Genomic DNA, 54,593 nt, shown 5'->3' with positions numbered 1-54,593 from the left:
CTACTTCCGCACCACCGACGTGACCGGCGCCATCGAGCTGCCGGCCGACAAGGAAATGGTGATGCCAGGCGACAACGTGACCATCACCGTCAAGCTGATCAACCCCATTGCCATGGAAGAAGGCCTGCGCTTCGCCATCCGCGAGGGCGGCAAGACCGTGGGCGCGGGCGTGGTCGCAAAAATCATCGCGTAAGCAACGATTCGAAGGGGTATAGCTCAATTGGCAGAGCGTCGGTCTCCAAAACCGAAGGTTGTAGGTTCGATTCCTACTGCCCCTGCCACTTGATGTGGCTTCATCAAAAGCCCGCCATGCTCTGGCGGGCTTCGGCGTCTCCAGGCGCTGCATGTAGAGAACCAGGACAAAGCCGAGAATGGCGACTTCACAAGTAGAGACTGTCAGTACAGGAGCCGACAAGGCCAAGCTCGCCGTGTCGGTGGCTTTGGTGCTGGCGGCGCTCGTGGCGTTTTATGTGCTCGGCAAGCAGGGCGTGTTCGCGCAGTGGGCGGCCTTGATCGTGGGCCTCGGCGCCGCGGTCGCGGTCTTCGCCGTTTCCGAGCCGGGGCGCCAGCTCGCGGCATTCGGACGTGATGCGTGGCGCGAAGTCAAGAAAGTCGTATGGCCCACCCGCAAGGAGGCTGTCCAGATGACCGCTTATGTGTTTGCCTTCGTGGCGGTCATGGCGCTGTTCCTCTGGTTCACGGACAAGACCCTGGAATGGGTGCTCTATGACCTCATCTTGGGGTGGAGAAAGTAATGACCGACCCTGTTGAATCGATCGAAGGCGCTTCGCAGGCGTTCGCGGCTCCATCCAATCCGGATCTGCGCTGGTACATCGTCCATGCCTATTCCGGCATGGAAAAAGCGGTGGAGCGCAACATTGTCGAACGCATCACCCGTGCCGGCATGCAGGACAAGTTCGGCCGCATCCTCGTTCCGACCGAGGAGGTGGTGGAGATGAAGAACGGCCAGCGCCGCACCACGGAGCGCCGCTTGTTTCCTGGGTACGTGTTCGTCGAAATGATCATGGACGACGACACGTGGCACTTGGTCAAGCATACGAGCAAGGTGACTGGTTTCGTTGGCGGGGCGAAGAATCGTCCGGCTCCGATTTCGGAGGAAGACGTCGCCAAGATCGTGAGCCAGATGCAAGAAGGCACCGACAAGCCGCGCCATAAGGTCGAGTTCATGGCTGGCGAGTTGGTGCGCGTGAAGGATGGGCCATTCACCGACTTCAACGGCACCGTCGAAGAAGTCAACTACGAGAAGAGCAAGGTGCGCGTGGCGGTCATGATTTTTGGCCGCTCCACGCCAGTGGAGCTTGAGTTCGGCCAGGTCGAAAAGGCCTGACACCGCTGGAATCGAGATTTCGCGCTTTTCAGCTCGGCGCGAAAAATGCAAGGTGAGCTGTTAATTCGGGGAGCTTGGGCCTTGGCGCTCGGCGTTTGTACCCGGCAGGAGTCTATCCATGGCGAAGAAAATCGTCGGTTTTGTCAAGCTGCAAGTGCCGGCTGGCAAGGCCAATCCCTCCCCTCCGATTGGCCCGGCGCTGGGTCAGCGCGGCCTCAACATCATGGAGTTCTGCAAGGCGTTCAACGCGCAGACCCAGGGTGTCGAGCCGGGGCTGCCGCTACCGGTGGTCATCACCGCCTTCGCGGACAAGAGTTTTACCTTCATCATCAAGACGCCTCCGGCGACCACCTTGATCAAGAAGTCCATCAAGCTCGACAAGGGTTCGTCCAAGCCCAATACCGACAAGGTCGGCAAGATCACGCGCGCGCAGCTCGAGGAAATCGCCAAGACCAAGATGAAGGACATGAACGCCGCCAGCCTGGACGCTGCCGTGCGCACGATTGCAGGTTCCGCCCGCTCCATGGGCGTCACGGTGGAGGGCGTGTAAATGGCCAAGCTGACCAAGAAGCAAAAAGCCCTTCAGGGCAAGGTTGACAGCACGAAGCTGTATGCGCTGACCGATGCCCTGAGCATTGTGAAGGAAGCCGCCACGGCCAAGTTCGACGAGTCCATCGACGTGGCGGTGCAATTGGGCATTGACGCCAAGAAGTCCGATCAGGTCGTGCGCGGCGCGGTCGTGCTGCCCAACGGCACTGGCAAGACCAAGCGCGTGGCGGTGTTCGCCCAGGGCGCCAAGGCCGAGGAGGCCAAGGCTGCTGGCGCCGATGTCGTGGGCATGGATGATCTGGCAGCCCAGGTCAAGGCCGGCGACATGCCGTTCGATATCGTGATCGCGGCGCCCGATGCCATGCGCGTCGTTGGTACGCTGGGCCAGATCCTGGGCCCGCGCGGCCTGATGCCGAACCCGAAGGTCGGTACGGTGACGCCGGATGTGGCGACGGCCGTGAAGAACGCGAAGGCGGGCCAGGTGCAGTTCCGCGTCGACAAGGCCGGGATCGTGCATTCGACCATCGGCCGCCGCTCGTTCGATGCGGAGAAGCTGCAAGGCAATCTGGCTGCGCTGATCGAAGCCTTGAACAAGGCCAAGCCGGCATCGAGCAAGGGCGTTTACCTGCGCAAGGTGGCGGTGTCTTCCACGATGGGCGTCGGCGTCCGCGTGGATACGCAGACCCTCGCGGCGTAATTGCCAAGAATCGTTGGGCTGCCCGCTCGGCGGAAAGCCCAATGTGGTGGGCTGCGGCATCCTTGTGGTGCCGCAGGCCATCCAAGACCGCTGGTGTGCAAGTCGGTTGCACTTAAATCTGAATGGACCAGCGCAGATGGCGATCCCGCTGCAGATGGAGCGTGAATTCCTCGACAGTTGGTCGCTGCAAACCAAGAGCGTGCCGAAGGGCGCAAGCCCGACGGCACATATGAAGGAGTAAACCTTGAGTCTGAATCGCAGTGAGAAAGAAGCGGTCATTTCCGAAGTGACCGGCCTCGCCGCTAAAGCTCAAACGCTCGTGATCGCGGAATACCGCGGCATCACGGTCGCCGACATGACCAAACTGCGCATCGATGCACGCAGCAAGGGCGTGGCCCTGAGTGTTCTGAAGAACACCCTGGCCCGCCGTGCCGTGACCGGTAGCGCGTTTGAAGTGGTGGCAGACCAGATGACCGGCCCGCTGATCTATGGCTTCTCCGAAGACGCCGTGGCGGCCGCGAAAGTGGTGGCCGATTTCGCGAAAACCAACGACAAGCTGGTGATTCGTGGCGGCGCATTCGGTGGCAAGGCCCTGGACGTGAACGGCGTGAAGCAGTTGGCCAGCATTCCTCCGAAGGAAGTGCTGCTGGCACAACTGTGTGGCTTGCTGATGTCGCCGATCTCCCGCACCGCCGTGGTGCTGGGAGCCCTGGCGGCGAAAAAAGGCGAAGGTGAAGCTGCTGCCGCTTGAGCGTGCGGCAGACCTGTTAAACCAATTGTTAGGAAATCAAAATGGCATTCGATAAAGACGCATTTCTGACCGCGCTCGACAGCATGACGGTCCTCGAACTCAACGACCTGGTCAAGGCCATCGAAGAGAAGTTTGGCGTGAGCGCTGCCGCCATGGCCGCTCCCGCTGCTGCAGGCGGTGCCGCAGCCCCGGCCGTCGAAGAGAAGACCGAGTTCAACGTCGTGCTGCTCGAAGCTGGCGCCAACAAGGTGTCCGTCATCAAGGCCGTGCGCGAAATCACCGGCCTGGGCCTCAAGGAAGCCAAGGACCTGGTGGACGGCGCTCCGAAGGCTGTCAAGGAAGGCATTGCCAAGGCAGACGCTGAAGCCGCCAAGAAGAAGCTGGAAGAAGCCGGCGCCAAGGTGGAACTCAAGTAATTGCGTTCCCCCTGCAGGGCTGGAGAGGCTGCGAGGCCCTCCAGCCTTTGCCGCTTTCAGAGCGCACCCGAAAACACGGTTAGGTACATTGTTTTCGAGTGTCTTCTGTATTGCCGACAACAGAAGACGCCTTGGTTCGGGCGATGTGCAACGCATCGCCGTCCGCCATGGTTGGTAGTGGCCAACCACCAAGCCCGCATGCCGTGCCGCATGCGGGTTCGTTCGTCGAAGACCCAGGACTCATGTCTTTGCCCGGAGATCTCATGGCCTATTCCTATACCGAACGCAAGCGCATCCGCAAAAGCTTCGGCAGCCGCGACAGCGTGCTCAAAGTCCCCTATTTGCTGCAGATGCAGAAAGACGCCTACACGGCGTTCCTGCAGGCCGACGTGCCGCCGCAGAAGAGGACTGCCGAAGGTTTGCAGGCGGCTTTCAAAGCAGCCTTCCCCATCGTTTCGCACAACGGCTTCGTGGAAATGAAGTTCGTCGAGTACAACCTCGCGAAACCAGCGTTCGACGTACGCGAGTGCCAGACGCGCGGTCTGACGTTCGCCTCGGCCGTGCGCGCCCGGGTGCAGCTCATCATCTATGACCGTGAATCATCGACCTCCCAGTCCAAGGTGGTCAAGGAAGTGAAGGAGCAGGAGGTTTACATGGGCGAAGTGCCGCTCATGACCGACAAGGGCTCGTTCATCATCAACGGCACCGAGCGCGTGATCGTCTCGCAGCTGCACCGTTCGCCCGGCGTGTTCTTCGAGCATGACAAGGGCAAGACGCACAGTTCGGGCAAGCTGCTGTTTTCGGCGCGGATCATTCCCTATCGCGGCTCGTGGCTGGACTTCGAGTTCGACCCCAAGGACATCCTTTATTTCCGCGTGGACCGCCGCCGCAAGATGCCGGTCACGATTTTGCTCAAGGCCATCGGCCTGAACCCCGAGTCCATCCTGGCGAACTTCTTCGTCAACGACAACTTCCGCCTGATGGACAGCGGCGCACAGATGGAATTCGTGCCCGAGCGCCTCAAGGGCGAGGTGGCGCGCTTCGATATTACGGACAAGTCCGGCAAGGTGATCGTGGCCAAGGACAAGCGCATCACCGTCCGCCACACGCGCGAGCTCGAACAGTCTCAAACCACGCACATCAGCGTGCCGGAAGATTTTCTGGTCGGTCGCGTGGTGGCCAAGAACATCATCGACCCGGACACGGGCGAGATCATTGCGCGTGCCAACGACGAACTGACGGAAGCGCTGCTGAAGAAGCTTCGCGCCGTCGGCGTGCAGGAAATCCAGTGCATCTACACGAATGAACTGGATCAGGGCCCCTACATCTCGCAGACGCTGCGCATCGACGAAACCACGGACGAATTCGCCGCCCGCGTGGCCATCTACCGCATGATGCGCCCCGGCGAGCCGCCGACCGAAGACGCGGTGCAGGCCCTGTTCCAGCGGCTGTTCTACAACCCCGACACCTACGATCTGTCGCGCGTGGGCCGCATGAAGTTCAATGCCAAGGTCGGTCGTGACGAAGCCACGGGGCCGATGGTTCTGAGCAACGAGGACATCCTGGCCGTGGTGAAGATCCTGGTCGATCTGCGCAATGGCCGCGGCGAGGTGGACGACATCGACCACCTGGGCAACCGCCGCGTGCGCTGCGTGGGTGAACTGGCCGAGAACCAGTACCGCACGGGCCTCGCCCGCATCGAGAAGGCCGTCAAGGAGCGCCTGGGCCAGGCTGAGCAGGATCCGCTGATGCCGCACGACCTGATCAACTCCAAGCCGATTTCCGCAGCACTGAAGGAGTTCTTCGGTGCATCCCAGTTGTCGCAGTTCATGGACCAGACCAACCCGCTGGCCGAAATCACGCACAAGCGGCGTGTCTCGGCCCTGGGGCCGGGCGGCCTGACGCGCGAGCGCGCCGGCTTCGAGGTGCGTGACGTGCATGTGACCCACTATGGCCGCGTCTGCCCGATCGAAACACCCGAAGGCCCGAACATCGGCCTGATCAACTCGCTGGCGCTCTATGCGCGCCTGAACGAGTACGGCTTCATCGAAACGCCCTACCGCCGCGTGATGGACGGCAAGGTGACGGACCAGATCGACTACCTGTCCGCCATCGAGGAAGGCAAGTACGTCATTGCGCAGGCGAACGCAACGCTCGACGCGCAGGGCCGCCTGACCGGCGATCTCGTTTCAGCGCGCGAAAAGGGCGAATCCACTCTGGTGGGCGCCGAGCGCGTGCAGTACATGGACGTGTCGCCGGCGCAGATCGTGTCGGTGGCCGCGTCACTCGTGCCGTTCCTGGAGCACGACGATGCGAACCGCGCGCTGATGGGCGCCAACATGTCCCGCCAAGCGGTTCCCGTGCTGCGGCCCGAGAAGCCTTTCGTCGGCACGGGCATCGAGCGCGTGGCTGCGGTGGACTCAGGCACGGTGGTGACGGCCAAGCGCGGCGGCGTGGTTGACTACGTCGATGCCACGCGCATCGTGGTGCGCGTCAACGACGCCGAAGCCGTGGCAGGCGAAGTGGGCGTGGACATCTACAACCTCATCAAGTACCAGCGTTCCAACCAGAACACCAACATCCACCAGCGCCCCATCGTCCGGCGCGGCGACAAGCTGGCCGGTGGCGACGTGATCGCCGATGGCGCATCGACCGACCTGGGCGAGATCGCCATCGGTCAGAACATGCTGATCGCGTTCATGCCCTGGAACGGCTACAACTTCGAAGACTCGATTTTGATCTCTGAGCGCGTCGTGGCCGAAGACCGCTACACCTCGATCCATATCGAGGAGCTGGTGGTAATGGCGCGCGACACCAAGCTCGGTGCCGAGGAAATCACGCGCGACATTCCGAACCTGAGCGAACAGCAACTCAATCGCCTCGATGAGTCCGGCATCATCTACGTGGGCGCCGAAGTGCAGCCGGGCGACGTGCTGGTCGGCAAGGTCACGCCCAAGGGCGAGACCACGCTCACGCCCGAAGAAAAGCTGCTGCGTGCCATCTTCGGCGAGAAGGCATCGGACGTGAAGGACACCTCGCTGCGCGTGGACCAGGGGTCGCAAGGCACGGTGATCGACGTGCAGGTGTTCACCCGTGAGGGCATCACGCGCGACAAGCGTGCCCAGCAGATCATCGATGACGAGCTCAAGCGCTTCCGCCTGGACCTGAACGACCAGTTGCGCATCGTGGAAGCCGATGCCTTCGACCGGATCGAGAAGCTGCTGAATGGCAAGATTGCCAACGGCGGCCCGAGCAAGCTGCCCAAGGGCACCAAGATCGACAAGGCCTACCTGTCGTCCGTCGAGCGGTTCCACTGGTTCGACATCCGCCCTGCGGACGAAGAGGTCGCCACGCAACTGGAGTCGATTAAGAACGCGCTGGAGCAGACGCGCCACAGCTTCGACCTGGCCTTCGAGGAAAAGCGCAAGAAGCTCACGCAGGGCGACGAACTGCCGGCGGGGGTTCTCAAGATGGTCAAGGTGTACCTGGCCGTCAAGCGCCGCCTGCAGCCCGGCGACAAGATGGCCGGCCGCCACGGCAACAAGGGCGTGGTCTCCAAGATCGTGCCGGTCGAAGACATGCCGTACATGGCGGACGGCACCCCTGCAGACATCGTGCTCAACCCATTGGGCGTGCCTTCGCGCATGAACGTGGGGCAGGTGCTGGAGGTCCATCTGGGCTGGGCCGCCAAGGGCATGGGGCAGCGCATCGGCGACATGCTGCAGGCCGAAGCCAAGGTGGCCGAGCTGCGCAAGTTCTTCGAGGAGGTCTACAACTCCGCCGGACGCAAGGAAGACCTGTCGCAGTTGTCCGACGAGCAGGTGCGGGTCATGGCCGAAGAACTGGCCAAGGGCGTGCCGTTTGCCACGCCGGTGTTCGATGGCGCGGCCGAGGAAGACATCCGCGCCATGCTGCGCATCGCCTACCCTGAAGCGCTGGCCAAGGCCAAGGGCCTGACGCCCACGCGCACGCAGGCATACCTGATCGACGGGCGCTCCGGCGAGCCGTTCGAGCGGCCCACGACCATCGGCTACATGCACTTCTTGAAGCTGCACCATTTGGTGGACGACAAGATGCATGCGCGCTCCACCGGCCCTTACTCGCTGGTCACCCAGCAGCCGCTGGGCGGCAAGGCGCAGTTCGGCGGCCAGCGCTTCGGCGAAATGGAAATGTGGGCGCTCGAAGCCTACGGTGCCGCCTACATGCTGCAGGAAATGCTGACGGTGAAGTCCGACGACGTGGTGGGCCGCACCAAGGTGTACGAATCCATCGTCAAGGGTGAGCACGCCATCGAAGCCGGCATGCCGGAATCGTTCAATGTGCTGGTCAAGGAAATCCGTTCCCTGGGCCTGGACATCGAACTGGAACGCTCCTGAACAGGACCGGGATTATTAAAAAAGTGAGCTGCCAGCGCTTGATGACAAAGGGTTTGCATATGTTTTCATGTGCAAAGTTCCTAATGGCAAGCGCTGCCAGCTATGATTTTTGAAGAAAAGGAAAGAGTCACCATGAAATCGCTACTCGACCTGTTCAAGCAATTCACGCCGGATGAGCATTTCGATGCCATCCGCATCGGCATGGCTTCGCCCGAGAAGATCCGTTCGTGGTCCTTCGGTGAAGTGAAGAAGCCCGAGACCATCAACTACCGCACGTTCAAGCCCGAGCGCGACGGCCTGTTCTGCGCCAAGATTTTTGGTCCCATCAAGGACTACGAATGCCTGTGCGGCAAGTACAAGCGCCTCAAGCACCGCGGCGTGATCTGCGAGAAATGCGGCGTTGAAGTCACGCAGACCAAGGTGCGCCGCGAGCGCATGGGCCATATCGACCTGGCCGCGCCCTGCGCGCATATCTGGTTCCTCAAAAGCCTGCCATCGCGCCTGGGCCTGGTGCTGGACATGACGCTGCGCGACATCGAGCGCGTGCTGTATTTCGAAGCCTACGTGGTGACCGACCCCGGCATGACCCCGCTGAAGAAGTTCGGCATCATGAGCGAGGACGATTACGACGCCAAGCGCAAGGAATATGGCGACGAGTTCGTGGCCAAGATGGGTGCCGAGGGCATCAAGGACCTGCTCGAATCCATCGACATCGAGACCGAGATCGAGCGCCTGCGCGGCGACCTGACCGGCTCCGAGGTCAAGATCAAGAAGAACGCCAAGCGCCTGAAGGTGCTCGAAGCATTCAAGAAGTCGGGCATCAAGCCGGGCTGGATGGTGCTGGAAGTGCTGCCCGTGCTGCCGCCGGACCTGCGTCCGCTGGTGCCGCTCGATGGCGGGCGCTTTGCCACGTCCGACCTCAACGACCTGTACCGCCGCGTCATCAACCGCAACAGCCGCCTGCGCCGCCTGCTGGAGCTCAAGGCCCCGGAAATCATCGCGCGCAACGAAAAGCGCATGCTGCAGGAAGCCGTCGATTCGCTGCTGGACAACGGCCGCCGCGGCAAGGCCATGACGGGCGCCAACAAGCGCGCGCTCAAGTCGCTGGCCGACATGATCAAGGGCAAGTCGGGCCGTTTCCGCCAGAACTTGCTGGGCAAGCGCGTGGATTACTCGGGCCGTTCCGTGATCACCGTGGGCCCGACGCTCAAGCTGCACCAATGCGGCCTGCCCAAGCTGATGGCGCTGGAGCTGTTCAAGCCTTTCATCTTCTCGCGCCTGGAAGCCATGGGCATTGCCACCACCATCAAGGCCGCCAAGAAGGAAGTCGAATCCGGCACGCCGGTGGTGTGGGACATCCTGGAAGAGGTCATCAAGGAACATCCGGTGATGCTCAACCGTGCGCCCACGCTGCACCGCCTGGGCATCCAGGCGTTCGAGCCCATCCTGATCGAAGGCAAGGCCATCCAGCTGCACCCCCTCGTCTGCGCGGCCTTCAACGCCGACTTCGACGGCGACCAGATGGCCGTGCACATTCCGCTGTCGGTGGAAGCGCAGATGGAGGCCCGCACGCTGATGCTGGCCTCCAACAACGTGCTGTTCCCGGCATCGGGCGAGCCCTCCATCGTGCCGTCCCAAGACGTGGTGCTGGGCCTGTACTACGCCACCCGCGAGCGCATCAACGGCAAGGGCGAAGGCCTGATCTTTGCCGACATCGGCGAGGTGCAGCGCGCGCTGGACGCCCGTGAAGTCGAGCTGACCTCCAAGATCAGCGTGCGCATGACCGAGTGGACCAAGGACAAGGCAACGGGTGAGTTCACCTCCGAAACCAAGCTCGTGGAAACCACGGCGGGCCGTGCGCTGCTGTCCGAAATCCTGCCCCGCGGCCTGCCTTTCGCGAACATCAACAAGGCACTCAAGAAGAAGGAAATCTCCAAGCTCATCAACGTCTCGTTTCGCAAGTGCGGCTTGAAGGAGACGGTGGTGTTCGCCGACAAGCTGCTGCAAAACGGCTTCCGCCTGGCCACGCGCGCCGGCATCTCCATTGCCATCGAGGACATGCTGGTGCCGCCGCAGAAGGCCGGCATCATCGAGCACGCCGAGAAGGAGGTCAAAGAGATCGAGCAGCAATACGTGTCCGGCCTGGTCACCTCTGGCGAGCGCTACAACAAGGTGGTGGACATCTGGGGCAAGGCCGGCGATGAAGTGTCAAAGGTCATGATGCAGCAGCTCGCCAAGCAGAAGACCACCGACCGCCACGGCAAGGAAGTGGACCAGGAGTCGTTCAACTCCATCTACATGATGGCAGACTCGGGTGCCCGCGGTTCCGCCGCGCAGATCCGGCAACTGGCCGGCATGCGCGGCCTGATGGCCAAACCCGATGGTTCGATCATCGAGACTCCCATCACGGCCAATTTCCGTGAAGGTCTGAATGTGCTGCAGTACTTCATCTCGACCCACGGCGCTCGCAAAGGCTTGGCGGATACCGCGCTGAAGACGGCTAACTCCGGCTACCTGACACGCCGTCTGGTGGACGTTACGCAAGACCTCGTGGTGACCGAGGACGACTGCAGCACCGCCAACGGTTCGGTGATGCGCGCCATCGTCGAGGGCGGCGAAGTGATCGAGTCGCTGCGCGACCGTATTCTTGGCCGCACTGCAGCCGAAGACGTGCTGCATCCCGAGACGCGCAGTGTGCTGTTGAAGGCGGGCGATATGCTCGACGAAGACGCCATCGAGGAGCTGGAGGCAGCGGGCGTGGACGAGGTCAAGGTCCGTACCGCGCTCACCTGCGAAACGCGCTACGGCCTGTGCGCCAAGTGCTATGGCCGCGACCTGGGTCGCGGCGGCCTCATCAACCTGGGCGAGGCGGTCGGCGTGATCGCGGCCCAGTCGATCGGCGAGCCCGGCACGCAACTGACGATGCGGACCTTCCACATCGGCGGCGCGGCATCGCGTGCGGCCATTGCTTCGAGCGTGGAAGCCAAGTCCAACGGCATCATCGGCTTCAACGCCACGATGCGCTATGTGAGCAACACCAAGGGCGAACTCGTGGTGATCGCCCGTTCGGGCGAGATCGTCATCGAGGACGAGCATGGCCGCGAGCGCGAACGCCACAAGGTGCCCTATGGCGCCACGCTGGCAGTAAAAGCCGACCAGCAGCTCAAGGCCGGCACCATTCTCGCCAACTGGGATCCGCTGACGCGCCCCATCATCACGGAATTCGCCGGGACGGTGAAGTTCGAGAACGTCGAGGAAGGCCTGACGGTTGCGAAGCAGGTCGACGAAGTGACCGGCTTGTCCACCCTCGTGGTGATCGACCCCAAGCGCCGTGGTTCAGCCAAGGTGGTGCGCCCGCAGGTGAAGCTGATCGACGCCGCAGGCAACGAGGTCAAGATCCCTGGCACCGACCACTCGGTGACCATCGGCTTCCAGGTCGGCGCGCTGATCCAGGTGCGCGACGGCCAGGACGTGGGCCCCGGCGAAGTGCTGGCGCGTATCCCGGTCGAAGGCCAGAAGACCCGCGACATCACCGGCGGTCTGCCGCGCGTTGCCGAATTGTTCGAGGCCCGTACACCCAAGGACAAGGGCACGCTGGCCGAGCTGACCGGCACCGTGTCGTTCGGCAAGGAGACCAAGGGCAAGGTACGCCTGCAGATCACCGATCCGGATGGCAAGGTGTGGGAAGAACTCGTGCCCAAGGAAAAGAACATCCTGGTGCACGAAGGCCAGGTGGTCAACAAGGGCGAATCGATCGTGGACGGCCCGGCCGACCCGCAGGACATCCTGCGCCTGCTGGGTATGGAAGAGCTGGCGCGTTACATCGTCGATGAAGTGCAAGATGTCTATCGTCTGCAGGGCGTGAAGATCAACGACAAGCACATCGAGGTGATCGTGCGCCAGATGCTGCGCCGCGTCGTGGTGGACAACCCTGGCGAATCCAGCTATATCGCCGGCGAGCAGGTCGAGCGCTCGGAAATCCTGGGCACCAACGACAAGCTGCGTGGCGAAGGCAAGATTCCTGCGACGTTCACCAACCTGCTGCTAGGCATCACCAAGGCGTCGCTGTCCACCGACAGCTTCCTGAGTGCCGCCTCGTTCCAGGAAACCACACGGGTGCTGACCGAGGCCGCCATCATGGGCAAGCGCGACGAACTGCGCGGCCTGAAGGAAAACGTCATCGTGGGTCGCCTGATCCCCGCCGGCACGGGCTTGGCCTACCACCAGGCACGCAAGGCCAAGGAGCAGATGGACGATGCCGAGCGCCGTGCCATCGCTGAAGCCGAAGCCGCGGAACTTGCGGATGCCAGCGAGGCGGCTGGTACCGAAGGCGCAGAGGGCTCTGCCACTGCCGAGTAAGGGCGTGGCCTAGCCGCCGCTCTGCGCTCCCGGTTTGTCATGTGGCAGCCGGGAGCGTTTTTTCATTGATGTGTTAAGTGCCCTGATGGCATAGCCATTCGGTGGTTTCCATGATGTCGTCATCGCTTGTTTCGTGGCTGGTTATCGCCATGCTGGTTTTTTGGGCTATAGGGGCCTACAACCGCTTGATGCGTCTGCGCTCGGCTGCCCTGCAGGCATTCGGCACGCTGGATGCCCAACTTGTACGGCTTATGGCTTTACTGGGTGAGTGCGACACGCTCGCACCCGAGGGTGAGGATGTCCCCAGGGCGCTCCAGGCATTGGTCACGTTGCGGGCGGCGGCCACCCAGTTCTCGGCTGGTCTTGCCGTCGTGCGGGCGCAGCCGCTGCAGGCCGACTCCGTCGCGGCGCTCGCTGCCGCGCACAACGCGCTGCGGGAAGCCTGGGGTGCACTGCACCAGGTGGCAACAGGCAGCGCCTGGTTTGCGGCGATGCCGCCACGCTGGGAGCAGCACATGCTGTATGCCGAACAGGCTACGCTGCAATTCAGCGGCGCGGTCAGTGCATACAACGGCGCCATCGCCCAGTTTCCTGCCATGGTGCTGGCGTGGCTGTTTGGCTTCAGGGCCGCACGTTCCCTGTGAGCGATAGCCTGCCGTCCCCCATGTCTTCAAGCAGCTCGCTGTACCAGCGTCGCAGTACGACAACTGCCATTGCGCTGTGGCAGCAACTGCAGCAGGTAGCGCAGACACTTGCGGCCGTACGGTCCGGGCAGTCCGCAACGGCAGCGCTCAAGTTGGTGGCGCCAGAGCTGCGTGCGGGTGTGCAATCGCTGCTCTACCATGTGCTGCGCTGGCTCGGACGCGCAGAGGCATTGCGCCGCAAGCTCGCGCCCCGCACGCCCCCGCCGCGGGCCGATGCGTTGCTATGCACGGCGCTGGCGCTGGCTTGGCAGGAAGAAGGCGCTCCCTACGATGCGTTTACCTTGGTGGATCAGGCAGTCGAGGCTGCCAAGCGGCACGCAGCCACGCGAGCGCAGGCACGCTTCATCAACGCGTGCCTGCGCCGTTTTTTGCGCGAGCGCGACGCGCTGCTGGACGCGACGGCGCAGGAACCCATGGCCATGTGGAACCACCCCCGCTGGTGGATAGACCGCCTGCGCCGCGACTACCCGCGCCGGTGGCAGGACATTCTGCATGCCAACAATGCGCAGGCGCCCATGGTCTTGCGCGTGAATGTGTTGCGCATCGACCCCGACCAGTACCTGGAAATGCTGCACGAGCACGACATGCCCGCCAGGCGCCAGGGGGAGGTGGCCATTGTTCTGACCCAGGCGCGGCCAGTGCATGACATTCCCGGCTTTGCCGAAGGGCTGGTTTCCGTCCAGGATGCGGGTGCGCAGATGGCGGCTCCGCTGCTGCTGAAAGGCTTGCATGCGGCAGGCACAATGCACATCCTCGATGCCTGCGCCGCACCTGGCGGCAAGACCGCTCATCTGCTGGAGTACGCAGGCGCTGCGGGTATCGCCTTGCATGTCGCCGCCCTGGATATCGATGCGGCACGCTGCGTGCGCATCGACGAGAACCTGGTGCGCCTGGGCCTTTGCGGTGCGGCACAAGTACTGGCGGCGGATGCGCGCGATCCTGCACAGTGGTGGCGCCAGCAGTGTGCAGGCCGGTTGTTCGACGCCATCTTGCTTGATGCGCCATGCACGGCGTCCGGTATCGTGCGGCGCCGACCCGACGTGCGGTGGCTGCGGCGAGAAAGCGACGTGGCGCAACTCGCCATTGTCCAGGCTGGCCTGCTGACAACGCTGTGGCCATTGCTCAAGCCGGGCGGGCGCTTGCTTTATTGCACCTGCTCGGTATTCCGTGCGGAAGGTGAGCAGCAGATACAAACGTTTCTTGCACACAACGGCGATGCCATTTTGCGGCCGTCCCCTGGACATTTAATTCCCCAAAATGGGGCAAATGCAATGGGTGTCCCGGACAATCAGTCGGGTGACCATGACGGATTTTTCTACGCGCTGCTTGAGAAGCATATGGCTTGATGTGCCGGCATGGCTGGCCGGGCTGCTGCTGTGCCTGGCGCTCGGTGCGCCAGCGCCGGCCAACGCACAGGCCAGCGGGGCCGAGATCGCGCAGATGCGGGTAGAGCGCACGGAGGAGGGCGTTTTCCTCACCGCCAACATGCATTTCGACCTTCCTGCGCTCGTGGAGGATGCGCTGTTGAAGGGGATTCCCATGTTCTTCGTGGCAGAGGCCGACATCGTGCGTGAGCGCTGGTATTGGTATGACCAGACCCTGTCCAGCAGCGCACGCTACATGCGCCTCGTGTACCAGCCGCTCACGCGACGCTGGCGCTTGACCATCGCGCCGACGCCCATCACCAGCAACGGTCTGGGGGTGTCGCTGGGACAGAACTTCGACGATCTATCCGAAGCGCTCGCTGCCTTGCAGCGCATCTCTCGCTGGAAGATCGCAGAGACTACAGATATCGATGCCGGTGGCAGGCAGAGCGTGGAGTTCCGCTTCCGCCTGGACGTGACACAACTGCCGCGCCCCCTCCAGATCGGTGCCCTGGCACGTTCGGATTGGAGCTTGGCACTCAGCCGCACGCTGCGCCTGGGTGCAGAGGTAGGCCAGTGACCGGGGCGGGAAACTCCCGTTTTTTCCGCTGGACTATCGGTCTGGGGCTTGCCGCGCTCACGCTGATTGGCATTACGCTCCTGTTCCTGCTGACACAGGCCACGAAGAATCAGGAACTGTATGAACGTAACTACGGGCAGCTTTTCGCGATCAACATCGTCGTCGCCGCCCTGTTGCTCGGCGTCATTGCATGGGTGGGCATTCGCCTGTTGCTGCGCTTGCGCCATGGCCGCTTCGGCAGCCGGTTGCTGGTCAAACTGGCCGCCATCTTCGCGCTGGTGGGCATCGCGCCGGGTGTGCTCATCTATGTCGTCTCGTACCAGTTCGTGTCCCGCTCTATCGAGAGTTGGTTCGACATCAAGGTTGAAGGTGCGCTGGATGCCGGTGTCAGCCTTGGGCGCGCTTCGCTGGATGCGTTGGCGAACGACTTCGCCAACAAGACGCGGGCTTCCAGCGCGCAGTTGACCGACGTTCCGAACGCCGCCACGGGCTTGCTGCTGGAGCGCATCCGCGACCAGCTTGCGGCGACTGACGTGCTGTTGTGGAGCGCCTCGGGCCAATTGCTCGCGAGTGCAGGCCAGTCCCGCTTCGACCTGCGGCCCGAGAGACCCACTGCGCAGCAATTGCGGGTCACCAGAACGCAGCAGGCCATGGCGCAGGTCGAGGGGCTCGAAGACCTTGGGAATGGCATCGCCAACTACGAGGGCGTACGCGTCAAGGCGCTTGCCGTGGTTCCCAACGCAACCGTGGGCTTGCTGGCCGAACCGCGGTTCCTGCAGGCCACGCTCCCATTGCCGCAATCACTGGTTGCCAATGCCGTGGCCGTGCAGAATGCCAACCGCGAATACCAAGAGCGGGCACTGGCGCGCCAAGGACTGCGCCGCATGTACATTGGCACGCTGACGCTCAGTCTGTTCATGGCCGTGTTCGGAGCCATCCTGCTGGCCGTGGTACTGGGTAACCAGCTCGTGCGTCCCTTGCTCGTGCTGGCGGAAGGCGTGCGAGAGGTCGCTGCGGGCAATCTGAGCCCCAAGGCCGCATTGCAAGGGCATGACGAGCTGGGCGGTTTGACGCGGGCGTTTGCCGACATGACCCAGCAATTGGCCGATGCACGTGCCGCCGTCGACAAGAGCATGCGCGAAGTCACGGCAGCGCGCGCGCATCTGCAGACGATCCTCGACAACCTGACGGCGGGGGTCATCTTGCTAGATGACCATGGAGCCATGCTGTCCGTCAACCCTGGCGCCACGCGCATTCTTCGTGTGCCGCTGGAGGATTGCATAGGTCAGCCGCTGGAGACCGTGCCCGGATTGGAGGCCTTCGGGGCGGCGGTGCAGTCACAGTTCGATGCTTTCCTGAGCGATGGGGTATCTACTTTGTCGACCGGCCATTGGCAGCATGCATTCGAGTTGCAGCCCCCGCAGGCGGAGGGGCCTGGGCTTGGCGTGACCAGCCTCGTCGCCCGGGGAGCGGGGTTGCCTGGCAACATGCGGTTGCTGGTGTTCGACGATATCTCCGAGATTGTGTCGGCACAGCGTGCACAGGCATGGGGCGAGGTTGCGCGCCGGCTGGCGCACGAAATCAAGAATCCCCTCACACCCATCCAATTGTCGGCAGAGCGCCTGCAGATGAAACTGACCGGCAAGCTGCCAGCACCCGAGGAGGCGGTACTTGCCAAGTCCGTGAAGACCATCGTCGAGCAGGTCGATGCCATGAAGCGCCTGGTGAATGAGTTCCGAGACTATGCGCGCCTGCCTGCTGCCGAACTCAAACCGCTGGACCTTAATGCTCTGGTCGCGGATGTATTGCATTTGTATGGGGCCGAGAATGCAGCGGTGCCTGTCGTGGCGGAACTGGATCCCCAGTGTCCGCCGATCCAGGGTGACCCGCAGCAGTTGCGCCAGGTCATCCACAATCTTTTGCAGAACGCCCAGGATGCGACAGAAAGCATGCACGGCACTACCTTGGCAGTGCAGCCGCCCGTGCGCATATGCACGCGCTGGAGCCCAACATCCAGGCGCGTGCGGCTGGTCGTGGAGGACAGCGGCGCGGGTTTCGCCGAGCACATCCTCAAGAGGGCGTTCGAGCCCTATGTGACGACCAAGGTGCGCGGCACCGGGCTGGGGCTGGCGGTGGTTAAAAAAATTGCCGACGAGCACCGCGCCCGCGTGGATTTGCGCAACCGCATTGCCGACGGTGTGGTGCAGGGTGCACAAGTGTCGTTATCATTCCCGGGAGAACCTGTGGCGTCTTGACGGCTTGGGCTTGCTACTGATTTGAAACTCCAACATGGCAAACATTCTTGTGGTCGATGATGAACTGGGTATCCGGGATCTGCTCTCGGAAATTCTGAACGATGAAGGCCACACTGTCGAACTTGCCGAGAATGCCGCACAGGCGCGCCTGGCCCGCTCTGCTGCCGCGTTCGATCTGGTTTTGCTGGACATCTGGATGCCGGACACCGATGGCGTCACGCTTCTGAAGGAATGGGCGAGTGCGGGCGCACTGACCATGCCTGTGATCATGATGAGTGGCCATGCCACCATTGACACGGCGGTGGAGGCGACGCGCATCGGTGCGCATTCATTTCTTGAAAAGCCGATCACTCTGCAGAAGTTGCTGAAGGCTGTCGAGTTGGGTTTGGCGCGCCGCAATCCCGCTAAATCCGCTGCAGTTTCTGCCGCAAGCGCCCATGCGCAAGCTGAATCACCGATGGCACAGCAGGCGAGCAGTTTGCATGGCGATGCCAATGCGGGGCCGCATGCGCACCAGGGCTTCGATCTGGACAGGCCGTTGCGGGAGGCTCGCGATGGTTTTGAGAAGGCGTATTTTGAGTTCCATCTTGCCAAAGAAGGCGGCTCCATGACCCGCGTGGCTGAAAAGACTGGATTGGAGCGCACCCATTTGTACCGCAAGCTTCGTCAACTGGGCGTCGATCTGGGCAGGGGCAAGCGTGCCAATGGTTGACGCTAAGGCGACAACGGCACATCGTTCAGCAGCGCCATCGGCGGCATGGTGCTCGTCGAGCAGCAACGCCACGTCGGCGGCCGTGTAGCGCCGCGCGAAGGCGTGCTCGGGCGGCGCTATTGCTCCGGCCCCATGAATTTTGAACTTTCGTGAGTCGTTTGCCTGTGGCAGTCCGTCCACGACGACTCTCGACTTCAAAGGGCCGGATCAATAGCTTCGGTGGATTGCGCGCCACACCGGGAAACGCTACAAATAAAGTAGCTGCTACCGCAGGCGAATCAAGCGCTGGAGCCGGATTTAGGTTCAACCTGGAAACGGCAGTTGGATGCGCCTGCCGGTGCCGTGATCGGGGTGCCGGGCAAGACGCGACGACGCGGCGGGCTACTGCCCGCAAGGAGGAGCAACGCCGCATGGCGCGCCGAGCGCGGTGCTGGCAGGTGCATAGCGCGCTCACCCACGAGGTGAACCCCATCGAAGCCGGCAACGCTCGATTTCCTGCGGCCTGGCAAGGGATACGAAGCGGTCAACTGCTGTTTCCAGGTTCAAAACAAAACCCGGCTGCGGATCGTCCCCGGCACCTGCGCCAGCAGTTCCTGCGCCTGCTCGGACGAGCCCGCGTCCACGTCGGTCACCACGTAGCCCACGTCGCCGCTGGTCTGCAGGTACTGGGCGGCGATGTTGATCTGCAGGTCGGAGAACACCTTGTTGATCTGCGTGAGCACGCCTGGCACGTTGCGATGGATGTGCAGCAGCCGGTGCTTGCCCGGGTGCGCGGGCAGCGAGACCTCGGGGAAGTTGACCGATGAGACGGTGGTGCCGTTGTCGCTGTACTTCACGAGCTTCTCGGCCACCTCCTGCCCGATGTTGGCCTGCGCCTCCATGGTGGAGCCGCCGATGTGGGGCGTGAGGATCACGTTGTCGAGCCCGCGCAGGGGCGACTGGAACTCGTCCTTGTTGCCGCGCGGCTCGGTGGGGAACACGTCGATGGCCGCGCCCAGCAGCTTCTTGCTGCGGATGGCATCGGCCAGCGCGTCGATCTCCACCACCGTGCCGCGCGAGGCGTTGAGGAGGATGGCGCCGGGCTTCATGGCCGCGATTTCGCGCGGGCCGATCATCCACTTGGTGGACGGTAGTTCGGGCACGTGCAGTGTCACGATGTCGCTGGCAGCCAGCAGCTCGGGCAGGCTGCGCGCCTGGCGCGCGTTGCCCAGCGGCAGCTTCGCCACCACGTCGTGAAACACCACGCGCATGCCCAAGCCTTCTGCCAGCACGGACAACTGCGTGCCGATGGAGCCGTAGCCCACGATGCCCAGCGTCTTGCCGCGGATTTCATAGGAATTGGCCGCCGACTTGAGCCAGCCACCGCGGTGCGCCACGGCGTTCTTCTCGGGCACGCCGCGCAGCAGCAGGATGGCCTCGGCCAGCACCAGCTCGGCCACCGAGCGGGTATTGGAATATGGCGCGTTGAACACGGCGATGCCGCGCTCGCGCGCCGCGTCCAGGTCGACCTGGTTGGTGCCGATACAGAAGCACCCCACGGCCACCAGCTTGTGTGCCTGGGCGAACACGTCGGCGCTCAGATGCGTGGTGGAGCGGATGCCGAGGAAATGCACGTCGGCGATCTGCTCCTTCAACTCCTCGGGCCCGAGCGCCTTGGGAATCGTCTCGATCTGGCTGTAGCCCGCCGCGCGCAGCACCTCCAAGGCCGACGGGTGGATGCCTTCGAGAAGAAGGAACTTGATCTTGCTTTTGTCCAGCGAGGTTTTGCCCATTGAAAATCCCGTGCGAAAGAAGCGGCGAGTATGCGGCAGCAACCACCCCCCGGATCGCGTCGCGGTTTTCCCCCAATTGCCGCTCCAGGTCGAATGTGACACAAAACACGGTATTCATTTTTATGTCACAGGCCGGGGTTAGTGTCCCGGCTTCACGCATTCAGGAGTCCGCATGAAATTCCAATCCCTGACCCTGGCCACCGTGCTGGGCATGGCTGCGCTGAGCACGTCCGCCCAAGCCCAGACCGAAATCCAGTGGTGGCATTCGATGGCCGCCGTCAATGGCGAATGGGTCAACGACCTGGCCCGGCAATTCAACGAGAGCCAGAAGGAATACAAGATCGTTCCCACCTTCAAGGGCGCATACGACGAATCGATGACAGCGGCCATTGCCGCCTTCCGCGCAGGCAACGCGCCGCACATCCTGCAGGTGTTCGAAGTCGGCACCGCCACGATGATGGCCAGCAAGAGCGCCATCATCCCCGTCGGCAAGGTCATGCAGGATGCCGGCAAGAAGTTCGACCCCGCGGCCTACGTGCCCGCCGTGGCCGGCTACTACACGGCACCCAACGGCCAGATGCTGAGCTTCCCGTTCAACAGCTCGACCACCATCTTCTATTTCAACAAGGACGCCTTCAAGGCCGCAGGCCTGCCCACCGACAAGGCACCGGCCACCTGGCCCGAGGTCGTCTCCGCAGCGGCCAAGCTCAAGGCATCGGGCCACAAGTGCCCGTTCACCACGGCATGGCAGGGCTGGACCCAGCTTGAAAGCTTCTCGGCCTGGCACAACGTGGAGTTCGCCACCAAGGCCAACGGCCTGCAAGGCATGGACGCACGCCTGAAGGTCGATTCGCCGCTGCACCTGCGCCACATCGAGAACCTGGCCAACATGGCCAAGCAGGGCCTGTTCGTCTACAAGGGCCGCGGCAGCGTGCCCGAGGCGAGCTTCGTTTCCGGCGAGTGCGCGATGATCAACACCTCTTCGGGCTTCTACGGCAACGTGGCCAAGAACGCCAAGTTCGCCTATGGCCTGGCACCTCTGCCCTACTACCCCGACGTGGCCGGCGCGCCGCAGAACACCGTGATCGGCGGCGCCAGCCTGTGGGTCATGTCCGGCAAGAAGCCGGCTGAATACAAGGGTGTGGCGGAATTCTTCAGCTTCATCTCGCGCCCCGAAGTGCAGTCCGCCAGCCACAAGCGCACCGGCTACCTGCCCGTGACCACCGCCGCCTACAAGCTGACAGAGGAATCGGGCTTCTACAAGGAGTACCCCGGCACCGACGTGGCCGTGACGCAGATGATCCGCAAGGTGACCGACAAGAGCCGCGGCATCCGCCTGGGCAACTACCTGCAGATCCGCGCGATCGAGGACGAGGAGCTGGAACAGGTCTGGAACGGCAAGAAGACGGCCAAGGAAGCCCTGGACGCCATCGTGCAGCGCGGCAACGAGCAACTCGAACGCTTCCAGAAGGCCAACAAGGGCTGAACGGGCGCCCCTTTCGCATCCCATAGACTACGCCGCCGCACCGGGATCGCCGGGGCGGCGGCTTTTGTTTCGATGCCATGGAAAAACGCGTTCTCTTTCGCTCCCGCTGGCTGCCCTGGGTGCTGCTGCTGCCGCAGCTTCTGGTCATTGGCATTTTCTTCTTCTGGCCTGCGGGCCAGGCGCTGCTGCAATCGCTGCAGATGCAAGACGCCTTCGGCAGCTCCACCGAATGGGTCGGGCTGGACAATTTCAAGCAGTTGTTCGCCGACCCGTCGTACATCGAGTCGTTCAAGACCACCGCCATCTTCTCGGTGCTGGTGGCAGGCATAGGCCTGTCGCTGTCGCTGCTGCTGGCGGTATTCGCCGACCGTGTCGGGCGCGGCGCCATGGTCTACCGCGCGCTGCTCACCATGCCCTACGCGATCGCGCCGGCCATCACCGCCGTGCTGTGGGTGTTCATGTTCTCTCCCTCTATCGGCGTGGTGGCCTACGCGCTGGAGCAGGTCGGCTTTCAGTGGAACCATCTGCTCAACAGCAACCACGCCATGGCGCTGATCGTGGCCGCTGCGGTATGGAAGCAGATCTCCTATAACTTCCTGTTCTTCCTGGCGGGGCTGCAATCGATCCCGAAATCGCTCATCGAAGCCGCCGCCATCGACGGCGCCCGGCCATGGCGGCGCTTCTGGAGCATCCAGTTCCCGCTGCTGTCGCCCACCACGTTCTTCCTGCTGGTCATCAACGTGGTCTATGCGTTCTTCGACACCTTCGCCATCGTGGACGCCGCCACTCACGGCGGACCGGGCAAGGATACGGCGATCCTGGTCTACAAGGTCTACTACGACGGCTTCAAGGCCATGGACCTGGGCAGTTCGGCTGCGCAGTCGGTGGTGCTCATGGTCATCGTGGTCGCGCTCACGGTGCTCCAGTTCCGCTACGTGGAAAAAAAGGTGAATTACTGAGATGGTCGAACGCCGCCCCACCCTTGGCCTGCTGGCCCACGCCGTCATGTGGCTGGGCGTGCTGATCGTCGCCTTCCCTATCTACCTGGCCCTGGTCGCCTCCACCCACACCGCGCAGGACATCGTGCAGGCCCCGATGCCGCTGCTGCCTGGCCACAACGCCTGGGAAAGCTACAAGGCCGCCTTGCTGGGAGGAGGGGCCGGCAGCGGCTCGCACGCGCCGGTGGCGCGCATGATGTGGGTCAGCCTGGTCTGCGCGCTCACCATCACGTTCGGCAAGATCGCCATCTCGCTGCTCTCGGCCTTCGCGGTGGTGTATTTCCGCTTTCCGTTCAAGCCCCTGTGCTTCTGGGCCATCTTCGTCACGCTCATGCTGCCGGTGGAAGTGCGCATCGGCCCGACCTACCAGGTGGTGTCGGACCTCGGGCTGCTCAACACCTACGCGGGCCTCACGGTTCCGCTGATCGCGTCGGCCACGGCCACCTTCCTGTTTCGCCAGTTCTTCCTGACCGTGCCCGACGAACTGGTGGAGGCCGCGCGCATGGACGGCGCGGGGCCGATGCGCTTCTTCAAGGACGTGCTGGTGCCGCTCTCGTCCACCAGCATCGCGGCGCTGTTCGTGATCCAGTTCATCTACGGCTGGAACCAGTACCTCTGGCCGCTGCTGGCCACCACCAGCGAAGACATGTATCCCGTGGTCATCGGCATCAAGCGCATGATCGCAGGCGGCGACGGCAACAACGAATGGAACGTCATCATGGCCACCGCCATCCTGGCGATGCTGCCGCCCACGCTGGTGGTGGTGCTGATGCAGAAGTGGTTCGTCAAGGGCCTGGTAGACACCGAGAAGTAAAAAGCCATGGCAGCCATCTCCCTCCAGAACGTCGTCAAGCGCTACGGCGTCGGCCCCAAGGCCAACCAGGTCATCCACGGCGTGAACGCCGAGATCGCCGACGGCGAGTTCATCGTCATCGTCGGCCCGTCGGGCTGCGGCAAATCGACGCTGCTGCGCATGGTCGCGGGGCTGGAGGACATCTCCAGCGGCACCATCGCCATCGGCCCCCGCGTGGTCAACGACCTGGAGCCCGCCGAGCGCGACATCGCCATGGTGTTCCAGAACTACGCGCTCTACCCGCACATGAGCGTGTTCGACAACATGGCCTACGGGCTGAAGATCGCCAAAGTGCCTAAGGACGAGATCCAGGCCCGCGTGCACAAGGCCGCCAAGATCCTGGAGCTGGGCCACCTGCTCGCGCGCAAGCCGCGCGAGCTTTCGGGTGGCCAGCGCCAGCGCGTGGCCATGGGCCGCGCCATCGTGCGCCAGCCACAGGTATTTTTGTTCGACGAGCCGCTCTCCAACCTCGACGCCAAGCTGCGCGCGCAGACGCGCATCGAGATACAGAAGCTGCACCGCGAACTCGGCATCACCAGCCTGTTCGTCACGCACGACCAAGTGGAGGCCATGACGCTGGCGCAGCGCATGATCGTGATGAATGCGGGCCGCATGGATCAGTTCGGCACACCCGAGGAGGTCTACCACACGCCCGCCTCGACCTTCGTAGCGAGCTTCATCGGCTCGCCGCCGATGAACCTGCTGAAGCACGCGCCGGGTGGGCGCGAGGGCGCCATCCTCGGCATCCGGCCCGAGCACCTCGACATGGTGGCCGCCAATCCACCCGACGGCATGCCAGGCTGGGATCTGCGCGTGGAAAGCGTCGAACTGCTCGGCGCCGAGCGGCTGGTCTATGCCCACCTGGGCGACGAGCAGGTCATCGTGCGCACCGAGGAAGGCGCGCCCGTGCCGCAGCCCGGCGGCACGCTGCGCGTGACCGCGCGGGCCGGGCGGCTGCACTGGTTCGACGCGGAATCGGGCAGGCGGCTCTGACGCGTCTGTGCAGGCTGCTCTCACGCACGAGGTGCCTCGGCCCGAATGCGATGGGGCGCAAGGTTCGCGGAACCCGGCTTCAACCTGGAAACGGCAGTTGACCGCTTTGCATCCCTTGCCAGGCCGCAGGAAATCGAGCGTTGCCGGCTTCGATGGGGTTCACCTCGTGGGTGAGCGCGCCATGCGGCGCTGCTCCTCCTTGCGGGCAGCAAGCCCGCCGCGCCGTCGCCCTTGCAGGCCTTCTTCGCGCTGTCCAACAGCACGCAGGTGCTGTTGGAGCCGCAGCGCTCAGCCTTGCCTGGCACCCCGATCACGGCACCGGCAGGCGCATCCAACTGCCGTTTCCAAGTTCAAAACACTATCGCTAATTTGCGCAGTTAGCGGCATGCGCCAAGTCAACGCATCGACTGTTACACGGTGGTGTAATGGCCGATTACGTCCGACTTTCCAGAGCCCCGCGCAGTCCACGCGCAGCCTCAAACCGCCATGACCGCTCCCCCCGCCCCCTGGCCCTACCCGCGCTGGATCGCCCACCGCGGCGCTGGCAAGCTCGCGCCCGAGAACACCCTGGCCGCCTTCCGCCTGGGTGCGCAGCACGGTTTCCGCATGTTCGAGTGCGACGCCAAGCTCAGCGCCGACGGCGTGGTGTTCCTGATGCACGACACGGGTCTGGAGCGCACCACCAGCGGCCACGGCACGGGCGGCGACCAGCCCTGGGGGGCGCTCTCGCAGCTCGACGCGGGCACCTGGCACTCGCGCGCCTACGCGGGCGAGCCGCTGGCCACGCTGGAGGCCGTGACGCGCTGGTGCCTGGCCAACGCGCTGCTGCTCAACATCGAGATCAAGCCCACGCCCGACGTGGAGCGCACCACCGGCGAAGCCGTGGCCGCGCTGGCCACACGCCTGTGGGCAGGCGCCCCGGTGCCGCCACTGCTGACCTCGTTCGAGGCCGAATCGCTCGCGGGCGCGCAGGCCGCCGCGCCACAACTGCCACGCGGCCTGCTGCTCGACGCGCTGTGGGACGGCTGGCTCGACGCCGCGCGCGCGCTGGGCTGCTCCGCCATCGTCTGCAACCATACGCTGTGGGACGCGGCCAGCGTGCGGCAGGCCCAGGCCGCCAGCCTGCGCACGCTGAGCTACACCGTCAACGACGAATGGGCCGCGCAGCGGCTCATCGCCCTGGGCACGGACGGCATCATCACCGACCGGGTGGACCTGTTCTCCCCCGGCACCTGAGCCCCGCGCACCACGATGGCCGCCCCGTCCCGCCGCCGTCCTCCCGCGCCGCTGCAGCGCATCGGCATGGCCTTGCTGCTGCTGCTGGCGTTGTCATGGGCCGACCCGCTGCTGGCGGCTCCGGCACAGCCGGCGGCAGCGGCCACCAGCCCCGCCGCCGAGCCGCCGAGCGTGGACACGCTGCGTCGGCGCCTGGAGGCCATTCCCACGCTGCCCGACGACGATGCCGGCAGCCGCGCCCGCCTCGACGAGATCTACGCCATCGGCGCGGCGGCCAGCCAACTGGCGCACAGCCGCGCGGGCGATCTGGCCGACCTCGACAGCCGCCTGGCCGGCCTCGGGCCGGAGCCCGAAAAAGGCGGCGTGCAGGAAGCCCCCGACGTGGCCCGCCAGCGCGCGGCGCTGAACCGTCAGCGCGCCAGTCTGGACGCCGAACTCAAGCTGGCGCGGCTGGTCGCCGTCGATGCCGGCCAGCGCGGCGCCGACCTGGTGCGCCAGCGGCACGCGCAGTTCCAGGCCGCGCTCACGGCCCGCGCCTCGTCCCCGCTGGGGTCGCGCTTCTGGCGTGACCTGGGCGCGGCCTGGCCCACCGACCGAGAGCGGCTGGGCGCGCTGGGCGCCGAGTTGCAGGACGCCATGGCCACCGCCTTTGCCGCCGGCCACCGGCTGGCCACCAGCGCCTGCCTGCTGGGCGCGCTGCTGCTGGCGGCGCTGGGCAACTGGGCGGCGCGGGGCATCGTGCTGCGCGTGGCGCTGGCGCACCTGCCGGGCTGGCGGCTGCGCCGCGCGCTGATGGCCATCGGCATCGCCGTCGTGCATGCAGCCCTGGCCGGCGCCGCGGCGCAACTGCTGCTGGGCGGTCTGGGCGTGGGCGATGGCCTGAGCGACCGCCTGCACAGCCTGGGCCGGGCGCTGGTGCGGCTGGCGGCCTTCGCCGGCTTCGCCATCGGTCTGGGGCGGGCGCTGTTGAGCCATGGGCACGGCGCCTGGCGCCTGGCGCCGGTGTCCGACGCGCTGGCCGCGCGGCTGGCGCCCTACCCGTGGTGGATCGTGCTGGTCTCGGCGCTCGGCGGCCTGCTGACCGAAGTCAACAGCGCCGCCGGCGCCAGCTTGGCGCTGGAAGTGGGCGCGCAGTCGCTCACGGCGCTGCTGGTGGCCGCGCTCGGCGGCGGGGCGCTGCGCCGGATGCGCCCGGCGGGAGCCGAGCCGGCACGCCCGCTATGGCTGGGCCTGCTGCTGGCCTGCGCCGGCGCGGCCTGCGCGGCCACCGTGCTGTGCGTGCTGACCGGCTACGTGGCGCTGGCCGGCACGCTGGCGCGCCAGATGGTGTGGTCGGGCATGGTGTTCGCCACCACCTACCTGCTGCTGCAACTGGTGGACGAACTCTGCGCCGCGCTGCTGTCGTCCTCCGGCAGCTTCGGGCAGCGCCTGTGCGCCGGGCTGGGCGTGCGCGCCGGGCTGCTGGACCAGTTCGCGGTGCTGGTCGCTGGCGTGCTGCGGGTGGCGCTGCTGTTCTACATGGCGATCGCGCTGATGGCGCCCTTCGGCACCGGTCCGGGCGATCTGCTGCGCCGCGGCGGCACGCTCGACCCCCGCCTGAAGGTGGGCGAATTCACGCTGGCGCCGCAGGCCATCCTGGGCGCCTTCACGGTGGCGGCGGTCGGCTTCATGGCGGTGCGGGCGTTCAAGCACTGGCTGGGCACCCGCTACCTCCCGCAAACCGCGCTGGAGCCGGGCGCGCGCAGCTCCATCGTCACGCTGCTGGGCTTCGCCGGCGGCGTGGTGGTGGCGGCGTTCACGCTGTCGGCGCTGGGCATCAGCGTGGACCGCATCGCCTGGGTGGCGAGCGCGCTGTCGGTGGGCATCGGCTTCGGGCTGCAGGCCATCGTGCAGAACTTCATCGCCGGCCTGATCCTGCTGGTCGAGCGCCCGGTGAAGGTGGGCGACTGGGTGGTGCTGGGCGACGTGCAGGGCGATGTGCGGCGCATCAACGTGCGCGCCACCGAGGTGGAGTTGGCCGACCGCTCCTCGGTGATCGTGCCGAACTCCGACTTCATCACCAAGACCGTGCGCAACTTCACCCTGGCCAACGCCCAGGGCCGCGTGCTGCTGCGCCTGCCCGCGCCGCTGGACACCGATGCGCAGCGCATGCGCGCGGTGCTGCTGCAGGTGTTCGGGGCGCACCCGGACGTGCTGCCGCGCCCCGCGCCGGCGGTGCTGCTGGAGGGCATCCAGGGCGGCACGCTGACCTTCCTGGCGATCGGCTACGTGGCCGACCCGCGCCGCGCCGACGGCGTGCGCAGCGACTTGCTGTTCGGCATCCTGGAGGCGCTGCGCGGCGCCGGGCTGGCGCTGTCGCCGCCGGCATCGACCACGGTGGCGCCGCCGGGCGCCGCGGCGCTGCCGGAGGCGGCGGATTCAGCGCCAGCCGCGCAGTAGCAGCCACTGCGTGGTGGCGCTGGCCAGCACCAGCGCGGCGTAGGTCAGCAGCTTGCCGTCCGCGCCGAACAATGCCAGCCCGCCCAGCAATACCGCCATGTTTACTACAACATTGATAGCAACATGCGCAAGCATCGAGCGCGCCACGGCCCGATTTGGCATGCAAACGCGGGTCAGCGGCACGAGCAGCGCGGCGACGCCGAAGGCCGGGGCGGCGAAGCCCAGCAGGTGTGGCAGGAGATCGGGCAGGCCCATGGAACTTGATCCTGATCAATGGCCTTCGGGGTGTACCGGGGGCCGTCAAAAGGCCGGCGATTTTATAATCGATGAATGGCAGTCTGGGCATTGGGCATCAACCACACGACGGCACCGCTCGATCTGCGGGGCCGCTTCGCGTTCGCCGTGGACCAGATCGCCCCCACGCTGCAGCGCCTGCGCCACTCGTTCGGCGGCGCCGGCGGCGGCCACCACCCCGGCGTGGAGGCGGCCATCATCTCCACTTGCAACCGCACCGAGATCTACTGCGCGGGCGACCAGCCGGCGCTGGACCACACGCTGGGCTGGCTGGCGCAGACGGGCGGCGTGGCGCCCGCGCTGCTGCGCTCGCACACCTACGCGCTGGAGCAGGAACAGGCCGCGCGCCATGCGTTCCGCGTGGCCAGCGGGCTCGATTCGATGGTGCTCGGCGAGGCGCAGATCCTCGGCCAGATGAAGGACGCCGTGCGCGCCGCCGAAACCGCGGGTGCCCTGGGGCAGACGCTCAACCAACTGTTCCAGCGCAGCTTCGCCGTGGCCAAGGAAGTGCGTACCGCCACCGAGATCGGCGCGCACAGCATCAGCATGGCCGCCGCCGCAGTGCGGCTGGCCGGCCAGTTGTTCGAGGACCTGGGCCAGATCCGCGTGCTGTTCGTCGGCGCGGGCGAGATGATCGAGCTGGCCGCTACGCACTTCGCGGCCAAGGGCCCCAAGGCCATCGCCATCGCCAACCGCACGCTGGAGCGCGGCGAGCGGCTCGCCACCCGCTTCGGCGCCGAGGCCATGCGCTTGGCCGACCTGCCGGACCGGTTGCACGAGTTCGACGCCATCGTGAGCTGCACCGCCAGCACGCTGCCCATCATCGGCCTGGGCGCGGTGGAGCGCGCGCTGAAAAAGCGCCGCCACCGCCCGATGTTCATGGTGGACCTGGCAGTGCCGCGCGACATCGAGCCCGAGGTCAAGGCGCTGGAGGACGTGTACCTCTACACCGTGGACGACCTGGCCGGCGTGGTACGCACCGCCCAGGCCAGCCGCCAGGCCGCCGTGGCGCAGGCCGAGGCGATCATCGACGCGGGCGTGCAGAGCTTCGTGCACTGGCTCGACCAGCGCGACCCGGCCAAGGGCGGCGTGGTGCCGCTGATCCAGCAGATCAACGCCCAGGCCGACGAATGGCGCGCCGCCGAGGTCGCGCGCGCGCGCCGCATGCTGGCGCGCGGCGACGACGTGGACGCGGTGCTCGAAGCACTGTCGCGCGGCCTCACGCAGAAGATGCTGCATGGCGCCATGGCCGAGTTGCACGCGGGCGACGCCGCCGCGCGCGCGCAGACGGCGCAGGCCGTGTCGCGCCTGTTCCTGCGCAAAGAGCGTTAGCGGCCCTGCCCGCCCAGCGCCCGCGCCGCGCCGCCGTGGCGCGCTCCCTTTTTCTTTCCCCTTCCCCCGCCCGATTGCGCCTACCGTGAAACCCTTTTTGCGCCAACGCCTGGACCGCTACGCCGCCCGCCTCGAAGAGCTGGACTTCCTGCTCTCGCGCGAGGACATCATGGCCGACATGGAGCAGTACCGTGCGCTCTCGCGCGAGCATGCCGAGGTGACGGCCATCGCGGGCCGCTACGCGCGCTGGCGCCAACGCGAGGCCGACCTGGCCGCCGCGCAGGACATGCAGCAGGACCCTGACATGGCCGCGATGGCGCAGGAGGAGATCGCCGCCGCCACCGCAGAGCTGGCCCAGCTCGACGACGAACTGCAGCGCCTGCTGCTGCCCAAGGACCCCGACGACGCGCGCAACGCCTTCGTGGAAATCCGCGCCGGCACGGGCGGCGACGAATCGGCGCTGTTCGCGGGCGACCTGCTGCGCATGTACACGCGCTACGCCGCCAGCGTGGGCTGGCGCGTGGAGATCATCAGCGCCAGCGAGAGCGAGCTGGGCGGCTACAAGGAGGCCGTGCTGCGCATCGAGGGCGACGGCGCCTATGGCGCGCTGCGCTTCGAATCCGGTGGCCACCGCGTGCAGCGCGTGCCCGCCACCGAAACCCAGGGCCGCATCCACACCAGCGCCTGCACCGTGGCCGTGCTGCCCGAGCCCGACGAGGCGCAGGCCGTGCAGATCAACCCGGCGGACCTGCGCATCGACACCTTCCGCGCCAGCGGCGCGGGCGGCCAGCACATCAACAAGACCGACTCGGCGGTGCGCATCACCCACATCCCCACCGGCATCGTCGCCGAATGCCAGGACGACCGCAGCCAGCACCGCAACAAGGCCCGCGCGCTGCAGGTGCTCTCCGCCCGCATCCAGGACAAGGAGCGCAGCGAGCGCGCCGCGCGCGAGGCCGCCGAGCGCAAGGGCCTGATCGGCAGCGGCGACCGCAGCGACCGCATCCGCACCTACAACTTCCCGCAGGGGCGGCTGACCGACCACCGCATCAACCTCACGCTCTACAAGCTCGCGCAGATCATGGAAGGCGACCTGGGCGACGTGCTGGCCGCCCTGAAAGCCGCCCGCGAGGCCGAGCAACTGGCCGAGCTGGAAAACGCCGAAGCCTGATTTACGTATATGGCAAAAACAGCCTCCAGCGCAGGAATTGTCTGCGGTGACAGCTATCAAAAGAATAGCGAAACCGTAGCCCGCGCGCTCCAGCGCGCGGCGGCGCTCGGGCTCCCGCGGCTCGACGCCCAACTGCTGCTGCTGCACGCGCTGGGTCATGCGGGCCAGGACCGCGCCTGGCTCATCGCGCACGACGGCGACTGCCTGCAGCCCGCGCAGCTCGCGGCCTACCTGGGCCTGTGTGCGCGCCGCGCGGCCGGCGAGCCCGTGGCCTACATCGTGGGCGAAAAGGAATTCTTCGGCCTGCCGCTGCAGGTGGACGCCCGCGTGCTGGTGCCGCGCCCCGACACCGAGACGCTGGTGGAGTGGGCGCTCGACGTGCTGCGGGGCCTGGACGCGCCCTCGGTGCTGGACCTGGGCACGGGCAGCGGCGCCATCGCGCTGGCGATCCAGTCGCGCCGGCCCGATGCGCGGGTGCAGGCCGTGGACGCCAGCGCCGACGCGCTGGACGTGGCGCGCGCCAACGCCGCGCGGCTGGGCCTGCCCGTGCGCTTCCTGCGCGGCTCATGGTTCGACGGCCACATGGGCCGGCACGACCTGATCGTCGCCAACCCGCCCTACGTGGCCGAGGGCGACCCGCACCTGGCCGCGCTGACGCACGAGCCGCGCATGGCGCTCACCGCCGGGCCCGACGGGTTGGGCGACATCCGCGCCATCGTGGCCCAGGCCGGGCGCCACTTGGCGCCGCACGGCTGGCTGCTGCTGGAGCATGGCTGGAACCAGGCCATGGAGGCGCAGCAGTTGCTGTTGCGCCAGGGCTTCGCCGCGGTGCAAAGCCGCAGCGATCTGGCGGGCATCGCGCGCTGCACCGGCGGGCGCTGGCCGGCGGTGAAATAATCGCTGCCGTCCCCATCTGCGCGTGGCCCGGCAATGTGCCGGGTGGCGCGATTCCCCTAGCCAGGAGACCCCATGAGCGACCCCACCCAACAACGCATCGACGACCTCGTCAAGTCCAGCGACGTGCTGCTGTTCATGAAAGGCAGCGCGAGCTTTCCGATGTGCGGCTTCTCGGGCCGCGCGGTGCAGATACTGAAAGCCTGCGGCGTGGACCCGAAGGCGCTCAGTACCGTCAACGTGCTCGACGACCCCGAGATCCGCCAGGGCATCAAGACCTACAGCAACTGGCCCACGATCCCGCAGCTCTACGTAAAGGGCGAGTTCATCGGCGGCTCGGACATCATGATGGAGATGTACGAGTCGGGCGAGCTGCAGAAGGTGCTGGGCGGCTCCGCCGCCTGAGTCCACGCCGCCCAGCGGCTGCGGCGGCACGCGCGCCACACTTGGGGCGGTGCACGCAAGACTGGGCATTGCACGCTGGCACGCCTTATGCTGGAATAAAACCCGTGTTCCCTTCGACCGGAGAGTGGTTCATGCAATCGCGCAGTCTCGTGCCGCAGTCTTCCCACTTCCACCTGCCCGTGGCCAGCGTGCGCAGCGTGTTCCAGCCCGACGAGGTGAGCGCCAAGCTCGCCAAGCTGCCCGAGCGCGAGCATGAACACCTGCGCAGCACTTACGAGCGCATGCTGGAGCGCGGCCCCGAGCGCTTCCAGGTCAAGCCCGCGGGCGTGCCCGACATGGCGCAGCTCTACGAATCGCTGCCCAACTTCACCGACGTGCTCGACGACGTAAAGCGCCAGGTGGCGCTGGCGCAGGACTGCCGCGACGGGCTGGAGGTGACGCCCATGCTGCTGCTGGGCGCGCCGGGCATCGGCAAGACGCACTTCGCGCGCATGCTCGCCGACCTGCTGGGCACGGGCATGAACCTGGTGCCCATGAGTTCGATGACCGCCGGCTGGCTGCTGTCGGGCGCGTCGTCGCAGTGGCGCGGCGCCAAGCCCGGCAAGGTGTTCGAGGCGCTGGTGGACGGCCAGTACGCCAACCCGGTGATCGTGGTGGACGAGATCGACAAGGCCGGCGCCGACGCGCAGTACGACCCGCTGGGCGCGCTCTACGGCCTGCTGGAGCACGACACGGCGCAGAGCTTCACCGACGAGTTCGCCGAGGTCGCCATCGACGCCAGCCAGGTGATCTGGATCAGCACCGCCAACGACGCGCGCGGCATTCCCGAGCCCATCCTCAACCGCATGAACGTGTTCGAGATCGAGCCGCCCACGCCCGCGCAGGCGCGCGAGATCGCGCTGCGGCTGTACCAGGGCATCCGCGCCGCCCACGACTGGGGCCACCGCTTCAGCGAGGCGCCCGGCGACGGCATGCTCGACCGCCTGGCCGAGATGCCCCCGCGCGAGATGCGCCGCGCGCTCATGACCGGCTTCGGCAACGCCCGGCTCGCAGGCCGCGGCGACGTGCAGCCCGACGACCTGCCGCGCGCCGGCGGCGGCAAGGCGCGCATGGGCTTCGTGCAGTAGGAGGCGCGGGGGCAGGGGGCAGCCCGCTACACTCGAAGGCACGCCCGCGCGCGGCCGATAGCCGTCTGCGGCGGCCTTCATGAACCTCACCTCCAGCCTGCTCCTCATCGCCCTGCTCATCGCCGCCAGCGCCTTCTTCGCGGTGGCCGAGATCGCACTGGCCGCGTCGCGCCGCCTGCGGCTGCGCCAGATGACCGACGAGGGCGATGCGCGGGCCGAGCGCGTCATGCGGCTGCAGGAGCAGCCGGGGCCCTACTTCACGGTGGTGCAGATCGGGCAGAACGCCATCGCCATCCTGGGCGGCATCGTGGGCGAAGGCGCGCTCAGCCCCTACCTTGCCGCCGCGCTGCGCCGCTGGCTGGGCGCCGAGGCGGCGGACCGCGCAGGCTTCGTGCTGTCGTTCCTGTTCATCACCTCGCTCTTCATCCTGCTGGCCGACCTGTTCCCCAAGCGGCTGGGCATGACCGAGCCCGAGCGCATGGCCGTGCGCGTGGTGCGGCCCATGCGCGCGCTGATGGCCGTCTTCATGCCGCTGGTGTGGCTCTACAGCAAGGGGGCGGACGCGCTGCTGCGCCTGTTCAACCTGCCCACCGAGCGCGACGACCGCATCACCTCCGCGGACATCCTGGCCATGACCGAAGCCGGCGCGCGCGCGGGCATCCTGGCCGCGCGCGAGCAGCAGGTGATCGCCAACGTGTTCGAGCTCGACACCCGCACCGTGGGCAGTGCCATGACGCAGCGCGACCGCATCGCCTTCTTCCTGCGCGACGACCCCGACGCGGTGGTGCGCCTGCGCATCGCCGCCGAGCCGTTTTCCACCTACCCCGTGTGCGACGGCGACATCGACCACGTGGTGGGCTACGTGGACGCCAAGGACCTGTTCCAGCGCGTGCTCAACGGCCAGCCGATCTCGCTGGCCGACGACGCGCTGGTGCACAAGGCGCTGATCGTGCCCGACCGGCTGACGCTGGCCGAGGTGCTGGAGCAGTTCCGCCTGGTGGGCGAGGATTTCGCGGTGATCGTCAACGAATACAGCCTGGTGGTGGGCGTGGTGACGCTCAACGACGTGATGAGCACGGTGATGGGCGACCTGATATCGCCGCTCGACGAGGAGCAGATCGTGCGGCGCGACGATGCGTCGTGGCTGATCGACGGCGTGACGCCGATCCAGGACGTGCTGCGCGCGCTCGACATCGAGAGCCTGCCGCACCCCGAGGAGTACGAGACGCTGGCCGGCTTCCTGATGGTGATGCTGCGCCGCGTGCCGCGCCGCACCGACGCCGTGCACTGCGCGGGCTACAAGTTCGAGGTGCTCGACGTGGACAGCTACCGCATCGACCAGGTGATGGTGACGCGCGAGTCCGCCGCACCGCCGCTGCCGGCGGCCGCCTGAAGCGGCTTTGCGCCATATACTCCCCAACCATATAGCCGCCAGCGCTTTGTTTACCTGCGGTGGCGATGCATACTCCCCCATATTTTCAAGACCGGGCGAAGAACGCCTGCACCAGCCGCACCCAGTAGGTCGAGCCCACGGGCAGCAGTGCGTCGTTGAAGTCGTAGTTGGGGTTGTGCAGCTCGCACGGGCCCATGCCGTGGTAGCTGTACTCACGGTGGTCGCCGCCGCCGTTGCCCAGGAACAGGTAGCTGCCGGGCACCTTCTCCAGGTAGAAGGAAAAGTCTTCCGCGCCGCCCATGGGCGGCGTCTCGCGCACCACGCGGTCGGCGCCGAACGCGTCCTCGGCCACCTGGGCGGCGAAGTCGGTCTGCGCGTCCCGGTTGACCAGCGGCGGGTAGGCGCGCACGAACTTCAGTTCGCCGCTGCCGCCGTGCACCTGGGGCAGCGTCTCGGCCACGCGCTTCAGGTTGGCCTCGATCTCGTCGAGCACCTGGGCGCTGAAGGTGCGCACCGTGCCGCGGATGACGGCCTGGTCGGGGATGACGTTGTAGGCGTCGCCCGCGTGGATCTGGGTGACAGAAAGCACCGCCGTCTCGATCGGGTTCTTGTGGCGCGAGATCAGGGTTTGCAGCACGCCCACCATCTCGCTGGCGATGACGATCGGGTCCACCGTCTTGTGCGGCTGCGCGGCGTGGCCGCCGATGCCGCGCACGATGATGTCGAAGCGGTTGCTCGACGCCATCATCGGCCCCTTGCGGAACGCGAAGGTGCCCGCGGGAATGCCGGGCATGTTGTGGATGCCGTACACCTCGTCGCAGGGAAAGCGCGCGAACAGGCCGTCCTCCATCATGGCGCGCGCGCCGGCGTTGCCGCCCTCCTCGGCGGGCTGGAAGATGAAGTTGACGGTGCCCGCAAAGTCGCGCTGCGCGGCCAGGTACTGCGCCGCGCCCAGCAGCATGGTGGTGTGGCCGTCGTGGCCGCAGCCGTGCATGCGGCCCGCGTTGCGCGATGCGTGGGCGAAGCGGTTGTGCTCGGGCATGGGCAGCGCGTCCATGTCGGCGCGCAGGCCGATGGAGCGGCCGCCCGCGCCGCGCGCGCCGTGCAGCACGCCCACCAGGCCGGTGCGGCCCAGGCCGCGGTGCACCTCGATGCCCCAGGAGGCGAGCTTTTCGGCCACGAGATCCGAGGTGCGCGTCTCTTCGAACGCGAGTTCGGGGTGGGCGTGGATGTCGCGGCGGATGGCGGTCAGCGCGCCGTGCGCGCGTTCGATGTCGGCGATCAGGCTCATGGCAGTTGCTCCTTCACATAGTTGGCAATGTCCTTGGAGACGCGGGCCAGCGCGGACTGCAGGGCGTCGAAGTTGCCGCTGCGCGCGCGCGTGGCCTCGTCCATGTACAGGCCCCGGTGCGCCTCCACCTGCAGGCTGTGGCGCCGCTCGGCGGGGCGGCCCAGGCGGGCGATCAGCGCCACGCCCTTGAACGGATCGTTGATGGCGACCTTGAACCCCTGCCGCCGCAGCGCGCCCGCCACCGCGTCGGTGAAGCCGGGCGCGCAGGTGGTGCCGTCCAGGTCGCCGAGCACGAAGTCGGCCAGCGGGTGGTCGCTGCGGATGCCCAGGCCCTCGTACGAATTCGCAGGCATGGAGTGCAGGTTCAGGTGCCACACGGCGCCAAAGCGCGCGTAGGCGCCCTCGATGCACTCGCGCATCGCGGCGTGGTAGGGGCGGTGCCAGGTGTCGATGCGCGCCTGCACCTCGGCGGGTGAGAGCAGGCGGTCGTAGATGGGCGTGTGGCCGTCGTGGCCCGCGTCGCGCCAGATCAGGCCGATGCCCAGCTCGGTCTTGCGGCTCGGCGCGACGGGGCCGGGCCAGGGGGCCGAGAGCATGGCGGGGTCGATGTCGTCGAGGTCGCGGTTGGGGTCGATGTAGCTGCGCGGGAATTGCGCCGCCAGCAGTGTCGCGCCGACCGTGGGCAGGGCCTGCCAGAGAACATGCACGTCGGTGTCCTCGCCCGCGCGCAGTTCACTGAACGGCAGCGCGTAGCGGAAGTCCGCCGGATAGCGCGTGCCGCTGTGCGGCGAGTCGCACACGAGCGGTATGGCAGCACCTTCGGGCAGGCGCAGGGTGAAGGGGGCGAAGGGCGTGGGAACGCTGGGGGGTACGGTGTTGTCGGTCATGGTCGTGAAGGGCGCGCGGGCGTCAGGCCGGTGCATCGTTGAGGTGGCAGGCGCTCGCATGGCCGGGCCCGAGCGTGCGCAGCAGCGGCGCTTCGCTCTTGCAGCGCGGCATGGCATGCGGGCAGCGCGGGTGGAAGGTGCAGCCCGGCGGCGGGGCGAGCGGCGATGGCAGCTCGCCCTTGATGGGCTGGTAGGCGCGGCGGGCGGTGTCGAGTCTGGGCAGCTCCGACAGCAGCGCCTGCGTGTAGGGGTGGCTGGGGCGGCTGAACACCGTGTCGGTGGGCGCCATCTCGACCACCCGGCCCAGGTACATGACGGCCACGCGGTCCGCGATGTGGCCCACCACGCCGAGGTTGTGGCTGATGAAGAGGTAGGTGAGGTCGAATTCGCGCCGCAGCGCGGTGAACAGGTTGAGCACCTGGGCCTGGATCGACACGTCGAGCGCGGCCACCGCCTCGTCGCAGACGATGAGCCGCGGCTTGAGCGCCAGCGCCCGCGCGATGCCGATGCGCTGGCGCTGCCCGCCCGAGAACTGGTGCGGGTAGCGCTGGGCGTAGTCCGGGTCCAGCCCGACCTGGCGCATGAGGCCGGCCACGTAGGCGGCTTTCTGCGCCGCCGGCACGATGCCGTGCACGACGGGCGCCTCGCCGATGATGTCGAGCACGCGCATGCGCGGGTTCAGCGACGCCATCGGGTTCTGGAAGATCATCTGCACGCCCAGGTTGAAGGCGCGGCGCTCGGCGTGCGTCATCTCGGCGGTGGTCTTGCCCAGGTAGCGCAGCTCGCCCGCGCTGGGCGGGTTGATGCCGGCGATGATGCGCCCGAGCGTGGACTTGCCGCATCCCGATTCGCCCACCACGCCGATCACCTCGCCGGCGGGGATGTCGAGGCTCACGTCATCCACCGCATGCACCACCGACGCCTTGTTGTGCGCGCCCAGCAGGTTGGCGATGCGCGCTGCCACGTCCAGCGGCTGCGTGAAGCGCTTGGAGATGCCGCGCAGTTGCAGCAGCGGCGCGGCGAAGGGTGGGGCTTGCAGGGTCCGGGACATGTCGGAGTTCTTGTCAGGCGGCATTCCAGCAGCGCACCGTGTTGGCGGGCGGCACCACCGAGGGCTGGGGCACCTGCAGGCAGGCGTCGCTGGCGCGGAAACAGCGCGGGCGGAACGCGCAGCCCTGCGGCAGGTGCAGCAGCGAAGGCGTCATGCCCGGGATCTGCTGCAAGAGCGTGCCGTGCGTCTCGCGCGTGGGGATGGAGCGGATCAGGCCCAGCGTGTAGGGGTGCGCGGGCCGCGCCACCACGTCGGCGGTGGCGCCGCTTTCGACGATGCGGCCCGCGTACATCACGGCGATCCGGTCGGCCAGGCCCGAGACCACGGCCAGGTCGTGCGTGATCCAGATGAGTGCGGTGCCGGTCTCGCGGCAGAGCTTCTGCACCTCGTAAAGAATCTGCGCCTGGATGGTCACGTCGAGCGCCGTGGTGGGCTCGTCGGCGATGATGAGCCGGGGCCGGTTCAGCAGCGCGATGGCGATGGCCACGCGCTGGCGCATGCCGCCCGAGAGCTGGTGCGGGTAGGCCAGCAGCCGATCCTCGGGCGCGGGGATGCCAACCATGGCCAGCGCGTCGCGGGCGCGGGCGCGGGCCGCTTTGTGGCCGGCTTTCTCGTGCGCGAGGATGGCCTCGACCATCTGGGTGTCGATGCGCAACACGGGGTTGAGCGTCATCATCGGGTCCTGGAAGATCATCGCAATCTCCTTGCCGCGAAGCTGGCGCAGGCGCTCCTCGCCCGCGCCCACCAGCTCTTCGCCCAGGTAGCGGATGTGCCCGCCCGCGATGCGGCCCGGCGGGTCGATCAGGCCGATGACGGAAAAACCCGTGATGCTCTTGCCCGAGCCCGACTCGCCCACGAGGCCGAGGATTTCGCCCGCGTCCACGCGCAGATCCACCCCGTCCACGGCCTTGACCACGCCGCCGTGGGTGAAGAAGTGGGTCTTCAGGCCCTGCACGTCGAGTACCGGGCTGGAGTTGACTGGGGTGCCCATGGCTAGCGCTCGTTGTGCGGGTTGAGGATGTCGCGCAGGTGGTCGCCCACGAGGTTGATCCCTACGATGGCGATGGCCAGCGCAATGCCGGGGAAGAACGAGATCCAGTAGTGGCCCGAGAGCATGAACTCGAAGCCGTTGGCGATCAGCATGCCCAGCGAGGGCTCGGTGACCGGCACGCCCACGCCGAGGAATGACAGCGTGGATTCGAGCGCGATGGCGTGGGCCAGGTCGATGGTGGCGATCACGATCAACGGCGGCAGGCAGTTGGGCAGCATGTGGCGCAGCAGCACGCGCGGCCAGCCTAGCGACATGCACTGCGCGGCCTCCACGTATTCCTTGGCGCGCTCCACCAGCGCGGCGCCGCGCGCGGCGCGCGCGAAGTAGGCCCACTGCACGATGATGAGCGCCAGAATCACCTTGTCCACGCCCTTGCCGAGCACGGCCAGCAGGATCAGCGCCACCAGGATGGAGGGCAACGAGAGCTGGATGTCGACGATGCGCATGAGCAGCGCGTCGATCCAGCCGCCGAAGTAGGCCGCGGCCAGCCCCACAGCGCTGCCGATGGCCAGCGCCGCCACCACCGAGATGCCGCCCACCATGAGGCTGGTGCGCATGCCGTAGAAGATGGCCGAGAGCACGTCGCGCGACTGGCCGTCGGTGCCGAGCCAGTAGGTCATGGTGCCGGCGGCGTTCGGGCTGCCGGGGTGCAGCTTGGCGTCGAAAATGTCGAGGTTGCCGATGTCGTACGGGTTCTGCGGCGAGATCCATGGCGCGAACACGGCCACGCCCACGGCGAGCAGCAGCAGCACGAGCCCGGCCGCCGCGAGCTTGCTGGCGAAGAATTCCCGCCGCAAGCGCTGCCACGGCGTTTCGGGCGGCGGCAGGGCCGGGCCCGCGGGTTCGGCAATGGCGGATGGAAGTGCGCTCATGCCTTGCCTCCTTGTATCCGCACGCGCGGGTCGAGCACGGAATAGAGGATGTCCACCAGCAGGTTGAGCATCACGAGGAAGAACACGATGAGGATCAGATAGGCCACGACCACGGGGCGGTCGAGCGTGATGATGGAGTCGAGCAGCAGCTTGCCCATGCCGGGCCAGGCGAAGATGGTTTCGGTGACGACGGCGAAGGCGACGACCTGGCCGAACTCCAGCCCGCCCACGGTGACGATGGGAATGAGGATGTTCTTGAGCAGATGCACGCGCAGGATGCGGCTCCAGGCCAGGCCCTTGGCGCGCGCGAACTTGATGTAGTCCATGGGCAGCGCCTCGCGCGTGGCCGCGCGGGTGACGCGGATGATGAGCGCGCCTTTGGCCAGCGCGATGGTGAGCGCGGGCAGGACGAGGCGCTGCCAGCCGTCGAGCGTGAGCACGCTCAGGTCCAGCGGCCCCAGTTGCACCGTGCGCCCGCGCCCGCTGGCCGGGAACCAGCCGAGCTGCACCGCGAACACCATGATGAGCATCAGCCCGACCCAGAAGTTGGGCAGCGAGAAGCCCAGCACCGAGCCGGTCATGATGCCGCGCGTGCTCAGCGCCCGCGGCTTCAGGCCGGCCCAGATGCCCATGGGCACCCCGGCCAGCAACGCCAGCAGCATGGAGACGCAGGCCAGCTCCAGCGTGGCGGGCATGCGCTCCAGGATCAGCCCCATGGCGGGCTGGCCGGTGAGGAAGCTCTTGCCGAAGTCGAGCCGCACCGCATGGGCCATGAAGGTGGTGTACTGCTGCCAGAGCGGCTGGTCGAGTCCGAAGGTCTGGCGGATGGCCTCGCGGTCCAGCTCGGATGCCTCGGGGCTGGCCATCATGGACACCGGGTCGCCAACGACGTAGAGGCCGATGAAGACCAGCCCCGACATGACGGCCATGACGAGCAGCGCCTGCAGCAGACGGCGGATGATGTAGGCGAGCATCGGGGGCGGCTCTGGTTTTTGAGAAGGCGGCGAAAACCGGGGAACCGGAAAACGGGGGGCGGCCTGCGCGCGGGGGCCGCCCCTCTTGGACACTACCGGGGGCTACTTGGCGAGCGTGATGTACTGCGCCATGGTCATCTGATCGGCGCGGCCCACGATGCCGATGCCCTTCTTCATGGCCCAGACCGAGTGCTCGAAGTGGATCGGCAGCGCGGCGTAGTCGGCCATCGCGAGTTCGCTGGCCTGCGCCAGGATTTCCGCGCGGCGGCCGGCGTCGAGCGAGGTGGCCGAATCTTCCACGAGCTGGTCGAGCGCCTTGTTGGAATAGCGGCTGCGGTTGGTGGTGCCCACGCCTTTTTCCTTGTTGGGCGTGACCAGGAGCGAGTTGAGGGTGTTGGACATCTCGCCCGTGGCGGTGCCCCAGCCCGCTAGGTAGGCGCTGTAGGCATAGCTGTCGCGGTTCTTGAAGAAGACGGCTGGCGCGGTGGCGTCCACGGTGGTCTTGACCCCGATGCGCGTCCACATCGCGGCCAGCGTCTGCGCGACCTTGCTGTCGTTGATGTAGCGGCCATTGGGCGCGCCCAGCACCAGCGAGAAGCCATCAGGGTAGCCGGCAGCCTTCAGCAGCGCCTTGGCTTTCTCGACGTCGGGCTTGGCAACCTTGATGAGGTTCTTGCTGGCGCCCGCCATGGGGTACGGCAGCAGTTGCGCGGCGGGCGTAGCCACGCCGCCCATGATGCGGTCCACCAGCGCCTGGCGGTCGATGGCCAGCGACATGGCCTCGCGCACGCGCTTGTCGAGGAACGGGTTCTTGCCGCCCGTGCCCTGGATGGTGGGCGTCTGCTCGCCGTTCTGGTCCAGCGCGACGTAGATGATGCGGTTGGACGCCTTGGTCACGACGTTGAGCTTGGGCTCCTTCTGCAGGCGGGCGAGATCGTCGGTCGGCGGGTCTTCTACCAGGTCCACGTCGCCGGCCAGCAGCGCGGCCACGCGCGCCGCCGGGTTGCCGATCGGGCGGTAGATCACCTTGTCCCAGGCCGGCGCCGGGCCCCAGTAGTGGGGATTGCGCTCGAACACGATCTCGCTGCCGCGCTTCCATGACACGAAGCGGTACGGGCCGGTGCCGACCAAGCCGGTGCCGGCGTTCAGTTCGGTGGTGGTCCGGCCCTCGGGCACGGAGCCGGCCATCGCCTTGGCCGACATGATGGGCAGGCTGGCCATGTTGGTCAGCAGCAGCGGGTACGGCTTGCTGGTGGTGATGCGCACCGTGAGCGGGTCCACGGCCTCGACTTTGGCAATGTTCTGCTCGTAGATCTTGAACGATGACGGGCTGTTGGGCACCTTGGGCACGCGGTCGAGCGTAAACACCACGTCCTGCGCCGTGAGCGGCGAGCCGTCGGAAAACTTGGCGCCCGCGCGCAGCTTGAAGGTCCAGGTGTTGCCGCTGTTGGTCCACGACTCGGCCAGGCAGGGCTTGGACACCAGTTCGGCGTCGGAGCAGACCAGCGGATCGAACAGCGTCTGCGAGAGCTGGATGTTGGGGGTGAGCGCGTGGTACTGCGGGTCCATGGACGTGGGCTCGGTCTTGAGCGCGACGACCAGATCGCGCGCCATGCCATGGCCGGACCATGCCATGGCCACGGCTGCTGCAGCACCCAGAAGGGCCGCACGGCCCAATGATTGAGATCGCATAGTCGCTTCCTTGTTTGCTTGGATGATCGAGTCTAGTCTTAAGCAATTTACAAACCAGCGGAAGGCAACAAGAATGCAGCGGGTTAACCTGAAGTTGACACCATGCATGAAAAGGTTGATGCCCCGCTCTCCGATGAAACTCCACCAGCTCCAGTATTTCGTTGCCACCGCCGAGCATGGCAGCGTGCGGGCCGCGGCGCACCACCTGGGCATTTCGGCCACGGCGGTCAGCCGCGCCTTGACGGAGCTGGAAGAGGGGCTGAAGACCCTGCTGATCGAACGCCAGGCCCAGGGCATCGTCCTGACTTGCGCCGGGCGCAGCCTGCTCACGCACGCCAGGCTGGTGCTGAACCAGTTGAAGCAGGCCTCCAGGGAAATGGAGGACCTGCGCGCACAGGCGCCGGTGCGGCTGTCCATCGGGGTGACACCGTGGTTCGCGCAGTCCATCCTGCCGCTGCTCATCACGCGCTTCCTGCAGCGCAGGCCCGACGTGGAGCTGCACATCGTGGAATTTCTCGGCATGCACTATGCACCGCTGCGCGACGGCAGCATCGACCTGGCCATCGGGCTCTGGGCACCCGATGCGGGACCCGCCGAACTCCAGGCGCAGCCGCTGTTTTCCTATACCTCGGCGGTGGTCTGCCGCATGGGCCATGCGCGCGCCCACGCGCGCTCGATCTACGAATTGCGCGGCGAGGAATGGATGTTGAGCCGCGACTGGCGCGAGTTCGGCCCGCCGTTCAGCGATATCTTCGAGCCTGCGGCCGAGCGCCCGCCGCGCATCCACATCGCGCATTCGGCCCTGATGACCATGACGCAGGTGGAGATGACCGACATCCTGTCGATCGCGCCGTGGCCGCTCATCGAAAGCCAGTGGCTGCGCGGGCGGCTGCAGGCCATGCACCTGCAGGAGCTTTTCCCCGAGCGGCTGACCTGCCTGCTCACGCGCCGCAACCATGTGCCCACCACGGCGTCGCGCGATTTCATCGAGTGCGTCTACGACAGCATCGCGCAGGCGCAGCAGTCGGACGACCCCATGCTGCGGCGCGTGCTGCGAACGATCGAGCCACAGCCAGCACTACAGAGCCGCGCGGCCTGACAGGCCGCGGCTTCAGGCCTCCAGCCCGGGCACAACCCAGCGGCGCTGCGCCCCCAGTACCGCCCTCGGGTACGGCACCTGGCCCCGGCTGCCGTTGTAGCGGCCCAGCGTCATGAACAGGTCGCCGCGCTCCCGGTCCAGGTAGTGGCGCAGGATGACGCAGCCGAAGCGCAGGTTGGTCTGCATGTGGAACAGCTTGTCGCTGTCGCCATCGCCGATCACCCGCGTCCAGAACGGCATCACCTGCATATAGCCGCGCGCGCCCACGCTGGACACCGCGAACTTCCGAAAATTACTCTCGACCTGGATCAGGCCCAGCACCAGGCTGACGTCGAGCCCCGCGCGGCGGCTTTCGTACCAGACGGTCTGCAGGAATTCCTTGCGCACTTCCCACTCGGGCTTCTGGCGGCGCAGGCGGTCGCTCAGCGTACCGAGCCAGCGCAGGTAGACGATGCGCGCCTCCGTGGTGCTGAACTCCGGCACAGGCGGCGCGGCATTGGACACGGCGGAACTCAAGGCCGTGCGGACCGAATCGGCCAGCGGCTCTTCCAGTTGGCCGCCCGCGTGCGCCGCAACCGGCAGCGCGAGCGCCAGCGGCCCTGCGGCGGCGGATGACAGCAGGGTCCTGCGCAGCAGCAGGCCGGTCGCGGGCATGGAAGGCTTCATATGGCGATGCGCCCACGCACGTGGGCCAGGATGTCGCCGACCGGCACCTTGGTGGCGGCTGCGTCGCGGCGGTGCTGGTATTCGAGCTGGCCATCCTTGAGGCCCCGGTCGGAGATCACCACGCGGTGCGGCACGCCGATGAGCTCCCAGTCGGCGAACATCACGCCGGGCCGCTCGCCGCGGTCGTCCAGGATGGCGTCCACGCCCGTCGCCAGCAGTTCGCCGTAGAGCTTTTCGGCAGCGGCGCGGACTTCCGCGCTGCGGTCCAGGCCGATGGCGCAGACCACCACGGTGAAGGGCGCGATTGCATCGGGCCAGACGATGCCGCGCTCGTCGTGGTTCTGCTCGATCGCAGCCGCGGGCAGGCGCGACACGCCGATGCCGTAGCAGCCCATCTCCAGCAGTTGCGGCTTGCCATCCTCGGCCAGAAAGGTGGCATTCATGGCCTTGCTGTACTTGGTGCCGAGATAGAACACATGGCCGACTTCGATCCCGCGCTCGATGGCGAGTACCCCATGGCCATCGGGCGACGCATCGCCGGCTACGACGTTGCGGATGTCGGCCACGCATTCGGGCTCGGGCAGGTCACGGCCCCAGTTGACGCCGGTGAAGTGATGGTCTGCCACATTGGCCCCGCACACCCAGTCGGCCATGACAGCCACCTCGCGGTCGGCCACGAGCCGAACCGGTTGCCGCAAGCCCAGCGGGCCCAGGTAGCCCGGCTTGCAGCCGAAATGGGCGTCGATTTCCGCCACGGTGGCGAAGCGGAAACCCGCGAGGCCGGGTATCTTGCCGACCTTGACTTCGTTCATGTCATGGTCGCCGCGCAGCAGCAGCAGCCAGACCTGGGTCTTCACGACTTCGCCGGCAGCGCTGAATTCATCGGTCGCCAGCACGAGGGATTTGACCGTGCGTTGCAGCGGCAGGCCGAGCAGGGCCGCCACGTCCTCGCAGGTGCTCTTGTCGGGTGTGGGTGTCTTGGCCAGCGCCTGCGTGGCGGCGGGCCGCGGGCCGCTGGGTGCGCGCGCCTCGGCCTTTTCCATGTTGGCGGCGTACTCGCTGCCGGGGCAGTAGACGATGGCGTCCTCGCCCGTGGCGGCGATCACCTGGAACTCTTCGCTCAGGTCGCCGCCGATGGCGCCGCTGTCCGCCGCCACCGCGCGGTAGCGCAGACCGAAGCGGTCGAAGATGCGCCGGTACGCCTGCGCCATGACCTGGTAGCTGGCCTTGGCGCCGACCTGGTCGCGGTCGAAGCTGTAGGCGTCCTTCATGATGAATTCGCGCCCGCGCATGAGGCCAAAGCGCGGACGCCGCTCGTCGCGGAACTTGGTCTGGATCTGGTAGAAGTTGACCGGCAGTTGCTTGTAGCTGCGCAACTCCTGGCGGGCGATGTCGGTCACCACCTCCTCGCTGGTGGGCTGCACGACGAAGTCGCGCTCGTGGCGGTCCTTGATGCGCAGCAGTTCGGGGCCCATCTTGTCGAAGCGCCCGGTTTCCTGCCACAGCTCGGCGGGCTGGATGACCGGCATGGTCAGTTCCAGCGCGCCGGCGCGGTTCATCTCCTCGCGCACAATGGCCTCCACCTTGCGGATGACGCGCAGGCCCAGGGGCATGTAGGTGTAGATTCCCGCGCCCAGCTTCTTGATCATGCCGGCGCGCATCATCAGTTTATGGCTGGCGATCTCGGCATCTGCGGGAGCTTCCTTGAGGGTGGAGATAAAAAATCGAGAGGCTTTCATCGGCGATTTTCGGGCGAGTGTCAGGCTATTCGGGGCAATTCCTTTGCCGCCCGCAAGGTGCCGTGCATAATGGAATCAGTTTCAAAATTTGGGGATAGATTATGCTTGACCGGGATGGCTTTCGGCCAAACGTCGGCATCATCCTGCTCAACCACCGGAACCAGGTGTTCTGGGGCAAGCGCATCCGTACCCACAGCTGGCAGTTCCCGCAGGGTGGCATAGACCGGGGCGAAACCCCTGAGCAAGCCATGTTCCGTGAGCTGCATGAGGAGGTGGGCCTCCTGCCCGACCATGTGCGTGTCGTTGCGCGCACGCGCGAGTGGCTGCGCTACGAGGTACCCGACCGCTACATCCGCCGCGATGCGCGCGGGCACTACAAGGGACAGAAGCAGATCTGGTTCCTGCTGCAATTGCTGGGGCAGGACTGGCATTTGAATCTGCGCGCGACGGACCACCCGGAGTTCGACGCCTGGCGCTGGAACGACTACTGGGTTCCGCTGGACGCGGTGGTCGAATTCAAGCGCCGCGTGTACGAAATGGCACTGACCGAACTGGTGCGCTTCCTGCCCAGGCACGAGCAGCGCAACCGCTATCTGCGCAGCGGCATGCGTGCGCGCGATTCCGAACGGGCGCTGCTGCCCGAGATCGCCATCGCGCATCGCCACATCGAATTGCCGCCCGGGGCCACGTTCGACCCCGATCCACAAAGCGACAACACCGTCGATTCGATAGCCATCCCTCCTCATGCGAATCCTTAGATATGCCGTGCTTGCCGCATTGCTGGTGAACGTGGCGGCCACTCCGGGCCCGGCTGGCGCGCAATCCTTTTTCAACGACGATTCCACATGGAAGGAAGGCGACACGCCGCCGCCGCCGGGCTTCAACCCGGACCGGCTCGTTGCCATCGAAATGCCCCCTTTCATGGCATTGCGGTATGGCGTTGATCCCGAGACGGTCTCCATCGGTGCCGACAGCGTGGTGCGCTACGTCATCGTGGCAACGAGCGCTTCCGGCGCCCGCAATGCTGTCTACGAAGGCATCCACTGCGCGAGTGGCCGGGTGAAGACCTACGCACGCTCGTCGGGCACGGACTGGCGCGTGGCGGAATCCAGCGATTGGCGCCCCATTGGCAACGTGCCTTACGCGCACGCGTTCGCCCGCCAGGGTGCATGCCAGGGTGCCGCGCCCGCCAGTTCGGTGCGTTCGCTCCTGCGCACGCTCAAGGGCACGCAGCACGAACCGACATCCTGACCCCTCCACGCCCGTGGCATCAGGCGCGCGATAGCACCAGGTTGTCGCGGTGCACCATTTCGGGTTCGGCGGCATAGCCCAGCACCGACTCGAATTCGCTGGACGGCCTGCGGCAGATCAGTCGGGCCTCGGTACTGGAATAGTTGGCCAAGCCCCGGGCGATCTCCTGCCCATCGGGGTCGCGCACTGCGATGACGTCGCCTCGCGAAAAAACGCCCTCCACCATCGTCATGCCGATTGGCAGCAGGCTCTTGCCTTCTTCGCGCAGCTTGGCCGCAGCCCCTGCGTCGACGACGACGGCGCCCCGCAACTGCAGGTGGTCGGCAATCCACTGCTTGCGCGCCTGGTTCTTGGCCGTCTGGGCGATCAGCAGCGTGCCGATGGGCTCGCCGCTTCCGAGGCGGAGCAGCACATCGGGCTCGCGCCCCCAGGCAACCACCGTGGAGGCACCCGAACCCGCAGCGCGCTTGGCCGCGAGGATCTTGGTGATCATGCCGCCGCGGCCAATGCTGGAGCCCGCACCACCGGCCATGGCTTCGAGCGCAGGGTCGCCCGCCTGGGCCGCATGGACGAAACGCGCATCCGCGTGCTTGCGTGGGTCCGCAGTGTAGAGGCCCTTCTGGTCGGTCAGGATCACCAGTACATCGGCCTCGATGAGGTTCGCGACCAGCGCACCCAACGTGTCGTTGTCGCCGAACTTGATCTCGTCGTTGACCACGGTGTCGTTCTCGTTGATGACCGGCACGACACCCAAGCGCAGCAGGGTCAGGATGGTGGAGCGGGCATTCAGGTAGCGCTCACGGTCGGCCAGGTCGGCATGCGTGAGCAGCACCTGGGCGCTGCGCAGGCCGGTCTGGCGCAGCTTGGTTTCGTACATCTGCGCCAGCCCCATCTGGCCAACGGCGGCGGCAGCCTGGAGTTCGTGGATTTCGCTGGGCCGCGTGGACCAGCCCAGCCGCTTCATGCCTTCGGCTACGGCGCCGCTGGACACCATGACCACCTCCCGTGCATGCCCCACCGCGCCGCTGACCAACGCAGCCAACTGGCGGCACCATTCCTCGATGGCATGCTCGTCGAGCCCGCGGCCTTCGTCGGTAACCAGGCTGGAGCCGACCTTGATGACGATACGGCGCGCTTCGCGCAGGATGTTCGAGTCGTGTGGTGAGTGGTTCATGGTGCTACAAAAGCGATGACGCCCTTGCTGCCTGGCCTGCGCAGCCCTTTAGAAAATTCAGTCGGCAGCAGACAGCGGCGTGGAGGCGAAACGCGGGTCGACCTCCACAACAGGCCGGTCTGCAACCTGTTGGGCCCGCACGTGCTGGTAGATGGCCTGGACCAGCGGTTCGCAGCCTTCGCGCGTAAGCGCGGAGATCTCGAACACCGCCCCCTTCCATTTGAAGCGCTTGACGAAATCCCGCACCCTTGCGGCCCGCTCGTCGGCGGGCACCATGTCGAGCTTGTTGAGCACCAGCCAGCGCGGCTTGTCATAGAGCGCCGCGTCGTACTTCTTGAGCTCCGCCACGATGGCCTTGGCCTGTGCGACGGGATCCACGCCATCGTCGAACGGCGCTATATCGACCACGTGCAGCAGCAACCGCGTGCGCTGCAGGTGGCGCAGGAATTGGTGCCCCAGGCCCGCACCCTCTGCCGCACCTTCGATCAGGCCTGGGATATCCGCGATCACGAAACTCTGCTCTGGGCCCACGCGGACCACGCCCAGGTTGGGATGCAGCGTGGTGAACGGATAATCGGCAATCTTGGGTCGGGCGTTGGAGACGGCCGCGATCAGCGTGGATTTGCCGGCATTGGGCATGCCGAGCAGGCCCACGTCGGCCAGCACTTTCAACTCCAGCTTGAGGTTCTTCTTCTCGCCGGGCCAGCCCGGGGTTTTCTGGCGCGGGGCGCGGTTGATGGCACTCTTGAACCGCATGTTGCCAAAGCCGCCATCGCCACCCTTGGCGAGCAGGATCGTTTCACCCGGGACGAGCAGCTCGTACAGAACATCGCCGGTATCGGCATCGGTGACGATGGTGCCCACGGGCATCTTCAGCACGATGTCGTCGCCCGCCGCACCGAACATGTCGGAGCCCATGCCATGCTGCCCGCGCTTGGCCTCGTAGCGGCGGGCGTAGCGGAAATCGACGAGCGTGTTGAGGTTCACGTCTGCGACCGCGTAGACATGCCCGCCCCGCCCGCCATCGCCGCCGTTGGGGCCGCCGAACTCCTTGTACTTCTCGTGCCGGAACGAGACGCAGCCGTTGCCGCCGTCGCCGGCGGCGACATCGATGAGAGCTTCGTCGACGAACTTCATGGTCTATGCAGTGTACAAAAGGAAGATCGGAGGGCCCGGAAAGCAAGAAGCCCCGCCGATGCGGGGCTTCCAGGGGATTTCAGCGACGGAGGCCTCAGGCCGGCGTCACGTTCACCAGATGCTTGTTCGCAGCGCCCTTGACGGCAAACGACACATGGCCATCCACCAAGGCAAACAGCGTATGGTCCTTGCCCAAGCCAACGTTGGTGCCGGGATGGAACTTGGTACCGCGCTGGCGCACGATGATGGAGCCGGCGCTGACCGCCTCACCGCCGAAAGCCTTCACACCGAGCATCTTGGGCTTGGAATCGCGCCCGTTTCGCGTAGAGCCGCCGCCTTTTTTCTGTGCCATGACTCAAAGCTCCTCAGCCCACAATCGCACCGATTTGCAGCTCCGTGAACTGCTGACGGTGACCCTGCCGTTTTTGATAGTGCTTGCGACGACGCATCTTGAAGATGCGGACCTTGTCATGCTTGCCGTGCGCCACGACCGTGGCCTTCACGCTTGCACCGGACACCAAGGGCGTGCCAACCTTCAATTCAGCGCCGTTGCCGACTGCCAGAACCTGGTCGATCACGATTTCTTGGCCTACGTCCGCAGCAATCTGTTCTACCTTGATTTTTTCGCCAGCGGCAACGCGATACTGCTTGCCGCCGGTTTTTATGACCGCGTACATATGAACCTCTGTATGTTGAGTCCTGCGGACGGATTTCCGCAGAACCTGAGATTATAGCAGGATGGTTGCCGCCGACTTCCATGCCGCCCTACGAGCCGCAGCCAAGGCCCGTCTATTTCTATAATCCATCGAACTCCTGCCCGCACCGCCTTGACCGCCCCCCCCCCATTCCCCCCTGCGCCGCTGACCATCATCGCCGAAGACATGCGGGCCGTGGACCGCGTCATCTCCCATCGCCTGGACTCCAGCGTCCCGCTGGTAGGGCAGGTATCGCACTACATCATTGCCTCGGGGGGCAAGCGCCTGCGGCCCTCACTGCTGCTCATGGTGTGCGGGGCGCTGGGCTACCGTGGCGACCAGCGGTTCAACCTGGCGGCGGTGGTCGAATTCATCCACACGGCCACCTTGCTGCACGACGACGTGGTGGACGCATCCACCCTGCGCCGCGGCCGCGCGACGGCCAACGAAGCCTTCGGCAACCCCGCGAGCGTGCTGGTCGGCGATTTTCTGTATACGCGGGCCTTTCAGATGATGGTCGACGCGGGCGAGATGCGCATCATGCAGATTCTGGCGGAAGCCACGAATATCATCGCCGAAGGTGAGGTACAGCAGTTGATCAACATGCACGACCCCTCGCTCGACGAGGCAGGCTACCTGCGCGTGATCCGCTCCAAGACAGCCAAGTTGTTCGAAGCCAGCGCCCGCCTGGGCGCCGTCCTGGCGCGCAGCACGCCTGCCGTGGAAGATGCCTGCGCCACCTACGGTCAGGCGCTGGGCACCGCCTTCCAAGTCATTGATGATGTGCTCGACTACGACGGCGATGCCGCCGAAATGGGCAAGAATCTGGGCGACGACCTGCGCGAAGGCAAGACCACGTTGCCGCTCATCATCGCCATGCAGCGCGGCACGCCGCCGCAGCGCGATGCCCTACGCCACGCCATCGAGAACGGCGCCCCATCACCGGACAGGCTGGCGGAAATCGTATCCATCGTGCGCGCCACGGGCGCCATGGACGCCACACGCGAAGCCGCCGCGGCAGAAGCCATGCGGGCAATGCATGCAATCGGCATGCTGCCGTCCAATCCATACACCGAAGGTTTGCTACAATTAGCGGCTCAGCTTCTTCAGCGCCGCGCCTAGTGGTCAGTGCGCTACAAGCAGGCATCGGGGTGTAGCTTAGCCTGGTAGAGCGCTACGTTCGGGACGTAGAGGCCGGAGGTTCGAATCCTCTCACCCCGACCAAAATTACCTTGTAAATCAAGGGATTACAGAGACCCGCGCCGCGGGGCTTTGTCGTCGTGGTGCGCCCGGCACGGGCGCACTCCAGCGGGTGCAAGTCCCGCCGTAAGTTGATCACAGCAAACGAAGTGAAGCGCAACTGCATGAGGGTGACCGAGTGTGGGGAGGAAGCGTGGAGCGAAGCTGCGAGCCGATGAACAAGAACCGGATAGAAGGCGCTGCCAAGCAGGGCGAGCGGGCGATGAACCGCGAAGCTCTCGTGATCAAGGCGAGGTGGCGTAGATCCGGCGGTTGTGCAGCGAAGGAGTGCGTTCTTACCCGGGGAGATCTCGCCTTGCGCCTGACCAGCCCGGAGGGCGCAGGACAGCCGTAGGCTGGTCCTGAGCGTAGCGAAGGATGCGCGCAGCGTGTCCGCGCCGATCCAAATCTGAGCCACCGGGCCGACTGAATATTGAGCCAGGGGTGGAAGCCGACTTTTGTGGGGTCGGCTGTGGATAAGTGTAGGTGCTGTGCTGGTTCGGGGACCTCCTTGCTGTTGTGTTGAAGGCGCTGGGCAAGACGCTCAGGGCGTAGCCCGTAGCGGCTTGTCCAGCGCGGAGCGTGCTCAGAATGGGTCGGGCTCAGCCTGCGTCGAGACGCCTTTGCGCGCGTGCTCGCGGGCCTTGATCCGTTTCTTGGCCGCAGCCGTGCTGCGACTGAACCGGATCGACTCGTTGCCCGTCTCCACGATGTGGCAGTGGTGCGTGAGCCGCTCCAGCAGCGCGGTGGTCATCTTCGCGTCGCCGAAGACGCTGGAGCATTCTGCGAAGTCCAGGTTGGTGGTGATCAGCACGCTGGTGTGTTCGTACAGCTTGCTCAGCAAGTGGAACAGCAGCGCCCCACCAGCCTGGCTGAACGGCAGATAGCCCAGCTCGTCCAGAATGACCAGGTCCATGCGCAGCAGGCTGGCTGCGATGCGCCCGGCCTTGCCTTGGGCCTTCTCCTGCTCCAGTGCGTTGACCAGATCGACCGTGGAGTAGAAGCGCACCCGCTTGCCGTGCCGGGTGATGCCCGAGACACCCATGGCCGTGGCCAGATGGGTCTTGCCTGTGCCCGGGCCGCCCACCAACACCACGTTGTGCGCCGCGTCGGTGAAGGCCGTGGTGGCCAGGGTCTCCACCAGCTTGCGGTCCACCGGCGAGACCTCGAAGTCAAAGCCCGCCATGTCTCGGTGCACCGGGAACTTCGCCGCGTGCATCTGGTGGCTGACCGAGCGCATCGCCCGGTCCGTGCCCTCGGCCTGTAGCAGGTGCTCGATCAGCCAGCGTGAGGACTCGATGCCCACACCGCCTCCCTCAACACCGCCTTGCTCGACCAGATCGGCCCACGCGCCGGCCATGCCGTGCAGGCGCAGAGCCTTGAGTTCGACCAGCACGTCAGTCTTCATGGCCGGCTCCTTCGATGGTGACACCCACTGTGTCCGAGCGCAGGCTGTCGTAGCGCGCCGTGTTCGCCAGCGGCGGCGTGGTCACTCTCAGCAGCGTGTCCGCCGTGGGCGGCACCGGCTGCGCGTTGAGCCGGTTCAGCACATTGACCACGTGCTCCACACTGACCTTGCCCGGTGGCCCACTCTCCAGCGCCAGCTCGATGGCCACCAGCACCGCGTCCAGACCGGCGCTGAGCACAACGGCCAGCACCTGCGCCATCACCCGGTCGCCGCCCGGGTTGCGCAGCAGCCCACGGCGCAGCCGCTGCAGCGGCTCGGGCATGTCGGCAAAGGGCGCGCCGTTCCTCAACGCGCCGGGCTTCCTCTGCAGCAGCGGGATGTAGTGCTGCCAGTCGTACCGGGTCTCGCCCGCGTTGCTCAGCCGTTCGTGGCGCGCCACGATGGTGTCGTCGGCCACGATGGCCACGCTGCCCTGGTACAGCCGTGTGCTGACCATCTGGCCCACCCGTTCGCACGGCACGGAATACCGGCAAGCGTGCCACCGACACCAGGCAGGTGCTGGAGACCCGCGCAGGTTTCTCGACGTAGCCATCGAACGGTACCGGCATGGGCATGAGGTGCGCGCGCTCGTGTTCGAGCATCTCGGCCACGCTGAACTGGGTGTGCTCGGGGTGGCGCACCTCGTCCCACAGCGCGCGGCAGCGCTGACCCAGCCAGGCGTTGAGTTCGCTGAAGCTGCCGAACTTGATCTTGGCCGCGTCGATCCAGATGCGCCGGCGGCTGTCCTGCACGTTCTTCTCCACCACCCCTTTCTCCCAGCCGCTGGCCACGTTGCAGAAGTCCGGGTCGTACAGGTAGTGCGCGCACATGGTGGCAAAGCGCTCGTTGACGACGCGCCCCTTGCCCTTCTTGACCTTGTCCACCGCCGTCTTCATGTTGTCCGTAGATGCCGCGTCGGGCCACGCCGCCCAGCGCTGCGAAGCTGCGGGTATGGGCATCGAACAGCATCTCGTGGCCCTGGCTGGGGTAGGCCACCAGCCAGAAGGCCCGACTGGCGCACAGCTTCATGTGTGAGACCTGCACCCGGTAGTAGATGCCGCCGATCACCATGCCTTCCTCGCTCCAGTCGAACTGGAAGGCCTCGCCCAGCTCGAAGGCCAGTGGCACGAAGGCGTTGCCCGCAGACCCCTGGCCTTCGCCCTGGCGCCATGCCCGGATGAAGTCGGTCACCCGCGTGTAACCACCCTCATAGCCCGCACGCCTGATCTCGGCGTACAGCGCTTTGGCCGTGCGCCGTTCGTGTTTGGGCCGACGTGCATCGGCTTTCAATGCCTGCCTGAGCACGTCGTGGAAGGCCGTGAGTTTGTTGGGCTGCTCGCCGCGCCGGTACTTCGGTGGACCGTCCACCTCCCCGTGCAGCCACTTCGCAACCGTGTTGCGCGAGAGCCCTGTCATGCGCGATATCTCGCGCTCCGATTTGTTCTTCCGGGCATGCAAATGCCGGATCCTGCCAATCATGTCCATGGTGATCACTCCTTGTCCTCTGCTGCACAAAAAAACAGCAGAGTAGGTTGTTCACCTGGCTCAGTTTTGGGTCGGCACTACCCTCAATACCCTCAAAAGTGGCTCAGTTTTCGGTCGGCGCCAACATACAATCGAAGCGCGCAACACCGGCCCCGGTCACGTTCACCGGAATCCCCGGTCACGATGTCGGAATCAGCGGTCACGTTCGCCGGAATACGCAGACATCCGCCTGCCACACGCAGGCGCGCTTGGCCTTCGCGCAGCAGGCACCAGACGGTGGCCTCATCGGCGCATTTGGCCTGCGCCCAAGCCTCCACCGGGGTGCTGCGCGGATTCCAC

General features: G+C 66.1%; 49 protein-coding genes and 2 tRNA genes. 32 read left to right on the top strand and 19 right to left on the bottom strand.

The features are described from left to right. From PY257_RS12075 to PY257_RS12005, 15 genes are all read left to right on the top strand, one after another. A partial coding sequence (locus PY257_RS12075; protein ID WP_472924719.1) for an EF-Tu C-terminal domain-related protein occupies positions 1 to 193 on the top strand: 193 nt, incomplete at its 5' end. Between the two features lie 12 nt (positions 194 to 205). After that, positions 206 to 281 (top strand) — tRNA-Trp (locus PY257_RS12070). Positions 282 to 371: 90 nt separating this feature from the next. Continuing rightward, on the top strand, positions 372 to 755 hold the full coding sequence (gene secE, locus PY257_RS12065; RefSeq protein WP_275742116.1) for a preprotein translocase subunit SecE: 384 nt from the start codon (positions 372 to 374) through the stop codon (positions 753 to 755). Beyond that, complete coding sequence (nusG, locus tag PY257_RS12060) at positions 755 to 1,348, top strand: transcription termination/antitermination protein NusG (protein ID WP_275742114.1); 594 nt, start codon at positions 755 to 757, stop codon at positions 1,346 to 1,348. Before secE ends, nusG begins: the two co-directional genes overlap by 1 nt. Before the next feature lie 118 nt (positions 1,349 to 1,466). Then, positions 1,467 to 1,898, top strand: a complete 432-nt coding sequence (gene rplK / locus PY257_RS12055; protein ID WP_275742112.1) for a 50S ribosomal protein L11 — start codon at positions 1,467 to 1,469, stop codon at positions 1,896 to 1,898. After that, positions 1,899 to 2,594, top strand: a complete 696-nt coding sequence (gene rplA, locus PY257_RS12050) for a 50S ribosomal protein L1 (RefSeq protein ID WP_275742110.1) — start codon at positions 1,899 to 1,901, stop codon at positions 2,592 to 2,594. 244 nt (positions 2,595 to 2,838) lie between these two features. Continuing rightward, the gene (gene rplJ / locus PY257_RS12045) at positions 2,839 to 3,345 is read left to right on the top strand and encodes a 50S ribosomal protein L10 (protein ID WP_275742108.1); all 507 of its coding nucleotides are present in this window, start codon (positions 2,839 to 2,841) and stop codon (positions 3,343 to 3,345) included. A gap of 41 nt (positions 3,346 to 3,386) precedes the next feature. Further along, positions 3,387 to 3,761, top strand: a complete 375-nt coding sequence (gene rplL / locus PY257_RS12040; RefSeq protein ID WP_275742106.1) for a 50S ribosomal protein L7/L12 — start codon at positions 3,387 to 3,389, stop codon at positions 3,759 to 3,761. A 263-nt stretch (positions 3,762 to 4,024) separates the two neighbouring features. Further along, on the top strand, positions 4,025 to 8,137 hold the full coding sequence (gene rpoB / locus PY257_RS12035; RefSeq protein ID WP_275742125.1) for a DNA-directed RNA polymerase subunit beta: 4,113 nt from the start codon (positions 4,025 to 4,027) through the stop codon (positions 8,135 to 8,137). Between the two features lie 132 nt (positions 8,138 to 8,269). After that, positions 8,270 to 12,496 (top strand): DNA-directed RNA polymerase subunit beta', encoded by a 4,227-nt coding sequence (rpoC, locus tag PY257_RS12030; protein WP_275742104.1) that lies wholly within the window; start codon positions 8,270 to 8,272, stop codon positions 12,494 to 12,496. 110 nt (positions 12,497 to 12,606) lie between these two features. Next, the gene (locus tag PY257_RS12025; protein WP_275742122.1) at positions 12,607 to 13,140 is read left to right on the top strand and encodes a LemA family protein; all 534 of its coding nucleotides are present in this window, start codon (positions 12,607 to 12,609) and stop codon (positions 13,138 to 13,140) included. A gap of 20 nt (positions 13,141 to 13,160) precedes the next feature. Next, positions 13,161 to 14,546: a 16S rRNA (cytosine(967)-C(5))-methyltransferase RsmB gene (rsmB, locus tag PY257_RS12020; RefSeq protein ID WP_275742102.1), complete on the top strand. Its 1,386-nt coding sequence runs from the start codon at positions 13,161 to 13,163 to the stop codon at positions 14,544 to 14,546. Further along, positions 14,503 to 15,144 (top strand): DUF4390 domain-containing protein, encoded by a 642-nt coding sequence (locus PY257_RS12015; RefSeq protein ID WP_275742120.1) that lies wholly within the window; start codon positions 14,503 to 14,505, stop codon positions 15,142 to 15,144. The genes rsmB and PY257_RS12015 overlap by 44 nt, the downstream gene beginning before the upstream one ends. After that, on the top strand, positions 15,141 to 17,399 hold the full coding sequence (locus PY257_RS12010) for a sensor histidine kinase (protein WP_275742099.1): 2,259 nt from the start codon (positions 15,141 to 15,143) through the stop codon (positions 17,397 to 17,399). The genes PY257_RS12015 and PY257_RS12010 overlap by 4 nt, the downstream gene beginning before the upstream one ends. 34 nt (positions 17,400 to 17,433) lie before the next feature. Beyond that, positions 17,434 to 18,111, top strand: coding sequence for a response regulator (locus PY257_RS12005; RefSeq protein ID WP_275742097.1), 678 nt, complete (start codon positions 17,434 to 17,436; stop codon positions 18,109 to 18,111). A gap of 542 nt (positions 18,112 to 18,653) precedes the next feature. On the opposite strand, the gene serA is transcribed toward PY257_RS12005, so the two are convergent. Continuing rightward, on the bottom strand, positions 18,654 to 19,883 hold the full coding sequence (serA, locus tag PY257_RS12000; RefSeq protein WP_275742095.1) for a phosphoglycerate dehydrogenase: 1,230 nt from the start codon (positions 19,881 to 19,883) through the stop codon (positions 18,654 to 18,656). Positions 19,884 to 20,055: 172 nt separating this feature from the next. Here serA and ugpB point away from each other — a divergent pair, with 172 nt between their 5' ends. The 6 genes from ugpB (at position 20,056) to PY257_RS11970 (ending at position 27,888) form a co-directional block, all read left to right on the top strand. Then, positions 20,056 to 21,369: a sn-glycerol-3-phosphate ABC transporter substrate-binding protein UgpB gene (gene ugpB, locus PY257_RS11995; protein ID WP_275742093.1), complete on the top strand. Its 1,314-nt coding sequence runs from the start codon at positions 20,056 to 20,058 to the stop codon at positions 21,367 to 21,369. A gap of 77 nt (positions 21,370 to 21,446) precedes the next feature. After that, positions 21,447 to 22,328 (top strand): sn-glycerol-3-phosphate ABC transporter permease UgpA, encoded by an 882-nt coding sequence (gene ugpA, locus PY257_RS11990; RefSeq protein WP_275742091.1) that lies wholly within the window; start codon positions 21,447 to 21,449, stop codon positions 22,326 to 22,328. A 1-nt stretch (position 22,329) separates the two neighbouring features. Beyond that, positions 22,330 to 23,181 carry a sn-glycerol-3-phosphate ABC transporter permease UgpE gene (ugpE, locus tag PY257_RS11985; RefSeq protein ID WP_275742088.1) on the top strand — a complete coding sequence of 284 codons (852 nt, stop codon included), beginning with the start codon at positions 22,330 to 22,332 and terminating at the stop codon, positions 23,179 to 23,181. A gap of 6 nt (positions 23,182 to 23,187) precedes the next feature. Beyond that, on the top strand, positions 23,188 to 24,213 hold the full coding sequence (locus tag PY257_RS11980; RefSeq protein ID WP_275742087.1) for a sn-glycerol-3-phosphate import ATP-binding protein UgpC: 1,026 nt from the start codon (positions 23,188 to 23,190) through the stop codon (positions 24,211 to 24,213). A gap of 486 nt (positions 24,214 to 24,699) precedes the next feature. Next, on the top strand, positions 24,700 to 25,449 hold the full coding sequence (gene ugpQ, locus PY257_RS11975) for a glycerophosphodiester phosphodiesterase (protein ID WP_275742085.1): 750 nt from the start codon (positions 24,700 to 24,702) through the stop codon (positions 25,447 to 25,449). A gap of 15 nt (positions 25,450 to 25,464) precedes the next feature. Continuing rightward, entirely contained in the window at positions 25,465 to 27,888 is a 2,424-nt protein-coding gene (locus tag PY257_RS11970; RefSeq protein ID WP_275742083.1) for a DUF3772 domain-containing protein, read from the top strand. Here PY257_RS11970 and PY257_RS11965 read toward each other — a convergent pair. After that, positions 27,868 to 28,143 (bottom strand): hypothetical protein, encoded by a 276-nt coding sequence (locus PY257_RS11965; RefSeq protein WP_275742081.1) that lies wholly within the window; start codon positions 28,141 to 28,143, stop codon positions 27,868 to 27,870. The genes PY257_RS11970 and PY257_RS11965 overlap by 21 nt on opposite strands. A 75-nt stretch (positions 28,144 to 28,218) precedes the next feature. On the opposite strand from PY257_RS11965, the gene hemA reads away from it, so the two are divergent. The 6 genes from hemA to paeA all read left to right on the top strand — a co-directional run bounded on the left by hemA (position 28,219) and on the right by paeA (position 34,504). Next, positions 28,219 to 29,514, top strand: coding sequence for a glutamyl-tRNA reductase (gene hemA / locus PY257_RS11960; RefSeq protein WP_275742079.1), 1,296 nt, complete (start codon positions 28,219 to 28,221; stop codon positions 29,512 to 29,514). 85 nt (positions 29,515 to 29,599) lie between these two features. Continuing rightward, on the top strand, positions 29,600 to 30,685 hold the full coding sequence (prfA, locus tag PY257_RS11955) for a peptide chain release factor 1 (RefSeq protein WP_275742077.1): 1,086 nt from the start codon (positions 29,600 to 29,602) through the stop codon (positions 30,683 to 30,685). Positions 30,686 to 30,694: 9 nt separating this feature from the next. Then, positions 30,695 to 31,582 (top strand): peptide chain release factor N(5)-glutamine methyltransferase, encoded by an 888-nt coding sequence (gene prmC / locus PY257_RS11950; protein ID WP_275742075.1) that lies wholly within the window; start codon positions 30,695 to 30,697, stop codon positions 31,580 to 31,582. A 72-nt stretch (positions 31,583 to 31,654) separates the two neighbouring features. Beyond that, a complete protein-coding gene (gene grxD, locus PY257_RS11945) occupies positions 31,655 to 31,984 on the top strand; it encodes a Grx4 family monothiol glutaredoxin (protein ID WP_275742073.1) in 330 nt (109 codons plus the stop codon). Positions 31,985 to 32,115: 131 nt separating this feature from the next. Next, positions 32,116 to 33,111 carry an AAA family ATPase gene (locus PY257_RS11940; RefSeq protein ID WP_275742071.1) on the top strand — a complete coding sequence of 332 codons (996 nt, stop codon included), beginning with the start codon at positions 32,116 to 32,118 and terminating at the stop codon, positions 33,109 to 33,111. A gap of 79 nt (positions 33,112 to 33,190) precedes the next feature. Next, complete coding sequence (paeA, locus tag PY257_RS11935) at positions 33,191 to 34,504, top strand: polyamine export protein PaeA (RefSeq protein WP_275742069.1); 1,314 nt, start codon at positions 33,191 to 33,193, stop codon at positions 34,502 to 34,504. A gap of 85 nt (positions 34,505 to 34,589) precedes the next feature. Here the strand turns inward: paeA and PY257_RS11930 are convergent, their stop codons facing one another. The 7 genes from PY257_RS11930 to PY257_RS11900 all read right to left on the bottom strand — a co-directional run bounded on the left by PY257_RS11930 (position 34,590) and on the right by PY257_RS11900 (position 42,322). Beyond that, complete coding sequence (locus PY257_RS11930; RefSeq protein WP_275742067.1) at positions 34,590 to 35,795, bottom strand: M20 aminoacylase family protein; 1,206 nt, start codon at positions 35,793 to 35,795, stop codon at positions 34,590 to 34,592. Beyond that, positions 35,792 to 36,682, bottom strand: coding sequence for an N-formylglutamate amidohydrolase (locus PY257_RS11925; protein WP_275742065.1), 891 nt, complete (start codon positions 36,680 to 36,682; stop codon positions 35,792 to 35,794). The genes PY257_RS11930 and PY257_RS11925 overlap by 4 nt, the downstream gene beginning before the upstream one ends. A gap of 22 nt (positions 36,683 to 36,704) precedes the next feature. Then, on the bottom strand, positions 36,705 to 37,733 hold the full coding sequence (locus PY257_RS11920; protein ID WP_275742063.1) for an ABC transporter ATP-binding protein: 1,029 nt from the start codon (positions 37,731 to 37,733) through the stop codon (positions 36,705 to 36,707). Between the two features lie 13 nt (positions 37,734 to 37,746). Then, positions 37,747 to 38,724, bottom strand: coding sequence for an ABC transporter ATP-binding protein (locus PY257_RS11915; RefSeq protein ID WP_275742061.1), 978 nt, complete (start codon positions 38,722 to 38,724; stop codon positions 37,747 to 37,749). A 2-nt stretch (positions 38,725 to 38,726) separates the two neighbouring features. After that, a complete protein-coding gene (locus tag PY257_RS11910) occupies positions 38,727 to 39,656 on the bottom strand; it encodes an ABC transporter permease (protein ID WP_275742058.1) in 930 nt (309 codons plus the stop codon). After that, the gene (locus PY257_RS11905) at positions 39,653 to 40,630 is read right to left on the bottom strand and encodes an ABC transporter permease (RefSeq protein ID WP_275742056.1); all 978 of its coding nucleotides are present in this window, start codon (positions 40,628 to 40,630) and stop codon (positions 39,653 to 39,655) included. Before PY257_RS11905 ends, PY257_RS11910 begins: the two co-directional genes overlap by 4 nt. A 102-nt stretch (positions 40,631 to 40,732) precedes the next feature. After that, positions 40,733 to 42,322, bottom strand: a complete 1,590-nt coding sequence (locus PY257_RS11900) for an ABC transporter substrate-binding protein (RefSeq protein ID WP_419095704.1) — start codon at positions 42,320 to 42,322, stop codon at positions 40,733 to 40,735. Between the two features lie 133 nt (positions 42,323 to 42,455). Here PY257_RS11900 and PY257_RS11895 point away from each other — a divergent pair, with 133 nt between their 5' ends. Next, positions 42,456 to 43,421, top strand: coding sequence for a LysR family transcriptional regulator (locus PY257_RS11895; RefSeq protein WP_275742052.1), 966 nt, complete (start codon positions 42,456 to 42,458; stop codon positions 43,419 to 43,421). A gap of 12 nt (positions 43,422 to 43,433) precedes the next feature. Here the strand turns inward: PY257_RS11895 and PY257_RS11890 are convergent, their stop codons facing one another. Beyond that, a complete protein-coding gene (locus PY257_RS11890) occupies positions 43,434 to 44,075 on the bottom strand; it encodes a lytic transglycosylase domain-containing protein (protein WP_275742050.1) in 642 nt (213 codons plus the stop codon). Positions 44,076 to 44,083: 8 nt separating this feature from the next. Then, the gene (locus PY257_RS11885) at positions 44,084 to 45,826 is read right to left on the bottom strand and encodes a proline--tRNA ligase (RefSeq protein WP_275742048.1); all 1,743 of its coding nucleotides are present in this window, start codon (positions 45,824 to 45,826) and stop codon (positions 44,084 to 44,086) included. Positions 45,827 to 45,927: 101 nt separating this feature from the next. On the opposite strand from PY257_RS11885, the gene PY257_RS11880 reads away from it, so the two are divergent. Continuing rightward, positions 45,928 to 46,584 carry an RNA pyrophosphohydrolase gene (locus PY257_RS11880; protein WP_275742046.1) on the top strand — a complete coding sequence of 219 codons (657 nt, stop codon included), beginning with the start codon at positions 45,928 to 45,930 and terminating at the stop codon, positions 46,582 to 46,584. Further along, on the top strand, positions 46,571 to 47,077 hold the full coding sequence (locus tag PY257_RS11875) for a CNP1-like family protein (protein WP_275742045.1): 507 nt from the start codon (positions 46,571 to 46,573) through the stop codon (positions 47,075 to 47,077). The genes PY257_RS11880 and PY257_RS11875 overlap by 14 nt, the downstream gene beginning before the upstream one ends. Positions 47,078 to 47,096: 19 nt before the next feature. Here the strand turns inward: PY257_RS11875 and proB are convergent, their stop codons facing one another. The 4 genes from proB to rplU form a co-directional block, all read right to left on the bottom strand. Next, the gene (proB, locus tag PY257_RS11870) at positions 47,097 to 48,251 is read right to left on the bottom strand and encodes a glutamate 5-kinase (RefSeq protein ID WP_275742043.1); all 1,155 of its coding nucleotides are present in this window, start codon (positions 48,249 to 48,251) and stop codon (positions 47,097 to 47,099) included. A 57-nt stretch (positions 48,252 to 48,308) separates the two neighbouring features. Continuing rightward, positions 48,309 to 49,388 carry an Obg family GTPase CgtA gene (gene cgtA, locus PY257_RS11865; RefSeq protein WP_275742041.1) on the bottom strand — a complete coding sequence of 360 codons (1,080 nt, stop codon included), beginning with the start codon at positions 49,386 to 49,388 and terminating at the stop codon, positions 48,309 to 48,311. 94 nt (positions 49,389 to 49,482) lie between these two features. Continuing rightward, positions 49,483 to 49,740, bottom strand: a complete 258-nt coding sequence (gene rpmA, locus PY257_RS11860) for a 50S ribosomal protein L27 (protein ID WP_275742039.1) — start codon at positions 49,738 to 49,740, stop codon at positions 49,483 to 49,485. A 13-nt stretch (positions 49,741 to 49,753) separates the two neighbouring features. Then, entirely contained in the window at positions 49,754 to 50,065 is a 312-nt protein-coding gene (rplU, locus tag PY257_RS11855; protein WP_275742037.1) for a 50S ribosomal protein L21, read from the bottom strand. Between the two features lie 204 nt (positions 50,066 to 50,269). Between rplU and PY257_RS11850 the strand changes: the two genes are divergently transcribed. Next, entirely contained in the window at positions 50,270 to 51,205 is a 936-nt protein-coding gene (locus PY257_RS11850; protein WP_275742118.1) for a polyprenyl synthetase family protein, read from the top strand. Between the two features lie 25 nt (positions 51,206 to 51,230). Beyond that, positions 51,231 to 51,307: transfer RNA gene (locus tag PY257_RS11845), tRNA-Pro, on the top strand. Positions 51,308 to 51,908: 601 nt separating this feature from the next. Here the strand turns inward: PY257_RS11845 and istB are convergent. The 4 genes from istB to PY257_RS11825 all read right to left on the bottom strand — a co-directional run. Further along, positions 51,909 to 52,730, bottom strand: a complete 822-nt coding sequence (istB, locus tag PY257_RS11840) for an IS21-like element helper ATPase IstB (RefSeq protein WP_275742034.1) — start codon at positions 52,728 to 52,730, stop codon at positions 51,909 to 51,911. After that, the gene (locus tag PY257_RS11835; RefSeq protein ID WP_275742032.1) at positions 52,720 to 53,226 is read right to left on the bottom strand and encodes a hypothetical protein; all 507 of its coding nucleotides are present in this window, start codon (positions 53,224 to 53,226) and stop codon (positions 52,720 to 52,722) included. Before PY257_RS11835 ends, istB begins: the two co-directional genes overlap by 11 nt. Further along, positions 53,148 to 54,254 (bottom strand): IS21 family transposase, encoded by a 1,107-nt coding sequence (gene istA / locus PY257_RS11830; RefSeq protein ID WP_275742030.1) that lies wholly within the window; start codon positions 54,252 to 54,254, stop codon positions 53,148 to 53,150. The genes PY257_RS11835 and istA overlap by 79 nt, the downstream gene beginning before the upstream one ends. A gap of 92 nt (positions 54,255 to 54,346) precedes the next feature. Further along, positions 54,347 to 54,593 (bottom strand): hypothetical protein (locus tag PY257_RS11825; protein ID WP_275742029.1); only part of this gene is annotated, 247 nt, incomplete at its 5' end.

Origin of the sequence: Curvibacter soli (assembly GCF_029211125.1) — a bacterium.
GTDB classification, from domain to species: domain Bacteria; phylum Pseudomonadota; class Gammaproteobacteria; order Burkholderiales; family Burkholderiaceae_C; genus Curvibacter_A; species Curvibacter_A soli.
This window is presented reverse-complemented; position numbering and strand designations above follow the sequence as displayed.

Bases quoted from the DNA above. Each gene is read 5' to 3' on its own strand.
- secE (WP_275742116.1), top strand. From the start codon at position 372: ATGGCGACTTCACAAGTAGAGACTGTCAGTACAGGAGCCGACAAGGCC.
- nusG (WP_275742114.1), top strand. From the start codon at position 755: ATGACCGACCCTGTTGAATCGATCGAAGGCGCTTCGCAGGCGTTCGCG.
- rplK (WP_275742112.1), top strand. From the start codon at position 1,467: ATGGCGAAGAAAATCGTCGGTTTTGTCAAGCTGCAAGTGCCGGCTGGC.
- rplA (WP_275742110.1), top strand. From the start codon at position 1,899: ATGGCCAAGCTGACCAAGAAGCAAAAAGCCCTTCAGGGCAAGGTTGAC.
- rplL (WP_275742106.1), top strand. From the start codon at position 3,387: ATGGCATTCGATAAAGACGCATTTCTGACCGCGCTCGACAGCATGACG.
- rpoB (WP_275742125.1), top strand. From the start codon at position 4,025: ATGGCCTATTCCTATACCGAACGCAAGCGCATCCGCAAAAGCTTCGGC.
- rpoC (WP_275742104.1), top strand. From the start codon at position 8,270: ATGAAATCGCTACTCGACCTGTTCAAGCAATTCACGCCGGATGAGCAT.
- PY257_RS12025 (WP_275742122.1), top strand. From the start codon at position 12,607: ATGATGTCGTCATCGCTTGTTTCGTGGCTGGTTATCGCCATGCTGGTT.
- rsmB (WP_275742102.1), top strand. From the start codon at position 13,161: ATGTCTTCAAGCAGCTCGCTGTACCAGCGTCGCAGTACGACAACTGCC.
- PY257_RS12015 (WP_275742120.1), top strand. From the start codon at position 14,503: ATGACGGATTTTTCTACGCGCTGCTTGAGAAGCATATGGCTTGATGTG.
- PY257_RS12005 (WP_275742097.1), top strand. From the start codon at position 17,434: ATGGCAAACATTCTTGTGGTCGATGATGAACTGGGTATCCGGGATCTG.
- serA (WP_275742095.1), bottom strand. From the start codon at position 19,883: ATGGGCAAAACCTCGCTGGACAAAAGCAAGATCAAGTTCCTTCTTCTC.
- ugpB (WP_275742093.1), top strand. From the start codon at position 20,056: ATGAAATTCCAATCCCTGACCCTGGCCACCGTGCTGGGCATGGCTGCG.
- ugpA (WP_275742091.1), top strand. From the start codon at position 21,447: ATGGAAAAACGCGTTCTCTTTCGCTCCCGCTGGCTGCCCTGGGTGCTG.
- ugpE (WP_275742088.1), top strand. From the start codon at position 22,330: ATGGTCGAACGCCGCCCCACCCTTGGCCTGCTGGCCCACGCCGTCATG.
- PY257_RS11980 (WP_275742087.1), top strand. From the start codon at position 23,188: ATGGCAGCCATCTCCCTCCAGAACGTCGTCAAGCGCTACGGCGTCGGC.
- ugpQ (WP_275742085.1), top strand. From the start codon at position 24,700: ATGACCGCTCCCCCCGCCCCCTGGCCCTACCCGCGCTGGATCGCCCAC.
- PY257_RS11970 (WP_275742083.1), top strand. From the start codon at position 25,465: ATGGCCGCCCCGTCCCGCCGCCGTCCTCCCGCGCCGCTGCAGCGCATC.
- PY257_RS11965 (WP_275742081.1), bottom strand. From the start codon at position 28,143: ATGGGCCTGCCCGATCTCCTGCCACACCTGCTGGGCTTCGCCGCCCCG.
- hemA (WP_275742079.1), top strand. From the start codon at position 28,219: ATGGCAGTCTGGGCATTGGGCATCAACCACACGACGGCACCGCTCGAT.
- prmC (WP_275742075.1), top strand. From the start codon at position 30,695: ATGGCAAAAACAGCCTCCAGCGCAGGAATTGTCTGCGGTGACAGCTAT.
- grxD (WP_275742073.1), top strand. From the start codon at position 31,655: ATGAGCGACCCCACCCAACAACGCATCGACGACCTCGTCAAGTCCAGC.
- PY257_RS11940 (WP_275742071.1), top strand. From the start codon at position 32,116: ATGCAATCGCGCAGTCTCGTGCCGCAGTCTTCCCACTTCCACCTGCCC.
- paeA (WP_275742069.1), top strand. From the start codon at position 33,191: ATGAACCTCACCTCCAGCCTGCTCCTCATCGCCCTGCTCATCGCCGCC.
- PY257_RS11930 (WP_275742067.1), bottom strand. From the start codon at position 35,795: ATGAGCCTGATCGCCGACATCGAACGCGCGCACGGCGCGCTGACCGCC.
- PY257_RS11925 (WP_275742065.1), bottom strand. From the start codon at position 36,682: ATGACCGACAACACCGTACCCCCCAGCGTTCCCACGCCCTTCGCCCCC.
- PY257_RS11920 (WP_275742063.1), bottom strand. From the start codon at position 37,733: ATGTCCCGGACCCTGCAAGCCCCACCCTTCGCCGCGCCGCTGCTGCAA.
- PY257_RS11915 (WP_275742061.1), bottom strand. From the start codon at position 38,724: ATGGGCACCCCAGTCAACTCCAGCCCGGTACTCGACGTGCAGGGCCTG.
- PY257_RS11910 (WP_275742058.1), bottom strand. From the start codon at position 39,656: ATGAGCGCACTTCCATCCGCCATTGCCGAACCCGCGGGCCCGGCCCTG.
- PY257_RS11905 (WP_275742056.1), bottom strand. From the start codon at position 40,630: ATGCTCGCCTACATCATCCGCCGTCTGCTGCAGGCGCTGCTCGTCATG.
- PY257_RS11900 (WP_419095704.1), bottom strand. From the start codon at position 42,322: ATGCGATCTCAATCATTGGGCCGTGCGGCCCTTCTGGGTGCTGCAGCA.
- PY257_RS11895 (WP_275742052.1), top strand. From the start codon at position 42,456: ATGAAACTCCACCAGCTCCAGTATTTCGTTGCCACCGCCGAGCATGGC.
- PY257_RS11890 (WP_275742050.1), bottom strand. From the start codon at position 44,075: ATGCCCGCGACCGGCCTGCTGCTGCGCAGGACCCTGCTGTCATCCGCC.
- PY257_RS11885 (WP_275742048.1), bottom strand. From the start codon at position 45,826: ATGAAAGCCTCTCGATTTTTTATCTCCACCCTCAAGGAAGCTCCCGCA.
- PY257_RS11880 (WP_275742046.1), top strand. From the start codon at position 45,928: ATGCTTGACCGGGATGGCTTTCGGCCAAACGTCGGCATCATCCTGCTC.
- PY257_RS11875 (WP_275742045.1), top strand. From the start codon at position 46,571: ATGCGAATCCTTAGATATGCCGTGCTTGCCGCATTGCTGGTGAACGTG.
- proB (WP_275742043.1), bottom strand. From the start codon at position 48,251: ATGAACCACTCACCACACGACTCGAACATCCTGCGCGAAGCGCGCCGT.
- cgtA (WP_275742041.1), bottom strand. From the start codon at position 49,388: ATGAAGTTCGTCGACGAAGCTCTCATCGATGTCGCCGCCGGCGACGGC.
- rpmA (WP_275742039.1), bottom strand. From the start codon at position 49,740: ATGGCACAGAAAAAAGGCGGCGGCTCTACGCGAAACGGGCGCGATTCC.
- rplU (WP_275742037.1), bottom strand. From the start codon at position 50,065: ATGTACGCGGTCATAAAAACCGGCGGCAAGCAGTATCGCGTTGCCGCT.
- PY257_RS11850 (WP_275742118.1), top strand. From the start codon at position 50,270: ATGCGGGCCGTGGACCGCGTCATCTCCCATCGCCTGGACTCCAGCGTC.
- istB (WP_275742034.1), bottom strand. From the start codon at position 52,730: ATGAAGACTGACGTGCTGGTCGAACTCAAGGCTCTGCGCCTGCACGGC.
- PY257_RS11835 (WP_275742032.1), bottom strand. From the start codon at position 53,226: ATGGTCAGCACACGGCTGTACCAGGGCAGCGTGGCCATCGTGGCCGAC.
- istA (WP_275742030.1), bottom strand. From the start codon at position 54,254: ATGGACATGATTGGCAGGATCCGGCATTTGCATGCCCGGAAGAACAAA.